Raw genomic sequence first — 57,671 nt, forward strand, 5'->3', positions numbered from 1 at the left:
TTTGTCCATTGTGTATGGGTTAATATCTCTTTCTGATAGTGAAGCACCTACAAATGCTACATCTATATTTTCTTTTTTGGAATACATTTCACGCATCGTCATTCTTGTATTATTGCCTTTTGGCACAAATGCAAAGGTTAAAGCATAATTTATCATAATAAATACTATTACAAATGTAATTAATTTAAACCATGCTGATTTAGAATTGTGCATACATAAAACCTCCCAATAAATTTGTAGAACTAGCATCAAAATATATTATGGTAAAAATTAACATATATAGCACTATCCATCTAAAAACTAAATTTTGCTCGGATAAAAATGAACGAATTTTTATACCAGCTTCTTGCATTATACTTATTGTTAATAGAACAATAGTTGCCACGAATAAAACTTGAAAATCAAATTCTTTAAGTCCTAGTTTAAAGATTGTTCCATCCATTAATTGATTAATATTAAAATTCACTATTGTATTATGCAGCATATAAAGTGAAGCGTCTAAGCTATTTGCTCTATCAAAATACCAGCCTAAATTTACAATAAAAAATGTTCTTAATATCCTAAATAGATGATATGAGAAGCATTCAGTATTTACTTTTAGTATTCTTTTTAACCATATATAAAAGGGATCTATAATTGCACTAAAGGCAATTATAATACCGTTATATAATCCCCATGCCACGTAATGCCAATATGGTCCATGCCAAATTCCAACAACTAAAAACACAACAAGGTTAGAAATGGCAACTGGTATGATTTTTCCCATTCTCTTTCCAAGGTATTTACCTGCTAGTTTTCCTAATTTGGACATTCTTTTGGTTAGTGCTAAAGGATAGAAAATATAATCTCTCATCCATGAGCCTAGAGTTATATGCCATCTACGCCAAAATTCTGACAAGGAAGTTGAGAAATAAGGGCGTTTAAAATTTATTGACATATCAATTCCAAATAATTCTGCAATTCCTATCGCTACATCAATTCCACCTGAAAAATCTGCATACTGTTGTAAGGAATAAAATAATATTCCTAATATTGTAATACCGCCACCATACTGGTCATAATGATTAAATACCTGATTAACAACCGAAACAGCTCTATCAGCAATTATCATTTTTTTAAATAGCCCCCATAAAATTAACTGCATTCCATATTCAAATTTTTTTAAATCAAATTTATGAGTTTCATATAGTTGATTTGCTAATTTATCAAATCTATTAATGGGACCTTGTATAATTTGAGGAAAAAAGGAGATAAATAGTGCGAATTTAAAAAAATTATTTTCAGCTTTATATTTGCCATTATATACATCAATCAAATATCCCATGGATTGAAAGGTATAAAATGATATACCAAGTGGGAGCAATAACCCTAATGTAATAGGTTCAATTTTTCCTTTTGATACCAAATTGAACAAATCAGTAAGATTTATAGCTAAGAAATTAAAGTATTTTAAAAAACCGAGAATTCCAAAATTAATTAATAATACACACCAAAAAATCATTCTCTGTTTTTTCTTTGCTAAAGTTCTTATATTTCTCTTAACTTCAGGTGTAAGAACTTCTTTTTTTTCATTTAGCTCAATTTCCTTCTTCTCATTAATTTTATCAATGAGAATTGTCCCAATCCAAACACTAAGTGTTGTAAAAAGTATATATCCAATAGTCTTTAAACCAGCAAATGAATAAAAAACATAACTGCCAATCAGTAAACATATCCACTGAAATTTTTTAGGTAATAGATAATATGCAGAAATTAATATACATAAGAAAAGCCAAAAATTAAACTGCAAAAATGACATTACTTCACTTCCTCATTTAAGTACATAATATATAATATTGTATTCAGTATAATTTATTATATTGTCAAAATAGTGACAGCTTTAAAAATATTTAGAAGTTAATCCAACTATAAGCATGATTAAATTATTACCTATAATTTAATACTATTAATAGTATTTATCAGCCAATTTAATAGAGCCTATAAAATAGAAAAGCCCAAGTAAGCTCCAAACTTTGTGGACTTTACTTGGGGTAGTTTAAATAGTTATTAATTTTAATAAAATTCATTAATTTTCAAAAATAAATTATTTAATGTAGTTACAAAAAAATAACACACGATTCGGTTATCTTTACCAAAGAATCGTGTGTTATTTCCTAGATCACCTACAGTGTAGGTGTGGTGTTGGTGCAGGTGACGGGACTTGAACCCGTACGTTATTTAACACACGCCCCTCAAACGTGCCTGTCTGCCAGTTCCAGCACACCTGCAAAATATAAAAGCAACAATATAATAATAATTCATTTTTACTAAAATTTCAAGAAGTTTCGGTTTTGAGACCTGAACATTAATTTTATGTGAAATCGGTGATAGTACTTATTTAGATTATATAATTCACCAAAATTACAAAAAATTCTATTAAGAAGAAATTGGAGTTAAAACTTGTTTTAAATAAAACAATATAAAAAGATAACAATTTATTAGGTAGCATGCTGGTTTGAAGTGATGTTTGTAAAACAATTAATATGGAATAAATTATAGTAAGTACTTCTGATTATGTATATAATATAATTATATGGAAAGTTAAGTAAATTAGTGATAATTAGATATTAACAATGTAACATAATAAGAAAAACTTTAGGAATGCTGAAAGGTGTGAAACAATGGAAGGGCTATCAGGCGGGAGTATATAGGATTTTAAAGAGGGCTTTTGAATAATATTATCTAAGTAAAATGTATGTATTTACTTCTAATGTTTTATAGGTATAAGTGGTCAATAGGAAAGGTGGAGTTTTTATAAAAAATAGAAATGTAGTTACAATTATATTCCCTTCATTATTTATGACTATAATAACAATAATCTCATTTTCTAATATGCTTAATTTTAATGTAATTGAATTTAAAGGGAGTTTTATTTTATCGTTAATTTTATTATTTCCTTTGTTATTTCTTTTGCAAGGAATTATAAGTGCTGTAAATAATACTAATGTATTATTAGCATTGGGTATTTCTACATTAGACTTTATCATATTAATGATGGTTTATTTGAATGATTCAGCCTCTATATATATTTTGATTTATTTAGTGTTTGGATTAATTGGATATATAATAACTAAGAGTATTATAAAAATTAAAATATCTAAAAAAATAAAGTAAATATATTCTTCTGCAAGGTAATAGTTTCAAAAAGAGTAAGTAAAAATGATTGTGTTTATTGTAATAGAAAAAGTGTTATTCAATATAATTGACATGCTAATACTTGAGGTATATAATTATAAAAAATAAAGGCTATGAAGAGAAGAGTAATTATGAAGGAATATTCAGAGAGTTTTCGGTTGGTGTGAGGAAATTATGAAAACATAATGAAGCAAGTCTTGGAGCTGCATACGGATCTTATGAAATGAATTATAAGTGATGCTATGACGTGGGTTCACGTTACAGAACTAGAGTATGATTTTGCCTAGAATTATAGGAAGATGGTGTACTTAATGAGTCTAAAATGGTGACATTTTAGAAAAAAGGGTGGCAACGTGAAATTGAATTTTCGCCCCTGTAGAAGTAAATTTTCTGCAGGGGCTTTTTTGACGAAAAAAATATTAAGTTTGAATTTTAAGGCACATGAAAATAGGTTAGCAAGAGGACTTGTTATTTATTTGATAGTGCCTAAAGCAGGAGTGAGATGTATGATAAGTAAAAGATTAGAAAGAAACGAAAGACCAATATTTCCTAAAAAAGCTGTAGTTACTGCAGGAATGCCTTATGGAAATAAGAATCTTCATTTTGGCCATGTTGGAGGAATGTTCATTCATGCGGATATATTTGCAAGATTCTTAAGAGATAGAATTGGAAAGGAAAATGTTATCTTTGTATCAGGTACAGATTGTTATGGTTCACCTATTCTTGAAAGCTACAGAAAGTTAAAGGAAGATGGATATAAAAATACCATGGAAGACTATGTGACAGCTAATCATTTAAGTCAAAAGAAAACCTTAGAGGATTATAATGTCAGCTTAAATATTTTTGGGGCTTCAGCCCTTGGAAGGTCAGGAGAAATTCATAATGAAGTTTCAGAAGAAATATTTAATACATTATTCGAAAATGGTTATATAAAGAAGTTGTCAGCATTACAATTTTACGATGAAGAGAAAAAAACATTTCTTAATGGAAGACAAGTAGTTGGGAAGTGCCCAATTGCGGGATGTAATTCAGACAAAGCATATGCAGAAGAATGTTCATTAGGTCATCAATATATGGCATCAGAACTAATTAATCCTATTAGCACCTTATCTGGAAATAAGCCTATATTAAAAAACGTTGATAACTGGTATTTCACCTTAGAGGATTCTATGGATATAATGAAGGAACTTAATGAATTTTTAAAGAAGAATTCTAATAGAAGAAAATATGAAATTAATGCGATAGATGAATTTTTAAAGAAACCACTAATTTATGTGCCAAGAAAATATATAGACGATATAAATGAATTAGAAGCTAAATTTCCAAAGCATGAGACTATAGATGAAGAAAAAAAATCTTCAATAACTTTTGTTTTTGAAAAATTAGAAGACAGAGATAAAGCTAAAGAAATATTAGATGATTTAAGTATTAATTATACTAGTGGAAAGACTTTAGTTCCATTCAGATTATCAGGAAATATTGAATGGGGAGTAAAAGTACCAGATAAAGAAGAATTGAAAAATTTAACTTTTTGGGTATGGCCAGAATCTTTATGGGCACCAATCTCTTTTATAAAGACATATTTAGAGTCAATAGGAAAAAATCCTGAAGAATGGCATAATTGGTGGGAAGATGAAGACTCAATGGTATATCAATTTATTGGAGAAGATAATATCTATTTTTATTCAATTGCTGAGATGGCAATTTTAATTGGTCTTAAGACAGCTAAAGGTGATAATGTAGATATAACCAAAGTAAAATTACCACATATTGTATCTAATAAACATATTTTGTTTATGGATAAAAAAGCAAGCAGCAGCTCAGAAATCAAGCCACCAATGGCAGATGAATTGTTGGAATTTTATACAAAGGATCAATTGCGTATGCATTTCATGAGTTTGGGGCTATCTTCAAAAAGTGTTGGATTTAAACCACAAGTTTATATGAAGGGAGAAGAAAAGTCAGGAGCAGATCCAGTGCTAAAAGAAGGAAACCTTTTAACTAATGTATTTAATAGGTTGATACGTTCATGCTTTTATACTTTACAAAGCTTAAATGAAAATATTCCAAAAGAAGAAGTAAGCGAAAAAATTAAAGAGTTAACAGAAAAAACAGTATTGGAATATGAGAGACATATGTATAATCAAGATTTTCATAGAATAGCATATGTTCTTGATGATTATATAAGAGATGTAAATAAGCACTGGGCTAGTAATATTAAAAATGAGGAATTGAAAAGAAAAATAATTGCGGATTGTTTTTATGCTTGCAAAGTTATAGCAATACTAATTCATCCAATAGCTCCAGAAGGTTCTGAAATGTTTAAAGATTACTTAAATGTAGATGATGAGTTATGGAACTGGGATAAGATATTTGATCCGATTACTTCCTATTTTAAAGATGGTGAGAATCATAAATTTAAATTTCTTGAACCAAAGGTGGATTTCTTTAAAAAATTGGAATATCAATATTAAACAAGAATAATATAAAGGTTACAATATATGTTATAATTGAATTATATTTGTAAATTCCGAATTAACTTGATTATTAATTATAGTTTATTTTATTGCTTAGATAAGAGAGTATAGGGACTTGAGAGAAATCTTAAGTTCCTTTTTATGTTTAAAATCCTAGGTGTTAAATTACTTGATAAAGAATTTTGCTATTAATATATGATCTATAGATGATTAGATTTTAGAATTTTTTATAATTATAAAGAACATATAGTATAATAGTATTTGTATATTGGAATTGAAGATTAAAATTAAATTTACAAAAAATTATTATTTAAAAAATGACTCATGGTCATTTTTGTGCTATAATCTATTTAGTAAAATGATATTAGTTATACATAAATTAAAAAACATAAATGATTTTTAATAGGGGATAAAGCATGAAGAATATAGTGAAAATTTTTGTGAGAGATATAAAAAATATATTTACAAACTGGATAGCAACTGTTGTGGTAATTGTTTTGATGATACTACCGTCTTTATACTCATTAGTAAACATTGAGGCGTCATGGGACCCATATGCGAATACTAGTGGGATACAAGTTGCAATTGTTAATGAGGATAAAGGAACCGTATATAAGGAGCATGATATAAATCTGGGTAATGATTTAGTTGATAAGCTTAAGGATAATGACAAATTAGGGTGGGTATTTGTAGACAAGGAAACTGCACAAGAAGGCTTACTTAATGAAAAATACTATGCAACTATTGAAATACCAGAAGACTTCTCTAAAGATGTTACAACATTAGTAAAAAAGGATGTTATAAAGCCTAAATTAATTTATACAGTAAATGAAAAGAAAAATGTTATAGCTTCCAAGATAACAGATGCTGGTGTAAGTTCTGTAAAAACTCAATTAGATCAGAACATTGCAAAGAGTATTTCTGGAATTATGTTTAGGTTATTAGATGAAATTGGAGTGGATATAGAAAATAATAGATATCAACTTAGAAATATAATGGATTCAGTTTATAAATTAGATGATAATATGCCAGAACTTGGACAAATGTTAGATCAAGCTATAGATGGAACAATAAGTGCATCAGACTTAGTTAGTACAACTAATCAGCTTATACCAACAGTAGCAGATACAATTGATGGAACTTCTGAATTTTTAAATTATACTCAAAATTATTTAAATGAAACACAAAAGGATTTAGAAAAAGAATCACCCAAAATTAAAGAAGATTTAGTTAAATCTGAAAATACTCTTGATACTGCAAGTGTCGAACTTAAGAATATTGATCAAAAAGTATTGCCAGAAGTTGAAAAAAAAGCTTTATTACAGGCTGCAGATTCTGTAAAAGCCACAAAAGCAAGTGTTGATGAGGCAAGAGCTAAATTAAGTGACATTAAAAGAGCTATAAATCATCTTACTAAAATTCAAATTTCTAAAGTTACAATAGATCCTGCACTTCAACAGAGTTCACCTGAAATGAAAAATATTCAAAACACTCTTGATAAGCAGGCAGAGGCATTAGATAATGCAAAGAGTGCATTGAAAAAGGAAAGCAGCACTATATCTAATATTCAAGATAGATTGAATACTGTTGATGATAACCTTGATAAACTTACTAATAGAATTAATGATGATTTAAATAAATTAAATAATGGGAAAAACCCTATAGATACAAAAAATCTTTCCGATACTATAGAGGTATTAGATGATTCACATAAATTAGTTTCAGATATTACTGATAAATATGATTCCGAAATCATGCCAACAATTAATAAGGGGTTTGATTCAATGAGAGAGATTTTAGACAATGGTTTGAATCTATCAGCTCAAGGAAAGAATGTATTACCAGATGTTCAAGCTATGTTAAATACCTTTAAAAATGCATCTGATTCATCTAATGAAGAATTAAAAAAACTAAAAGAAAAATTCCCAGACATTCAAGATAATGTCCATGAATTAGCAGAAAAATTAAAAAGAATTGATAATAAGCAAGATATTGATGAATTGTTAGATATGATAACAAATAATTGGGATACGCAAAGTGATTTTCTTGCTAGTCCAGTAGAAATTCAAGATAACAGATTGTTTCCATGGCCTAATTATGGTTCTACAGTTACACCATTTTATACAGTTTTATGTCTTTGGATTGGAGGATATATACTATCAGTATTAATTGGAACAGAAGCAGAGCCAGTGGAGGAAGGTAAAAAATTAAAGAACTATGAAAAATATTTTGGACGATTGACCTTGTTCTTATTTATTGGAATAGGACAAGCAATTGTGGCAAGTTTAGGTGCATTATTATTATTACATTCTTATGCTGTTCATCCTGTAATGTTTGTATTATATTGCATATTTATAAGTATTGTATTTAACTGTATAATATATACTGCAGTAAGTTTGTTTGGCTATGGTGGTATTGTAATTGGAGTAGTATTATTAGTACTACAAGTGGCAGGTACCAATGGTAATTTCCCAATAGAAGTTAATCCAATTGGATTTCAAGAATTATTTCCATATCTTCCTTTCACTTATGCAATAAGTGCTGTTAGGCAGATAAATGCAGGAATAATTTATTCAATATTAATTAAGGATACTGCTATACTGTGTGTATTTATGATAGCGTCAGTTGTTATGGGAATCTTATTTAAAGAAAAAATTAATGCTAAAAGAATAAATATTGTTAAAATGCTTAAGGAAAGTTATTTGATGAATGGTTAAATTAATTTATATTGTAAATGTTAGAGGAATTAATTATGAAGAATATATTTAAGATTTATAAAAGGGATATTAATAAAATACGTACTAATTGGGTTGCACGACTTATGATAATAGTAATTATAATTATTCCATCTATGTACTCATTAATAAATATTAAAGCTTCTTGGGATCCATATGCAAATACAGGCGGTATTAAGATTGCTGTTATTAATGAGGATAAAGGAACAGTTTTTAAGGAGCAAAATGTAAACTTAGGACAAGAATTGGTTGATAAACTTAAAGACAATGATAAATTAGGATGGGTTTTTACTGATAAAGAAAGTGCAGAGCAGGGTTTATTGTTGGAGAAATATTATGCAACAATTGAAATTCCAGAAGATTTTTCTAAAGATACAACTACATTAGTTGAAAAAAATATTCAAAAACCAAAACTAATATATACTGTTAATGAAAAGAAGAACGCAGTTGCACCTAAGATGACTGATTCGGGAATAAAAAGTGTAAAAAATCAAGTAGATGAAAATGTAATAAAAACTGTTTCTGGAATACTTTTTAGAGTATGTAATGAAAGAGGAGTAGACATTCAAGACAATAGATCAAAGCTTAGAAAAATTGTAGATAACATATATGAATTAGACGATAATATGGATAAGCTTGAATCAATTTTAGATACTGCTACAGATGGGACAGGCCAGTTATCAGATGTTTTGAATAAGACAAATGATATGATTCCAACAATATCAAATACTCTTGATTTATCACAAGATTTTTTAAATAATAGTAAAACAACATTAGATGATACACAAGGAGAATTATCAGATATTTCACCAATAATAAAACAAGATTTAGTTAAATCTGAAAAAGTTCTTGATAATTCAAGTGTTGAACTTAAAAATTTAGATCAAAATATATTACCAGAAATGGCAAAAAAAACATTGTTAAACGTTCGTGATTCAGCGAAAGCAACGAAAGAAACCCTTAATGATACTGTATCAAAGCTCAGAAGTATAAAAAAATTTATTAATGAACTAGGCAAATTACAAATACAAATACCATCCTTTGGTGATACGACAGTAAATTCTGATAAGGTTAATGCATTAAAACAGCAATTGGATAAGCAGGCAGATGCATTAAGAAATATGCAGGATAATTTGAGGGATATGAGTGGAGTGATTTCTGATGCTGTTGAAAAATTAGAAATTATTGAAGATAAGCTACAGATTGTAATTGATAAATCAGATGAACAACTTAATAAAATTGATGATAAAGGTTTAGATACTCAAACCCTTAAGGATACTATAAAGGTTGTAGATGAGGTACATACCTTAGTTGCAGATATTACTGATAGATATAGTTCGGAAATAGAACCAGGAGTAGAAAAAGCATTTAACTCAACAAGAGATATTTTAAATAATAGTTCTGACATTGTTGAAGAAGGAATAAAGACACTACCAGAAGTTGAAAATTTAATTAATGTATCACAAGATGCAACCCAATTATCTAAGGAAGAGTTAAATACACTGAAAAATAAATTTCCAGAAGCTAGAGATAAAATTCATGAGTTAGCTAATAAAGTTAGAGAAAAAGATGAAGATGATAGTATTGATGAACTGTTAGATATGATGACAAGCAATTGGGAAAATCAAAGTGATTTTGTAGCTAGTCCAGTTGAAATACAAGATAATAGATTATTTCCATGGACCAATTATGGTACAGCAGCAACCCCATTTTATACAATTCTTTGTTTATGGGTTGGTGGATTGCTAGGATCAGCGCTATTAGCATTAAACTCACCAGATTTTGAAGATGGTACAATAATTAAACCTTATGAAATGTATTTAGGAAAATTATTAATGTTTTTAACAGTTGGTATATGTCAGGCTATTATTGCAAGTTTAGGAGCATTGCTAATATTAAAGAGTCATTCAGTGCATCCGGTAATGACGGTTTTTTACTGTATATTTGTAAGTATAATATTTATTATTATTATTTATACTGCAGCTACTTTATTAGAAGCAGTTGGAAAAGCCATAATGGTAGTTTTATTGGTATTGCAGATGGCAGGTGCCAGTGGTAATTTTCCTATTGAGGTTACACCAGTTATATTTCAAAAAATATACCCATATTTACCATTTACTTATGCTATAAGTGGAATGAGGCAGATAATGGCGGGTATTATATATCCAATATTATTTAAGGATATAGCTATGTTGTGTATTTATGCAGTTGTGGCATTAATACTTGGAATGGTGTCTAAAGGAACGATTAACAAATTAACCAATAAGACAATGGAAAAATTAAATATGAGTGGAATAATGCGTCATTAAAATTGCGTTATTTAGGATTATAAGCTTTTCTGTATTTTAGAGTTTTCTAGAATACAGAGGAGCTGTTTTTGTTTAATTGTCTTTTAGGAGATAACAGACCTATTTCTTTAGATTCAAGATAGTGGAAAAATTTTTGGGAGTTGCTTTATTCCACTAATTACAAATAAATACATAGATTTTAAGAAATTAACATATAATAAATTAATTATATGAATCTATAAATTGTTTGAAATTTGAGGTGTGTTATGGGAGCAAATACTAAGAAACAAAGAAAAATTAAATTTATTCCATTGATTATATCTATAGCAATACCGTTATTGATGGGGTTTGGAGCCCAAAAACTAGTTCCTAATATGAGTTTAATCTATGAAAATTTGATAAAACCGCCTTTTGCTCCACCAGCAATAATATTTCCAATTGTTTGGACAGTACTATATATATTAATGGGAATAGCAGCATATAAGGTATGGATATTGAAATATGAAAATATTGATGTTAGTTCGGCAATATTTGTTTATGCAATTCAATTGTTGCTTAATTTTCTATGGACAATAATTTTCTTTGGTTTTAAGCTTTATGGATTAGCATTTTTAGAATTAATGATACTAATTTTATTTGTGATATTAACAATAAAAAGGTTTTATGATAAGGCTGGAAAAGCCTCAATATTACTGATACCATATTTAATTTGGCTGATATATGCAGGAATACTTAATTTTTTCATTTGGATGTTAAACGAAATGTAAAAAATATATATCTATTTTAGTATTTAAAGAATATTAATATTATATACTATCAATTTAGGGAGGAGTCTACTTTGAAAAAATGACTTGGAAAGGTAATAATTTTTAAAGTAGGATAAGAAATGAAAAGAGAATTAACTCCAAATGAAATTATTTTTTGCACGTCTAATGCGGAAAAGGCTAGAAAAAGTAATATTAGTAAAATACCTGAATTTACTGCAACTTTAAATAAGATAGAAAAGAGTTTAAGCATTCAAAAAGAAGGATACAATATATATTATGTTGATTCATTTTCTAAGGAAAGATTAAATGAGTTAGTTGAGTATGTTAAAAGTGTGTATGAAAAACTTCCTCCACCTAAAGATATTTGCTATGCAACATCTCAAGAGAATATCAATCCTATTCCTCTATTTTTACCAAATGGTAAGGGTAGCTTGTTAAAAGATATGATTGGAGAAATAAAAGAAAAATATTTTGAGTGTATATTAGAATTTTATAGCAGTTCTTCAGATGATGAGAAGGAAGGTATAATTGAGGATATAAGTGAAAAGAGAAGTAATTATATAACTAAACTTATGGATTCAGCCAAGAAGAAAAATTTTGAAGTTAAGGCAACTAGCGGTGGCTTTGTCTTTATTCCTTTAAAAGATGAGGGAAAGGAAATAACTGAAAATGAGTATGAACAATTAGAAAATGTTACTCAAGAAAATATTGAGAAAGAAGCATCAAAGTTAAAAAAAGAAGCAGAGATTATATTAGAAGCCTTGAAGGATATAGAAATAAAATCAATTGAAAAACTTAAAAATATCTATAGAGATTACATTAAGAAGAATATGCAGAAATATAAAGATGATTTATTACTTCAGTTTATTTCCCAAGATGATGTCTACAAATATTTGCTTCAAATGTATGATGATATTGAGGAAAGAATAGTTGAAAGTTATACAATTAATTTAGAAGAGGATGAAGAAGAGCTCAAGGAGATATTTTCAAAATATAATATTAATGTACTAGTAGATAATTCTAATAGTTTTCATCCAAATGTAATATATGAGGAGGATCCTACCATTGGAAATTTAATTGGGAATATCGAATATAGAAATAGCAATGGAGGATATAGTACAGATATTTCGTTAATAAGTGCAGGAAGTTTATTAAAGGCAAATGAAGGCTGCTTAATGCTAAGAATGAGTTCTTTAATTAGCAGTGGATTAAGTTATTATTATTTAAAAAAAGCATTAATTCATGGAAAAGTAAGCTATAATTATACAAGGAGCTACCTTGAAGTCATTTCTATTGCAGGATTAAAGCCAGAGCCAATTCCGATAAATTTAAAAGTAATATTAATAGGTGATTATGAAAGTTTTCAAATATTATATGATAATGATGAAGATTTTAAGCAAATTTTCCCAATAAGAATAGAATCAGAAATAGAATTAAAATATAACAGTATGAATAGAAATTTTATCTGCAATATGGTAAAAGAAAAAGTAAAAAAAGACAATTTATTAGATGTATCTGAAGAAGCACTTGAGGAAATAATTAAATTTTTATCGAGAGTTTCAGGTCAGAGAAACAAAATATCTATAGATGATTATTATATAAATAAATTATTGTATTTAGCTAATAATAATTCAAAAGCTGAAGAGAGAAATAGAATTGAAAAGCAAGATGTAATAAGTGTTGCCTATGAAGATGAAAAAATTTTAGAAGATATTATGGAAAATTATAAAAATAAAAAGATACTAATTACTACAAGGGGAAAAGAAATAGGAATTGTTAATGGACTTGCTGTAGTTGGGAATGGATTTTATAGTTTTGGAAAACCAATGAGAATAACATGCTTAACACATGTTGGAGATGGTAGGATAATAGACATTCATAAGGAATGCAAGATGAGTGGAAATATTCATGAAAAATCAATTAGTATACTTGGTGGTTTGCTAAGTAATTTAATAAGTCCATATGAAAAATTACCAGTAGACCTTCAATTAAGTTTTGAACAAACCTATGGCTTGATTGAAGGGGATAGTGCTTCTGTAGCAGAAATAATTTGTATCTTATCAGCATTGAGTAGAAGAGGAGTAAGACAGAATATTGCAGTAACAGGATCTATAAATCAATTAGGAGAGATACAAGCTATTGGTGGCGTAAATGAAAAAATTGAGGGGTTTCATAGAGTTTGTGGCACTATAGATATGATTGATGACAAAGGAGTTTTAATTCCAAGCACAAATGTAGATGAATTGATATTAAGAAGTGAAGTTGAAGAAGATGTTAAAAAGAAAAAATTTCATATTTACACTATGGAAACTTTAGAAGATGCTATTGAAACCTTGATACTTGATGAAGGAGAATCTATAAAGGGATTTTATAAAGAAATAGAAAATGAAATTTTAAAATATAAACCTGTCAAAAAGAAAAAATAAAATTTATAAAAATTAAATCATATATAAATTTCAAAGTAAAAAAGAAGATGTTTTTGAAGATAATTATTTATTTAATTTCAAAAAAATATCTTCTTTGTTTTATATAGATATCCAAGGCAAGAATTAGACATATGCAGAACTTACCTAAATTAAACACATATTTATTCCAGCGGACTTAAATCAGTTTACAGTTAACAACTAACAGTTATCAGTTGAGGAAGAAAAGCTAATAGCTTTTCTTAAATTATACATTTTCGAAATCTTTAAAGAAATTTCATATGTAACTCATAACTCATAACTTATTTCAAGCTTGCTTCCAGAAAAATGTATCTAATTCTAGTGTAGTGTTATGATTATAACTTCTCAATGATGCATGTATATTCCATTTATAAGTTTGATTCTTAAATTTGATATCTATAAAAAAGAAAATATTATTATTATAATTATGTATTAATGGAAAAAAATAGAATAAAAGATTTGACGGTGGATGAAATGTTATGTTAAAATATGGTAAAAGGATGGCGTGAAAATAGAGAAGGAGGTGAAATCGGGATATCTTAAAAGTTTTAAGTATAAGTTAATGTTTTAGGATATTCTTAATTACTATGAATTTGGAATTTTGTAAAAAAGGAAATATTTTGATAATTACCCTTTGTGGAGAGCTTGATCATAATAGTGCAGAGGAAGTTAGGGTTAGAGTTGATGATAGAATAGATAGAGATAATATCAAAAAGGCAGTTTTGGATTTTTCTAGAGTTACCTTTATGGATAGTTCAGGTATTGGTGCTGTTCTTGGTAGATATAAGAAGTTATCAAATAAGGGAGGAATGCTTTGTATAGCAATGCCTAATAAAAATGTAAGCAGAATTTTTGAATTAGCAGGTTTATATAAAATAATTAAAAATTATGATACTGTAGATGAAGCAGTAAGGTGCATTTAGATGGAGGGGTTATCATGTCTGACAATAAAATGAGTATAGAATTTGTAAGTAAATCTCAAAATGAAGGTTTCGCAAGAGTTGCTGTTGCAGCTTTTGTTGCACAATTAGATCCAACAATTGATGAAATAAATGATGTAAAAACTGCAGTATCAGAAGCGGTTACTAATTCTATAATACATGGATATGAAAGTAGAGAAGATGGAATTGTAAGAATTGAAGCAGAAATTAATGAAAATGAAATTACTATAGTAATTAGTGACAAAGGAATAGGCATTGACGATATAAATCAGGCAATGGAACCATTGTATACATCAAGACCAGATTTAGAAAGATCAGGTATGGGCTTTACTGTGATGGAAACATTTATGGATTATCTGGAAGTAGAAAGTGAGAAGGGCAATGGGACAAAGGTGGTAATTAAGAAGAAATTCAACGTGGTAAGTTAGGTGAAATAATATGGAAAAAGAGGATTTAAAACAAGAAGGTTATAACTATGATAGGAATCCAAAATTATTAGCTTTAGCAAAAAATGGTGATGCTGATGCTATGAATAAATTAATAGAAATGAATTTACCCTTAGTAGCGTCTATAAGCAAAAAGTTCTTGAATAGGGGATACGACTATGAAGATATATTTCAGATAGGATCTATTGGCTTAGTTAAAGCTATTAATAATTTTGATTTATCTTATAATGTTAAATTTTCAACTTATGCAGTCCCAATGATTATGGGAGAAATTAAAAGATTTTTAAGAGATGATGGAATAATAAAAGTAAGCCGCAATGTTAAAAGTTTAGCAAGAAAAATACATTTCCATAAAGAAATTTTGACTAAAAAGCTTAAAAGATCACCAACAATAGAAGAGTTAGCTGAATATACAAATGTTGATAAGGAAGAGGTTTTATTTGCAATAGAATCTTCTAACAACTTGCAATATTTATATGATACAATACATCAAGATGATGGAGCGCCTGTGCTTCTAATTGATAAATTAAGTGAAACAGGTGTTGATGATGATAGTCTTATTGAAAAGATTGCTCTTAAAGAAGCCCTGAGTGGATTAGACACTAAAGCAAGACAAATAATAATGTTACGATATTTTAAGGATAAAACGCAGGTTCAAGTAGCTAAAATGTTAGGAATAAGTCAAGTCCAAGTATCTAGAATTGAAAAAAAAGTTTTATTGGAAATGAGAAGAAAATTAGAGGAATAAGATTACTAAAGGGTGGCTATAGACAGAGAAATATATATTTTGTTCAATTTTATTAATAAGTTGTACAAATATATATTTTTTTTATGCCAAAAAATAACACGATTAAATTTTAGTGTTTTGCAAATGATAGATATACAAGTTAAAAGGAGTGTGATTATCTTGAACATTACTTCAAACAGACAAGAAGAACATTTGAAGAAAATATATAATAAGATGGCTAATGAAGCTATTCCAAAATCTAAAATATTTCAAGATTGCCTAAAAGCATTTTTTGTTGGAGGTTTAATTTGTGATATTGGCCAATTTATTTTGAATGTTTCAATCAAGCTAGGATTTTCACAAGAAGAAGTTATGAATATTGTTCCAATTATAATGATTTTTTTAGGTGCACTTTTAACTGGAACTGGAATATATACTAAGCTAGCGCAATTTGGTGGAGCTGGGACTGTTGTTCCTATAACTGGATTTTCAAATGCAGTGGTTTCGCCTGCTATAGAATTTAAAAAAGAAGGATTTATATTTGGTGTTGCAGCAAAGATGTTTACAATTGCTGGCCCTGTTTTAGTATATGGAATTAGTGCTTCAGTAATAATAGGAATAATTTATTATATAGGTATGTTGATGTAAAGAGTAAGTTATAAATATTTGGTTTAACGGGAGTGAAAAATATGCAGATGCTTAATAAAAAAGTAGGTAGTCAAACTGTAAAATTGGCTAATCCGCCCAAAATAATTGCAACATATTCAATAGTGGGACCTAAAGAAGGTCAAGGGCCGCTAAGAGAGTATTTTGACGAAATCTTAAATGATGATACTTTAGGCAAGGAAAGCTTTGAAAAAGCTGAAAGTCAAATGATGTTTACTGCTATAAGCGAGACTTTAAAGATAGCAAAACTTAAGGAAACTGATATAGATTATTTATTTTCTGGAGATTTATTAAATCAAATAATTTCATCAAGTTTTGCAGCTAGAGAGTTTAGTATTCCATTCTTTGGATTATATGGAGCATGCTCGACTATGTCTGAATCTTTGAGCTTAGCATCAATTATTATGGATGGAGGGTTTGCTAATTATGTGGTAGCTACCACATCTTCTCATTTTAGTTCTGCAGAAAGACAATTTAGATTTCCACTTGAGTATGGATCTCAAAGACAGCAATCATCACAGTGGACAGTAACAGGTTCAGGAGCTGTAATTCTTGGACATGAAGGGGAGTTTCCAGAAATAACTCATGTTACTACTGGTAAAGTTAAGGATTTTGGGCAAAAAGATGCTAATAACATGGGAGCTGCCATGGCACCAGCAGCTGTTGATACAATTGTAAGTCATTTTAAGGATACAGGAAGAACTCCAAGCTATTATGATATTATAGCAACAGGTGATTTGGGGGTTATTGGAAAGGAATTAGCTAATAAATTAATAGAAGAATTAGGATATGATATTAGGAAGCAGCACATTGACTGTGGAGAAATAATATTTGATAATGAAAAACAAAATACCTTATCAGGTGGAAGTGGATGTGGATGTTCGGCAGTTGTATTTTCAGGATACTTATATAAGAGGCTTATGAAGAAAGAAATAAAAAAAATATTATTAGTTTCAACTGGTGCGCTTATGAGTACAACATCTTCTCTTCAAGGAGAAACAATTCCAGGAATAGCTCATGCAGTTGCTATTGAGATGAAATAGAAATAGGTTTATGGAAAGGATGGAAAATACAAATGAATTACATAAGTGCATTTATTGTTGGAGGACTTATTTGTGTCATAGGTCAGATATTAATAGACGTTACTAAATTGACACCAGGAAGAATTTTAGTAGTTTTTGTTGTACTAGGAGCAATAGTAGGCTCATTTGGATGGTATGATAAGTTAATTGAGATTGGCGGAGCAGGCGCTACAGTTCCATTACCTAGTTTTGGAAATGCATTGGCTAAGTCTGCGATAAAAGAAGTAAAAGAAAATGGATTAATAGGAGCTTTTACTGGAGGAATTAAAGGCGCAGCAGCAGGAATTACAGCATCTATATTCTTTGGATATTTAATGGCACTTATTTTTAATCCAAAAACTAAAAAATAATTTTTATGTAGTAGTATAAATTAAAATTTAAAGATGACGAAAATTTAATTAATATTAAAATTTTGCCTTTTACGACATTACCTCGTATAATTATATTAGAAGTTTATGTAATGTGTAAAATATGGTATATTATTAAGTTGTAAATAATGAAGTGATTAAGAATGGTGGGGTTATCTTGGAAAAATACTGCATAAATTCTTGGAATCAAATTGTTGAATTGCTAAATAGTGATGCAAAACAAGGAATTAGTGAAAATGATTGTGGAGCATTAAGAGCAAAATATGGAACAAATAAAATTGATTTACCAAGTGGAAATAAAATCTATAGACATATATTTAATGCATTAAAAGAAAAATCAGCAATTATATTTATAATAATTGTAATACTTTTATTTGTGCTTAAAAGTTTTTTGTATGGTGGAATATCAGCCTTAATATTAATTGTCAATTTAACATTAACAATTAGGCATACTATTAAAAGAGACAGAGAAATTGGGACACTAGAAAGATTAAATTTTGCACAGACAACTGTTATAAGGGATGGTGTTCAAAAAACTATTAGATCAGAAGAATTGGTAATGGGGGACATAGTTAAGTTTAGCAAAGATTCTGTTATTCCAGCGGATATAAGAATAATAAGTGCAACTGAATTAAAGGTTGATGAAAAAAATATAACTGGAGAAGCCTTTTATAAGGAAAAGTTTGAAAATAAAATAATAGGAAGCATATATTCACTAACAGATATGAAGAATATATTATTTAAAGGATCTGCAATAAAATCAGGTAGTGGGACAGGTATAGTAATATCTATTGGAAATTCTACTCAACTAGGAAGAATGCTAGCAATGCTTACCTATGCAAGCAATAGAAAACATAATTTTGGAGCAATGATATATAGTACTTTAGAAAAATATTTAATAGCTTATTTTGTAGGAATCATAATTATTGGATCATATTTAGTTTTTACTGGTCAAGAGACGCAAAAGAATTATTTTGCAACAGCATTGTTTTTACTTGCATGCTTTCCAATTACAATAATTGCAAAATTAGTGTTCAATAGAGTGATTAAAAACTTTTTAGATGATGATATTGAAATAATCAATTTTTCAGTATTCAATTTAGTGAAGGATGTAAATATTTTATTTTTGGATAAAGTTGGAGCTATAACCAAAAGGGAAATGATTGTAAAAAAAATGTATATTAATAATGATATAATCGCAAGTAATGACCCTTATATTAAGGAAATAACTTTTGATAGAATAATCGAAATTTCTCTTTTATGTAATAATGCAGTTTATAATATTAGTGAAGAGGCTGCAAAGGGAGATTTAGACGAATTAGCTTTTATAGAATTTGCAGCAAAGAGGAATATTTTTAAGGGATCTGTAGAAAGTGCAAATTCAAAAATTCTAGAAATTCCAATGGATTCAGATAAGAGATTTTTGACTGTTGTAAGTAAGTTTCAAAGGAGATATAGAGCCAATACAAGAGGCAATGTTGATGCCGTTTTAGATCAATGTACTCATATTATGATAGAAGGTGTTGAAAAGGAACTTACTGAAGAATATAAGAATAGTGTAAAAGAAATGGATATGAATTTATCCATAGAAGGATTAATAACACAAGGTTTTGCATATAGGAATTTTACTTATGAACCATCCAAATCTGAGAATATAGAAAGTAACATGGTTTTTGTGGGTATCATAGGTTTAGAAAATCCCCTTGAAGATGATATTGAACATAGTATAAATCGTATTAAAGATAAGGCTATAGTACCAATTCTATTTACTGAAGAAAGCAAATTAAGTGCTATAACTAATGCAAAAAAGGCTAATATTATAAGAAATACTAATCAGGTAGTAGCAGGAATAGAATTAGATTCTCTTAATCACCAAGAACTTAAAGATTTACTTTGCAGGGTAAGAGTATTTTGTAGAGTAAATCCAGAAATTAAATCTAAAATAGTTTCTTTGTTTATAAAAGATGGACATAAAGTTGCAACAACAGGTGAGACATTAGGGGATTTACCAGCACTTAATTTATCAAATGTTGGAATAGGAAAAGGAAAAGCTTCTACAATAGTTAAAAAAGTTTCAGATGTTTTTATTCAAAAAAATTATATTGATGGATTTTTTAAGATAAGATATTTCTCAAGAGTTTTTGATAGAAATATAGATAGAGGCTTTAAAATATATTCAATGACAATATTAACAGAACTTTTAGTTTTACTAGGTACTCTCATTATTGGACAAACAGAATGTCTAGATTTTTGGAACGTAATAATTATAAATGGATTATTGCTTATACCATTGTCATTAATAATATTATTGAAAAATGGACGTGAAATTGGGAAAAATGAAGTGATAATTAGAGCTTTAATATTTAGCATAATTAACATGGTATCAATTTATAAAGTTGATGGTAAAGAGGCAACAATTGTACCATTAACAATAATATCAATGGAAATTTTATTGTATACATTATTTAATAGTAGTGTTTCTATTAGAAGATTTTCAAAGGAATTAACTATGGCAATGATTGCATTGCTAATAATTATTATTGGTATAGCTGGTGTTATTTTGATTAATAATATTATACCTAGATATATAATTGTAATTGAATTATCAGTATCAATAATATTTTTGATTATTTTTGAAATTTTAGCTAGAAAGTGGCAAAACTCATTAATGAGGTGAGTTGATGCTTTCTAAAAAAATAGCTGAAGTAGGAAATCCAATAATATATATTTTTTTATCTTTAGCGATTAGTTGTATTTCTTATGGAATATTTGAAGAATTTAGAGGGCTTACAATTTTTATTGTAGCCTTCTTTTTTATATCCATATTATATTATTGTGGTATTGAATTTACAGGTTTTATGATTGCTTTTTTTATTTTGGGATTTTTTTTGAATTATTCCTATTACAAAGTTCAAATTAATGTAACAGGAGAAGTAAGAATAATTCAAAAGAGTCAATATAATATTGTGGGGAATTATGGAGGAAAAAATATTACAATAGAAACTAATAAAAAAGATTGTAACATTGGAGAAATATACAATATTACGGGTAAGCTTGAGAAGGTGCAAGATAAAATTAATGGGATTGTTGGAATAGTTAAGCCTGAAAGAATGGATAAAACTAATGGAGATTTCATCACTAAACTTTATGATTTTAAGAGAAAAATATATGTAAGACTAGAAGATAATTTAGGGAAAAGAAAAGCAGGGTTAATATCATCAATTGCTTTTGGTTATTCTGATAATTTGGATTTTGAAGATAAAGATGATATGAAGACTTTAGGAATTATTCATAGTATAAGTGTTTCGGGATTGCATGTAGTTATAGTATATGGATTTTTAAGAATTTTTATGGGATGTAAGTTTGGAATATTAGGAACTATGCTTTACGTTATATTTACAGGGAGTAATTATTCTTGCTTAAGAGCCTTTGTAATGCTTGCATGTGTTGAGGGGGGGAAGATTTTAAAAAGAAATAACAGTTCCATTTCTGCATTATGTTTTTCGGCTACAATTTTAATTTTATATCAACCTTTTAGTATTTTTAATATTTCTCTTCATTTATCTTATCTAGCTACTTTGGGCATAGTTATGTTTAATAAGAAAATTAATGATTTATTATATAAATTGCATAACAAATTGAGAACATCTTTGAGTTTAACTTTAAGTGCTCAAGTTTTTTCATTGCCATATTTAATTTTAATATTTAAAGATTTCTCAGCAAATTTTATTGTTGGTAATTTGATATTAGTTCCTGTAGTTGACCTTATGGTTATTACAGGAAACATATTGCCTCTGGTATATATATTTCCAAAGTTATTTGATTTCTGCAGCTATTTAAATCTTATTATCATAGAGATATTTGATTGGTTAGTAGATATTATAAGTATAATTTCATTACCAACAGTTTATGGAAATGAAAATATAGTTTTTGTGTACTTAGCTTCATTAATGAGTTTCTATTTTGTTAAAAAAGGTTATAGAAAATTTATTTATCTTCCTTTTCTATGTATTTTTACAGCATTAATTCAAATTTATAGCCCTATTCCTAATATTAAATACTATAAAGAAGGAGCTCTTTTGGTTTCTTATAAGTGGGAAAGATTACTTATGGTTAATAAGAGTCAGGTTGATATGAAAAGACTCTTGAAAATTACCTTTGCAACAAAAGCTTATAGAAAAGAAGGAAAAATAGTTATAAGTGGAATAGGTAATATAAAAGCACAAGGAAATAATTATGTATTGGAAACATTTAATAAAAAGTATCTATTAAAAATGTCAAATGGTGAAAAGGAATTAAAAGAATATGATATAATTAATTTTAAAGATGGAGTTATAAATGAAATATTTATAATCAATGGAAGTGTAATTTAAAGCACATTGAGTTATTATTAAATATACTTTAATATATAGATATCCAAAGCAAGAATTAGACATATGCGGAACTAACCGAAATTAAACACATATTTATTACAGCGGACTAATGAAATTTTCGCTGGATGGGTTCTAAGTGGAAGGTTGCACCCATTTCTGCATGTTCCTAAAGTAAATTTATGACAAGCAGAAAATGGAACAACCTTCCACTAATAACCATCACAGCTTAATTTCATATGCCGCTTGCACAAATATGTATCTAATTTCTAATGTAGTGTTACGATTATAATTTCTCAATGATACATGTATATTCCATTTATAAGTTTGATTATTAATTTGGATATCTATATATATTGCAAAAATAATTATTCATTGCCAATTTCAAAAATTTATAGTAATTCTAGTTATAATTGAGCGTTGAATATTGTTAATTATAATATATATAAATTAGGAATTGTTGCAGGAGAGGAAAATTAATTTGATTAACTATGATGTTTATGAACAAGAAATTTTAAAAGGAAATATTAAAAATGGATATGTATTTTGTGGATTAGATGAAGAGTTTATTAAAGATGGAATAGATTTAATAGTAAAAAAAGAAGTGCCAGAAGAATTTAAGGAACTTAATTTAATTCGAATAGATGGTATGAATACAAATTATGATGAAATTATGAATGCCTGTGAAACAATGCCTTTTATGGGGGATAAGAAAGTAGTTATTATTTATAGAGCGAATTTTTTGCAAGATAAAAGTGATTCTTCAGGTACTAAAATATATAATGAAATTAAAAATTATGTGTCTGATTTACCTCCATATACAATTTTGATAATGTATTATTTATTAAATGATAAAAGAGATAGACCAAATAAGAATAAAAAACTAGCTACTTTAGGAAAGTTTTTGCATGTTGTTCACTTTGATAAACTTAAGAAAGATAAGTATATAAAAAAAGTAGAAGGTGTATTTAAAGAAAAAGGAAAGCAAATTGGAAGAGTGGAATTGGCATATTTTTGTGAAAAGGTGCAGAATAACTTTGATATTATAAAAAGAGAAGCTGATAAACTTATAAATTATTGTAATGATAGAGAAATAAAAAAGGCAGATATTGATTTGCTTATGGCTTCTTCTAGTGAAGATGATGTTTTTGATCTAGTAGAATTAATAGCTATTAAAAAAATTGATAAAGCTATAGATATTATGAAGGAAATTTTGTATAAATCCGATCAACATATGCTCATAATTAGCTCAATTCAAAAACATTTTCTAAGATTATATGAAATTAAGCTGAAATTAGCTAAAGGCAAAAGAGTTGATGATTTTGTGGCAGAATATAGGCTTCCGCAGTTTGTATGTGAAAAATTAATTAGTCAAACTAGTAGGTTTAGCGAAAGACAATTGGCTGAATTGGTTAAATTATGTGTTAACACGGAAACAAAATTGAAATCCACAGGAATAGACAAAACTATGGAAATGGAATTTCTTCTTATTAATACTTTGATGGTAAAAAAATAATAAATAAAAATGCTCAGTTATTAAGATAACTGGGTATTTTTATTTATTATGAAGATAAAAATAACCCATCTATATTAGATGGGCTTTAAGATTATGCCATAGCGTGTAACCTAGCAGCTAATCTTGATTTCTTTCTAGCAGCCATGTTCTTATGTACTACACCTTTAGTAGCAGCCATGTCTAATGACTTAACAACTGCAGTGTAAAGAACTTTAGCATCTTCGTTATTCTTAGCTTCTATAGCAGCTTCAAATTTCTTTATAGCAGTCTTTAAAGCAGATTTGATCATTCTGTTCTTTAAAGTCTTAGTTTCAGTAACCTTAATTCTCTTTTTTGCTGATTTAATATTTGCCATTCTTAATTCACCCCCTTAAATTTTTATAGGGTCTCTTGCAGTTTTTGGGGAAATCTGCGTACGAGTTCATATTCAACAAACCTTATTATAACATCAGAACTTATGTAATTCAAGTATTAAATTCAAAGAAAAAGGAAAAATAAGACTGAATAAATTTATAACGAGGTGTTTATTATGATAAATGTTAGAACAGATTTGGTCCTTGAAGCAAGAGAATTATATAAAGAAAGTCATAAAGGTGAAAAAGACTTAGATGGAATTGAAGTAATAGAAGAGAGCGAAGATGATATTAGCGTAACTACAGTTAAAGTTAAAAATGAAGAGGGAGCTCAAAAGATAGGAAAACCAAAAGGGGATTACATAACTATTGATATTCCTAGCTTTACTGCATATGATGGAGAGACTATGGATAGAGTATCTAAAGTGCTGGCAGAAGTTTTAGGACGATTGATTAAAGTAGATGTTAAAAAGAATGCATTAGTTGTAGGACTTGGAAATTGGCAGGTTACACCAGATGCTTTAGGTCCAAAAGTTGCAGAAAAAATTATGGTAACAAGACATTTACAAACAGTAATGCCAGAAGCAATAGATGATTCTGTAAGACCTGTTTCTTCAATAGCACCTGGAGTATTAGGGATAACAGGGATTGAAACTGTTGAAATAATTAAAGGGGTTGTGGAAAAAACTAAGCCGGAGTTAGTAATTTGTGTAGATGCTTTGGCAGCAAGAAAGGTTCAGAGAGTTAACGCTACAATTCAAATTTCTAATACAGGAATTTCACCAGGTGCAGGAGTGGGCAATAATAGAAAACAAATTAATGAAGAAAATTTGGGTGTAAAAGTAATTGCTATTGGAGTTCCTACAGTTGTAGATGCAATTACGATTGCTAATGATACCATAGATTTGGTAATAGATTCGCTAATAAAGAATTCTTCAAGCGGAACTGATTTCTATAAGATGTTAAAATCTATTGATAAAAACGAGAAAGAAAGATTAATAAAGGAAGTAATATATTCAGAAACGAGTGGAGATATGATAGTTACACCTAAAGATATAGATTTAGTTATTAACTCATTATCAAAAATAATTGCCAATGGAATTAATATGGCTGTACAGCCAAATATGGATATGGAAGAAATAAATAAGTTTATGGGATGATTTTGCAGTTCACAGTTTACAGTTAGAAGATAAATTTTGGCAGTTTACAGTTTACAGTGCACAATTTTCAGTTGAAAGATAAATTCCTTTGGAATTTACTGAATGGGGATGTACACTCTTAATTAGAACTTATATATTTTAACAAGTATTTTAATTGATCAATAAAATCCAATTAATCTTTGCACTTAAAGTTAGAATAATTATGTAAATTTCATAATATACATATAAAAGTGTGGAGGTGAGATGAGGATGATATATATGGGCAGAGGAGGAAATAAAGGTGAAACTAGTAAGCTGTTAAAAGTAAAAGAAAATGTTAATATGGGATTTATAGTGATCGTATTAATTGCAAGTATATTATTTATAAGGCTTGGAACCGTACTTACAAATAATAAAGAAAGAGGGGCCTTTGCTTATGTTCAATTATTAAATCTAGGAATGCCGATAATTGAGTCTCAAGTTTACGATGAGGGGACTTATGCTGAAAATAAACTTTCGCTAAAAAATGTTTGTCTTCAAGTATTGGGAGTAGATAATATTACCTATAAGGGAATACTTCAAAGTGAAATTTCTTATTTAAATAGTGTTGAATATAAGGGATCTCAACCAACATTTATATTCAATCCATTTCAAATAAGTGAAGATAGTATTTCAAAATTGCCATCTAATGGCGATAGTAAAAATACAAAGATTTATGATCCTAGCTTAAAAAAGCAGTTAGATCAATCAAAACCTGAGGTATTAATATATCATAGTCATACTACTGAAAATTACAGTGCAACAGAACAGGATAGTTTAGATGAGAACACAAATGTTGTTGGAGTTGGTGATGTTCTTGCCAATGAACTTCAAGAGAATTATGGTATTTCTGTAATACATGATAAGACTAATCATAGTGTTTCTTATAATGACAGTTATACAAGATCAGGAGAAACGGTTGATAAATATTTGCAAAAATATGGAGACTTTAAAATGATTATAGATTTGCATAGAGATTCATTAGATGATAAGTCAGCGACAACAACAGAAGTTTATGGCATGAGTGCAGCTAAAATAATGTTTGTAAATGCTGAGAACAGTACAAGATACGCAAAAAATAAAGAGCTCACAGAAAAAGTGTTTAATAAGACCTCAGAGTTATTTCCGAATTTGCCGATAAAAATATTAACCTATCATAGAGGGAAAAATGCATTTAATCAAAGCAAAAGTGATGGATGTTTACTTTTTGAAATAGGTGCTAATAAGAATACTCCAGAAGAATCAAAAGTTACAGCACAGTGTATGGCAAGAGTAATTGCAGAAATCATAAACAAAAAGTGAGTAAAAAATAATAGATATATTAAAATCATGAGTTTAAATGAAAGAAATTTCAAAAGAAACTCATGATTTTTCGGAGCAGTAGATAGTTTTTTTGTAAAAATAAAACTATCTACTGTTTTTTAGCTTATCCTTCCAAATAAAATGCATGTATAATGTTTGATTTTTTACTTTATTTAGATAGGTAATTTGAATTAATAATCTTTATACAATCTTTATACAAATTAGCAAAGTTTAATCCAATCTTTATGTTATAAGGAGTATTATTCAGATATGGAAATTGAATATTAAAGGAGGAAGGATAATGTTGGATGTCATATTTTTCGCATTATTAATTATAGGATTTTGCTCTGTAAAATTTTTTGCTAATTGGTGTGAGAAACAAGTAAATAAATAAAAGAAATAATTGGGGGAATGTATATGTGGATGTTAATTGGAATTATAGTTTTACTTTTTGGATATTTAAGTTATGTACTATTTAATCCAGAAAAATTTTAATTATTAAAAGTAAAGCAGGAGGAATAATTTATGGAATGGTTACAAATAATAATATCTTTGCTACTTTTTATGCTAATCATAGTGCCACTTGGAAAATATTTATACTATGTTAGTACTGGTGAAAAAACATTTGCTGACAAGCTTTTTAATCCAATAGATAATTTAATTTATAAAATATGCAGAATAAATAAAGATGAAGAAATGAATTGGAAGGAATATGTTTTTTCTATTATAGCAGTTAATGCAGTTATGGTATTTATAGGATATATAATACTTAGAGCTCAGGGGGGGCTGTTTCTAAATCCAAATAAAATAGATGGAATGGAGCAGAGTTTATCCTTTAATACAATTATAAGCTTTATGACAAACACAAATCTTCAAGATTATAGTGGAGAATCGGGACTTTCTCATTTAAGTCAAATGATTGTTATTATTTTTATGATGTTTACATCAGCAGCAACAGGTTTTGCAGCAGCTCTTGCATTTATGAGAGGAATAATTGGAAAAAAGGGAATGGGAAACTTTTTCGTTGATATAACAAGAATAACAACAAGAGTTTTATTGCCATTCTCAATAGTAATAGGACTTCTTTTAGTAAGTCAAGGAGTACCGCAAACTTTATCAGGAACTAAAACAGTAACCACAATAGAAGGAAAAATGCAGGATATAGCAATGGGTCCTGTAGCAGCACTTGAAGCAATAAAGCACATAGGAACTAATGGTGGTGGTTTCTTTGGTGCTAATTCAGCGCATCCTTTTGAAAATCCTACACCTTTATCAAATTTAATTGAATTACTTTCTATGATGATGCTTCCAGGTGCATTAGTTTATACTTTTGGGTTAATGCTTAAAAATAAGAAGCAAGGATGGACAATATTTGCTGCAATGGCAGGAATATTTATTATTGCATTACCAATATGTTATTTTGCAGAAAAAGCAGGTAACCCAGCTTTAGCCCATGTCGGATTAAGCCAAGCTATGGGAAATATGGAAGGTAAAGAAGTAAGATTTGGAATAGCACAGTCATCATTATTTACTACGGTTACTACAGCTTTTACAACAGGAACTGTTAATAATATGCATGATTCATTAACACCACTTGGTGGGGCAGTAGCATTAATGAACATGATGCTTAATGTTATATTTGGTGGAAAAGGCGTAGGTTTTATGAACATGATAATGTATGCAATTCTTACAGTTTTTCTATGTGGACTTATGGTTGGAAGAACGCCAGAATTTTTATCGAAGAAGCTTGAAGGTAAAGAAATTAAATTAATAGCTCTAGCTATAATCATTCATCCGTTTTTAATATTAATGTTTTCAGCCTTGGCTTTGATTACTCCTCAAGGATTAGCAGGTATATCGAATCCAGGATTTCATGGTTTAAGCCAAATAGTTTATCAATTTACATCATCAGCCGCCAATAATGGTTCTGGATTTGAAGGAATGGCTGATAATACACTATTTTGGAATACTGCAACTGGAATAGTTATGTTTTTGGGAAGATATTTATCAATTATAATTCTTCTTTCAGTAGCGGGATCACTAGCAGGTAAAAGAACTATACCACAAACAACAGGAACTTTTAGGACAGATAATACAATGTTTGCAGTAACATTGATTGCTATTGTTTTAATAATTGGAGCATTAACATTTTTACCAGCATTAGCGCTTGGACCAGTAGCGGAACATTTAACATTGTGGCATTGATACCAAAACCTTGATTATTATGATATTGAAGACAAGGAGAATAATAATATGAGTAATGAAAAGAGAGAATCTAAATTTATTACAAAAGAAATATTAAATGAAGCAATTATAGAATCTTTTAAAAAACTTAATCCAAAATATATGATAAAGAATCCAGTAATGTTTGTAGTTGAAGTAGGATTTGTTATAACCTTATTGCTTACATTTTTACCAAGCTTATTCGGAGATAAAGGGAACAACCTACAAGTATACAATTTTATTGTGGCAGTAATACTCTTTATAACAGTACTTTTTGCAAATTTTGCTGAAGCAGTGGCAGAAGGACGTGGAAAAGCTCAAGCTGAAAATTTAAAGAAAATGCGTAAGGATACTGTAGCTAAACTTTTAAATTCTGATGGAACTACTAAAATTATAAATGCAAATGAATTAAAAAAAGGAGATGTAGTTTTAGTAGAAAATGGAGAGATAATTCCAAATGATGGTGAAGTTATAGATGGAATAGCGTCTGTAGATGAATCAGCTATAACTGGTGAATCAGCACCTGTTATGAAGGAACGTGGAGGGGATTTTGCCTCAGTTACAGGAGGCACAAAGGTTGTAAGTGACTGGCTTAAAATTGAAATAACAGCAACTCCAGGAGAATCTTTCTTGGATAAAATGATTTCTCTTGTAGAAGGGGCATCAAGACAAAAGACTCCAAATGAAATTGCTCTTAATACTGTACTTGTAAGCTTAACAATTATATTTCTTATAGTAATAGTTGCACTATATCCAATGGCACAATATTCCGGGGTTTCAATCTATATTTCTACCCTAATTGCACTTTTAGTTTGTTTAATACCTACAACTATTGGAGGGTTATTATCAGCTATTGGTATTGCAGGTATGGATAGAGTTACAAAATTTAATGTTATAGCTATGTCAGGAAAAGCAGTAGAAGCCTGTGGTGATGTTGATACAATGCTTCTTGATAAGACTGGAACAATAACCTTTGGTAACAGACTTGCTGCAGAATTTATACCTGTTGGAAATTCAGATAAAACAGAGTTAATAAATTATGCTGTAATATGCTCATTAAAAGATGATACACCAGAAGGAAAATCAATAGTTGAACTTGGCAGAAAGAGCGGTACAACAGTTAATGGAGAAGAATATAAGAATCAGGATTTTATTGAATTTACAGCTCAAACAAGGATGAGTGGCTTAGATTTACCAAATGGATTAAAGATAAGGAAAGGGGCTTCAGATGCTATAAAGAATAGAATAAAAGAACTTGGAGGAAATATTCCAAAAGATTTAGATGATGCTGTAAATGGAGTTTCAAAATTAGGTGGAACACCTCTTGTAGTTTGTGTTAATGAAAAAGCATACGGAGTTATATATCTTAAGGATACTGTTAAACCAGGTCTAGTAGAAAGATTTCAAAGACTTAGAGAAATTGGAATTAAAACAGTTATGTGTACAGGAGACAATCCTTTAACAGCAGCAACAATTGCTAAAGAAGCTGGTGTAGATGAGTTTATAGCAGAATGTAAACCAGAAGATAAAATTGCTGCAATTAAGAAAGAGCAGGAACAAGGTAAGCTTGTAGCAATGACTGGTGATGGAACTAATGATGCACCAGCTCTAGCACAGGCAGATGTAGGACTTGCAATGAATAGTGGAACTACAGCAGCCAAAGAAGCAGCAAACATGGTGGATTTGGACTCAGATCCGACAAAGATTCTTGAAGTGGTTGAAATAGGGAAACAGCTTTTAATTACAAGAGGAGCTTTAACAACTTTTAGTATAGCTAATGATGTAGCTAAATACTTTGCAATTATTCCAGCTATTTTTACAGTAGCTATACCTGAAATGCAGATTATGAATGTAATGGGACTTTCAACACCATATAGTGCTATATTATCAGCGCTTATATTTAATGCAATAATAATACCATTACTTATTCCAATAGCCATGAAGGGTGTAAAATACAAACCAATGAAAGCAGAAACTATGCTTCTAAGAAATATGCTTATTTTTGGAGGTGGAGGAGTGCTTGTTCCATTTGTAGGAATCAAAATAATTGATATTATTATTACGCCTCTAGTTAGGGTTCTTAATATAGGTTAAAGATAATTATCTATTCACAAATTAACAGTATGTATTTCAATAAAAAAGGAGACTTTTATATGAAAGTAATTAAAAAATCTATTCTCATAAGTATTACATTTATGATACTTTGTGGGCTTATATATCCTCTTTTAATGACTGGGATAAGTCAGTTGTTATTTAATAAACAGGCAAATGGGAGTATGATTGTAGCGGATGGAAAGGAAGTTGGCTCAGAGCTTATAGGACAAAATTTTACAGATTCAAGATTTTTTAGAGGAAGAGTCTCAGCTGTAAATTACAATACTTATACAGATGCAGATACAAAACCAGATGAAAGTGGAAAGTCAGCATATGTTGGAGTGGCTTCGGGATCTCAAAATTTAGCGCCCTCTAATGATTCACTTAAGGAAAGGGTTGAAAAAGATATTAATGATTTTTTAGCAGCTAATCCAAGTGTTAAGAAGGAAGATATTCCAACAGATTTACTTACAAGTTCAGGCTCAGGGCTTGACCCAGAGATAAGTCCCGAAGCAGCAATAATTCAAATACCAGGAGTTTCAAAAGCGTCTGGAATAAGTGAAACTGATCTTCATAAAATGGTGGATAAATACACAGTAGGCAGAAGCTTAGGGGTATTTGGAGAGCCTAGGGTAAATGTATTAAAAATTAACGTTGAAATAGCATCACTTTTAAATAAAAAGTAAATTGAGCTCTATACTCAATTTACTTTCTTAAAAGGAGGCGATTACTATGAAAAGAATCTTTTTTTTGTTCACATTTTTTATAATGGGTATTTCAATAGTTGGTTGTGATAATGATCCATATGCAGGGAAATATAAAACTTTCAATAATACTATTTTAGAACTAAGCTCAAATGGAAGGTGTAAGATGATTAATAATTTTTATAAGGAATCGTTTTATACTTATGGTAAATATACAATAAATAATAATGAATTAGAAATAACTTTTGACAAGGATAAAGAAAATTATTTAAGAGTTGAATCTTTGAAAGGAAAAGTTAAAGGATGTAATATAGAATTTTACGATTATTTGGGAAAAGGAAAAGAGTGTACTTGTTCTAAATTGTGATAGTGCAAACTGATGCTGATTAATATATAATTTAATAGAATAAATATAAAATTAAAGGAATGTTAGGAGTGATTTAAATAGATACATATGAAAGACCAAATCCAGATTATCTTTTAAATCAAATAAAAAAAGAAGAAGGCGAATCTTCTAAAAAAGGGAAATTAAAAATATTTTTTGGTTATGCAGCAGGGGTAGGGAAAAGTTATACTATGCTTATGGAAGCTCATGATATGAAAAAAATGGGTAAGGATATCGTGATTGGTTATATAGAACCTCATGCCAGGCCAGAAACTATGGCTTTAGTAAATGGAATTGAAGACATAGGTGTTAAAGTTATTGAGTACAAAGGAATAACTTTGAAAGAATTTGATTTAGATAAAGCTATTGCTAGAAAACCGCAGATAATATTAGTTGATGAACTAGCTCATACCAATGCTAGTACTGAACGGCATAGAAAAAGATGGCAGGATATAGAAGAACTTTTAGAGGCTGGAATAGATGTTTATACAACTTTAAATGTTCAGCACATCGAGAGTTTAAATGATATAGTTGAAAGTATAACACATATTGCTGTAAGAGAAACGATTCCAGACAAAGTGTTTGATGAAGCTGATAAAGTAGAATTAATTGATATTGAACCAACGGAACTGCTTAATCGATTTAGTGAAGGAAAAGTTTACAGCAAAGAACAGACAAGAAAAGCTTTTGATAATTTTTTTACTAAAAATAATTTGTTTGCTCTTAGAGAAATTGCATTAAGAAGAACTGCTGATAGAGTAAATTATGAAGTTGAAAGTGTAAGATTAGCAAAAGGCCAGGTAACTGTAATCCCAACCTCTGATGTTGTACTTGCCTGTATTTCTTCATCACCTTCGTCTTTGAGAGTTATAAGAACAGCAACAAGAATGGCTGAAGCTCATCATTCAAAGTGGATAGCACTTTATGTCGAAACAACGAAATCTCAAAATTTAAGTAAGGAAGATAGAGAAAGGCTTAATTCTCATTTTAATTTAGCAGAGCAATTAGGAGGAGAAGTAGTAACAGCATATGGTGATAATACTGTTGAACAAATAATTCAATATGCAAAATTTCGTAATGCAACTAAAATAATTATAGGCAAAAATCATAAAAAACCAAATAATTTATTTCATTTTTATGCAAAAGACATAGTTGATAAACTTATGGAATCGAATTCGTATATAGATGTGTATGTTGTACCAAATTCTTCTTCTGATAAACAAAAAAAGTTTAATATAAAAAAAAATAGACAAAAATTTAATATATCAAGCAGAGAAATTTTAATATCTATTTTTATTATGATAATTACTACAATAATTTCATTATTTATTGATTATTTTGGTTTTAGTGATGCGAATGTTATAATGCTTTTTATATTAGGGGTTATTATTGTAAATATTAAAACTAGAGGCTATATTTTAGGATTTATTTGTTCAATTATTAGTATATTTTTATTCAATTATCTTTTTACCGAACCAAGATATTCCTTAGAGGTATATGACAAAAGTAATTTAGCAACCTTTCCTATAATGTTAATTGTAACATTTATAATTGGTACGCTTACAAATAAGATTCAAAGAGAAGCTATTAATTCTTCCCAAAGAGAAAATAGAACAAGAAATTTATATAGAGTAAGTAAAAAATTATTAAGTGCAACTGGCACTGTGGATGTTGTTGGAATAGGAATAAAATATTTATCACGTTTATTGGAGAAAACTGTTATTTGTTATTTGGTGCAGGATAATAAACTTTCAACTCCATTTATTTATACAGCTACTAGAGGCGAAAAAGATAGAACTTTATTAAATAAGGATGAAGAAGCGGTAGCACATTGGACATTTTTAAATGATAAGGAGTCTGGAGCTGGGACTAATACATTTCATGGTGCAAAAGCATATTATATGCCATTGAAAAGTCATGGAAAAATATTAGGAGTATTAGGTGTCTCTTGTGTTAATGGAAGCCTAGAACCTGAACAAAAATATGTATTTGAAACAGTTGCTAGCCAAATTTATATTGCATTAGATAGAGAAATATTAGCTGAGACTCAAAAGAAATCAAGTTTGGAAATTGAAAGTGAAAGACTTAGAAGTAACTTACTACGATCAATTTCACATGATTTAAGAAGTCCTCTTGCGGGAATTAAAGGTTCTGTAAGCACTATAATAGAAACAGGGGAATTTTTATCAGAGAAAACTAAGGGAGAATTGCTTCAAAGTGTTTATGAAGATACTGAATGGCTTATAAGACTAGTAGAAAACCTTCTCAGTATGACAAGACTTGATGGTGGAGGTTTGAAAATTAAGAAAGAAATGGAAATAGTGGAAGAAGTGGTGTATGAAGCAGTTCAGAGGACTTCAAAACATTTTAAAGAACACAAAATAAAGGTTATGGTACCAGATGAAGTAATAATGGTGCCAATGGATGGAAGTTTGATTGAGCAAGTACTTCTTAATTTACTTGATAATGCTATTAAATTTACGCCTAAGGATTCTTTAATTGAAATAAAAGTTTATGAGGAGAATAATAACATTATGTTTGAGGTAATAGATAATGGTCCTGGAATAGCAGAAGATATATTACCACATATCTTTGATATATTTTTTACTGATGGATATAAGATAAGTGATTCAAGAAGAGGGGTTGGATTAGGACTTGCAATTTGTAAATCTATAGTTGAAGCACATGGAGGAGAGATTTGTGCTTATAATGAAAATGGAGCTGTTTTTAAATTCAATATTCCAAAGGAGGAGGAGAAGCTTTAATGGAGAGCAAACAATATATTCTTGTTGTTGAAGATGATAAACCAATAAGAAATTTTATAACTACGTCTTTAAAGGCACAAGGATTTAATTATATAGAAACAGAGAAGGGAATAGAAGCTATTGCTCTTTCAATGTCACATAAACCTGATTTGATAATTTTAGATTTAGGACTTCCAGACATTGACGGTATTGAGGTGGTTAAGCAAGTAAGAGAGTGGTCTAAAGTTCCAATAATAATTGTTTCAGCAAGAGAAAATGAAAGACAAAAAATAGAAGCCTTGGATAAAGGTGCAGATGATTACTTAACTAAACCATTTGGTATAGGTGAGTTATTAGCTAGAATCAGAGTTTCATTAAGACATAGTGCTATAAGTAATAATGAAGATGAAAGTACAGGCATATTTAATGTTAAGGGCTTAGTAGTTGATTTTGATAAAAGAAAAGTAACTATAAATAACGAGGAAATACATCTAACTCCAATAGAATATAAAATAATGGCTCTTCTTTGCAAGTACTCTGGAAAAGTATTAACCCATAATTTTATAATTAAGGAAATTTGGGCTTCATCAACAGGAAGTGAAACACAATCTCTTAGGGTATTTATGGCGAGCCTTAGAAGAAAAATAGAAAAGAACCCTGCTGATCCTCAGTATATTTTTACAGAGGTTGGAGTTGGATATAGGTTAGTAGATGAATAATTATTTGAAAGATATATTATAAATACAGTCTGAAGAACGATAAATTCTTTGGACTGTTTTAAGTATATAGTAAAGTAAATAATCAATTTATGAATAATAATATTATATAAGGCAAGAATTAAAATACAAATTTAATTATCAAAGGGTGTTTTAATATTGAAGAAAACTTTTAAAGGATACATCTTAAGAAAGTTGCTATTTAGTATTTTTGTATTTGCAATTATTTTAACTGGAATAATCAAAATAAATATAATTAATACTAAAGCCTTATCTCCGCTTGGAAATACAAATGAAAATTACAAAATTGTAAGCGAAGAATTTGGTGAAGATTTCTCAAATTTCATTAAAGATAATTCATTTTTAAAGATTTATAAAGGATCGCAAAATGATATATTAATAAGATTAGGAAATAATGATTTCAGAATAAGTGATCAGTCAATTTTTATTAATAAAATGCAAGAAATATTTGAAAAGATAAGATTTTAAGTTGACATTTTTACGTTAATTATTAGCTCATTTAAAGTTTTAATAGCCTTTTCAAATAGTTGTATGTTATAATTTAGCTGATTTAATTATAACGGGGGTGAAAGAACTGTTTTAGTTTGTAAGGCAGTTATGCATATGAAAAGTGAAAGACAAAAACATATCCGAAATTTTTCAATAGTAGCACATATTGATCATGGTAAGTCAACCCTTGCGGATAGATTACTTGAAACTACAGGAACCTTAACTAAAAGGGAAATGGAAGAGCAAGTTCTAGATAATATGGAGATAGAAAAAGAAAGAGGAATTACAATCAAGTCTCAAGCAGCGAGACTTATATATAGAAGAGATGACGGAGAAGAATATATCCTTAATTTAATTGATACTCCAGGACACGTAGACTTTAACTATGAAGTTTCAAGAAGCTTAGCAGCTTGTGAGGGAGCGATACTTGTTGTTGATGCAACACAAGGAATTCAAGCTCAAACTTTAGCTAATTGTTACTTAGCTTTAGATAATGATCTAGAAATTGCACCAGTAATAAATAAGGTTGATTTGCCATCAGCAAGACCAGATGAAGTTAAAAAGGAAATTGAAGATATAATAGGGATTGAGGCAGAAAGTGCTCCAACTATATCTGCAAAAACTGGACTTAACATAGGTGATGTATTGGAATCTGTTGTTAAGAATATACCATCACCAGATGGAGATGAAGAAGCTCCATTAAAAGCATTAATTTTTGATTCTTATTATGACAGCTATAAAGGTGTTGTATGTATAGTAAGAGTTAAAGATGGAAGAGTAAAGATTGGAACTAAAATCAAATTAATGGCAAGTAATAAAGTATATGAAGTTACTGAAGTTGGTGTATTTACGCCTGGTGTACTTCCAATTGGTGAGTTGAGTGCAGGTGACGTTGGATATATAACAGCATCAATTAAAAATGTTAGAGATGCTAGAGTAGGTGATACTATTACAGAAGCTGACAGACCAACAGGCAAAGCTCTTCCAGGTTATAAGCCTGCTATACCAATGGTTTATTCAGGAATATATCCAGTTGATGGAGCAAAATATGATGAACTTAGGGAAGCTTTAGAAAAACTACAAATCAATGATGCAGCATTAAGCTTTGAACCAGAAACATCTATTGCATTAGGCTTTGGATTTAGATGTGGTTTCTTAGGATTATTACATATGGAAATAATTCAAGAAAGAGTTGAAAGAGAATTTAACCTAGATATTATTACTACAGCACCATCTGTTATTTATAAAGTAATTAAAACTGATGGCGAAATGTTAGAAATAACAAACCCAACCAATTTACCACCTTTAACTGAGGTAGATTATATGGAGGAACCTGTAGTTAAGGCGTCTATAATAACTCCAAAGGATTATGTTGGAGCAGTTATGGAATTATGCCAAGATAGAAGAGGAACTTATATTGATATGCAATACATAGAAGAAACTAGAGCAGTTGTAAACTATGATATTCCATTAAATGAGATAATATATGATTTTTTTGACACATTGAAGTCTAGAACTAGAGGATATGCATCTTTAGATTATGAATTCAAGGGATATACAAGAACTAAGCTAGTTAAGTTAGACATTTTACTAAATGGAGATATAGTTGATGCCTTATCTATGATAGTTCCAGATGAGAGAGCATACCATAAGGGAAGAGGAATAGCAGAAAAGTTAAAGGAAATTATTCCAAGACAATTATTTGAAATTCCAATTCAAGCAGCAGTAGGAGCTAAAATTATAGCAAGAGAAACTGTAAAGGCTATGAGAAAAGACGTATTAGCTAAATGTTATGGTGGGGATATTTCTAGAAAGAAGAAATTACTTGAAAAGCAAAAAGAAGGAAAGAAGAGAATGAGACAGGTTGGATCTGTAGAAGTTCCACAAGAAGCATTTATGGCAGTCTTAAAAGTAGATTAAATATTAAAATAAGTATATTATTTTTTAAGAATTATTTGTATAATATTAATTGTATATATTGTAAAAAAGAATTGTTGAAAACTTGATGATTTTCAAAGGAAATTAGCCTTCACTGATCATTGAGTATTGAACTGGGATAATTGCATTATATATAAGTATTATACAAATAATTTTTTTGGTAGAAAGCTAGGAGGGATTTGTGTGTTTTTAAATGAGTTAAATAAAAATGAAGGAATTGCATTTATGCAATTAGTTAGGTATCTTGCAAATTCAGATAATACTTTTGCAAAAGAAGAAAAAAACCTATATGAAGATTACCTAAAAGAATTAGGAATATCTGAAGGTGAAATAAAAGAGCTGGATTTAAATGAAGTATATACAACTTTAAACAATTCTACTCAAAGAAACAAGAACATAGTTTATTTTGAATTGATTGGGCTTGCACTTATTGATGGAGAATATCAAGAAAGTGAAGTTGAAGTTTTAGAAGAAATTGGTGGGAAATTAGATATATCACGTAGCAAAAGAATAGCATTTGCTAATTATTTCTATAACTTCGTTGATGTATATGGCTTTTCTGTTGTTGATGCAGAAAGTAAAATTAATTTGTTAAAGGAACAAGCAGAAAAGTTATTAGCATAAAATCCCCTGTACCTTATATTAAAATATCTAATTAAATTGCTTAAAAACTTCACTATATTGATAAAGTGAAGTTTTTATTTTTATAATATAATTTTATAAATGAAGTGACTAAGTGTAATTTTCATAAACACAAATGAGTTGAACAAAGTTTAGAAGTGGAGGAATTGCTATGGACTGTGTAAAATCAGTAGAAATGCAAGAAAAAGAGGATCTAGATTCAACAAAAATGAAGAGGTATCTAGATAGTGATATGAAAGAAATATCTTTATATATACATATACCTTTTTGTAAGCAGAAATGTCTTTATTGTGATTTTTCATCTTATTCTGGAAAAGAAAAGTTGATGGACGAATATGTTAAAGCATTAAATGAAGAAATAATGCAGAAAGGAAAAGATTACATTATAAGTAGCATATTTATAGGAGGTGGAACTCCATCCTATTTAAAAGATTCCAATTTAGAAAGTTTATTGATTACTTTAAATGGATTAAGCTTAAAAAAAGAATTGGAATACACAGTGGAATGCAATCCTGGAACATTAGATGAGAATAAGTTGAAGCTTATGAAGAAATATAATGTTAATAGAATAAGTTTGGGGGTGCAATCTACCAAAAATTCACTTTTGAAGCGCATTGGAAGAATTCATAGTTATGAAGATTTTGAAAATAATTATTTATTGGCTAGAAAAATAGGATTTCAAAATATAAATGTAGACTTGATGTTTGGACTTCCAAACCAAACGGTTGAAGATTGGGAGGAATCATTAATAAAAATAGCAAAACTTAAGCCAGAACATATATCTGCATATAGCTTAATAGTAGAAGAAGGAACACCGTTTTACACTTTATATGAAGAAGATAAATTAAGTTTGCCTGAAGAAGAAGAAGAAAGAACTATGTATCTAACTACTAAAAAAATATTGAGTACATATGGTTATCATCAATATGAAATATCAAATTTTGCTCAGAGCGGAAAGGAGTGTTTCCATAATAAAGTTTATTGGAAATGCAATGAGTATTTGGGATTAGGAGTATCGGCTAGTTCATTTATAAATGAAAAGCGAAGTAAAAATATAGATAATATTGAAGAGTATATAGAAAGAATAAAAAAACATGAAAATATAATAGAAGAAATTCATGTCAATAATATAAAAGATGATATGGAAGAGTTTGTTTTTATGGGGTTAAGAATGGTTGGAGGGATACAGATAAATGAATTTAAGGAACTGTTTGGGAAAGACATTTACAAAGTTTTTGGAGAAGTAATTGAAAAAAATATTGAGAAAGAATTATTAATAAGTGATTCGGGTAAATTATATTTAAGTCCACGCGGAATTGAAGTGTCTAACTATGTGATGAGTGATTTTATTTTAGAGTAATGAAAAGGATGGACATAAAAGTTAAAAAGTAAAGTCTGTAGAAAATCGTAGTAATTAAGAGAATAGTCAAGATAAATTGATAAAATTTCATAATTATTAACTATAGGTAGCTAGAATAAAAATAAATGGAATTGACAAAAAACCATAGAAATAATATATTAAAAACATAGTCATTAGCACTCGATGTTGATGAGTGCTAACAAAAGAGGTGAGGTTATGAGTATTGATGACAGAAAAATAAAAATACTTCAAGCTATTATCAATGACTATATTCGTACAGGAGATCCTGTAGGGTCAAGAACTATTGCGAAAAATTACAATTTGGGTATTGGGTCTGCAACCATAAGAAATGAGATGGCTGATCTTGAAGAGTTGGGATACTTAGAACAACCTCATGCTTCCGCAGGAAGAATCCCTTCTAGTAAGGGATATCGATTATATGTTGATCAACTTATGGATAATCAAAGACTCACAGTTGAAGAGGATTTAAAAATTAAGCAATATATAATTGATTCTGCTATGCTTGAAGTAGATAAAATAGTAAAGCAAACTAGTGCCCTATTATCAGAATTGACTAAATTAACTTGTGTAATTGAAACTCCATCAGTAAAAAAGAGTTTTATAAAATCAATTCAGCTTATTAAGGTTGATGATCACAATTTGGTTTCAGTATTTTTGACAGATACAGGACTTATAAAAAATCATATTATGAAGTTAAATCATGCAGTTCCAGACGTGCAAACATTACTTAGAATAAATCAAGTTATTAATAACAGATTAGTAAATCTTTCTATTCAAGAAATTAATTTAGAAGTTATTAATAATTTAAAAAAAGATTTAGGTGAATATGAAGAAATATTTAATGCTATATTACCTGTTTTGTACGAGACCTTAAATTTTGCTGATACAACAGAAGTATTTATGGAAGGAACAACAAATATATTTAACTATCCTGAATATAACGATATCGATAAGGCAAAAGAAATGCTGGCACTTCTTAATGATAAGGAGTCTCTAATGGAGTTATTTAGGCCGCAGGATGATATTACTGTAAGTATAGGGGATGAAAATTATGAGCCTCAAGCTAAGGATTGCAGTATAATATCTGCTGAATATTCTTTTGGAAATAGGCCAATTGGAAAGATAGGATTAATTGGTCCAAGAAGAATTAACTATTCAAAGGTTATAGCAATTATGTCCGAAGTAATAAAGGAACTTAATGCTATATTAAATAATCAAAAAATATAAGACTTAGGTTAGAATAGGAAGAGGTGTATTTCAAGATATATGGAAGAAAATAAAGAAATTATAAATGAAGAACTAAAAGAGGAAGAAAATGAAGTGCAAGGCACTGAAGAAGCAAATGTAAGTGAAAACACAGAAGCTGCTGAAGAAAATTCAGAAGATAGTGAAGCAAATAAATTAGAAGAGGAAAATAAGAAATTGCAAGAAGAATTAGATTCAACTAAGGATAGGCTTTTAAGATTAACAGCAGAATATGATAATTATAGAAAAAGAACTGTTAAAGAAAAAGAAGGAATATATAGTGATGCATATGTAGATGTATTAAAAGAAGTCATTCCTATTCTTGATAATTTAGAAAGAGCTGTTGCAGCTGATGGAAGCATAGAAGATTTGAAAAAAGGAATTGAAATGACAATAAAAGGTTGTGTAGATTCATTTGCAAAACTTGGAGTTGAAGAAATAGATACTTCGGGAGAATTTGATCCAAATCTTCATAATGCAGTTATGCATATAGAAGATGAAAACTTAGGTAAAAATGTAATTGCAGAAGTTTTCCAAAAAGGATATAAAAAAGATGATAAAATAATCAGACATACAATGGTTAAAGTAGCTAATTAAATTGAAATTTAAAATAAATAATGAAACTTTCAAATTAAAATAAACTAAAAAGAGTTTTAGGAGGAAAATATCATGGGAAAGATTATAGGAATTGATTTAGGAACAACAAATTCATGTGTAGCAGTTATGGAAGGTGGAGAACCAACAGTTATAGCTAACTCAGAAGGTGCTAGAACTACTCCTTCAGTTGTATCATTCCAAGCAAATGGGGAAAGATTAGTTGGTCAAGTAGCTAAAAGACAAGCAATTACTAATCCAGATAAAACAGTTATCTCAATAAAGAGGCATATGGGAACTAGTTACAAGGTTGATATAGATGATAAACAATATTCACCACAAGAAATTTCAGCTATGGTTCTTCAAAAAATTAAAGCTGATGCAGAAGCTTATTTAGGTGAAACAGTAACTCAAGCAGTTATTACTGTACCAGCATATTTTAATGATAGCCAAAGACAAGCAACTAAAGATGCAGGAAAGATTGCAGGTCTTGAAGTATTAAGAATAATAAATGAACCAACAGCAGCATCATTAGCTTATGGTTTAGATAAAATGGATTCAGCTCACAAAATATTAGTATATGACTTAGGTGGTGGTACTTTCGACGTATCTATCTTAGATTTAGGTGATGGAGTATTTGAAGTACTATCAACTAATGGAGATACTAAACTTGGTGGAGATGACTTTGATGAAAAGATCATGCACTATATTGCAGATACATTCAAAGCTGAAAATGGAATTGATTTAATGCAAGATAAGATGGCAGTTCAAAGATTAAAAGAAGCAGCTGAAAAAGCTAAAATTGAATTATCATCATCAATGCAAACAAATATTAACTTACCATTTATCACAGCAGATGCAACAGGTCCAAAGCATATTGATTTAACTTTAAGCAGAGCTAAATTTAATGAAATTACTCATGACTTAGTTGATAGAAGTATTGAACCAATGAAAAAAGCATTAGCTGATGCTAAGCTTTCATTAAGTGATATTGATAAGATAATCTTAGTTGGTGGATCAACAAGAATTCCAGCAGTAGTAGAAGCTGTTAAGAACTTTACAGGAAAAGAACCTTCTAAGGGAGTTAACCCAGATGAATGTGTTGCAGTTGGTGCAGCTATTCAAGCAGGTGTATTAACAGGAGAAGTTAAAGATGTAGTATTACTTGATGTTACTCCATTAACATTAGGAATTGAAACAGCAGGTGGAATTGCTACTCCATTAATCGAAAGAAACACAACTATTCCAACAAAGAAGAGCCAAGTATTCTCAACTGCTGCAGATAATCAAACATCAGTTGAAATCAATGTAGTTCAAGGTGAAAGACAAATGGCCATGGATAACAAGTCATTAGGAAGATTCACACTTTCAGGAATAGCTCCAGCACCAAGAGGAATTCCTCAAATCGAAGTAACATTTGATATAGATGCTAACGGTATAGTTAAAGTATCAGCGCTAGATAAAGGTACTGGTAAAGAAGCAAATATCACAATCACTGCTTCAACTAACTTAAGTGATGATGAAGTAGATAAGGCTGTAAAAGAAGCAGAAAAATTTGCTGAAGAAGACAAGAAGAGAAAAGAAAAAGTTGAAGTTTTAAATAATGCTGATCAAACAATCTATCAAATAGAAAAGACATTGGGTGAAGTTGGAGATAAAGCAACTGAAGATGAAAAGAATGCTGTTAAAGCTAAGATTGAAGACCTTAAGAAAATTAAAGATGGTGATGATATAGAAGCTATTAAAGCAGCAATTGAAGCAGTAAACCAATCATTCTATCCAATAGCTACTAAGATGTATCAACAAGCAGGTGGTGCAGAAGGTGGAGCAGGTTTTGATCCAAATGCAGCAGCAGGTGGAGCAGGAACTCAAGGTGCACAACATGATGATAATGTAGTAGATGCAGATTTTAAGGTTGATGAAGATAAATAAGATAATTAGGTTGTAATAAACGTTAATTATCAATATAATAGGATAGGGAAGGCAAGCTCGTCTTCCCTTTTCTAAAGTATAAATAAAATTCACATTTTTATAATATATTTGTATATTTATAATAGTGGGAAGGTATTATTTATACATTTATAATTAAAATTTAACTATGCAGTGTAACTTGTATTCAGTAAACTAACAGTAAACTACGAACTGTACACTAACTGTAAACTGTAAACTGTAAAGTGTAAACTGATAAAACTAGGTGGTGAATGAAACAAATGGCAAGTAAAGACTATTACGAGTTGCTTGGACTTGAGAAGGGCGCAAGTGATGACGAAATAAAAAGAGCCTTTAGAAAACTAGCTGTAAAATATCATCCAGATAGAAATCAAGGAAATGAGGAAGCAGAAGCCAAATTTAAAGAGATAAATGAGGCGTATCAAATTCTTTCAGATCCAGAGAAGAGAGCAAAATATGATCAATTTGGATCAGCTGCTTTTGATGGAAGTGGAGGCTTTGGAGGCGGAGGCTTCGGAGGCTTCGATGGATTTGATATGGGTGGTTTTGGTGATATTTTTGAATCCTTCTTTGGTGGGGGTGGATCAAGTTCTAGAAGAAGAAATGGTCCAGTAAGAGGAAATGACCTTGAATATACAATAACATTAACTTTTGAGGAAGCTGTTTTTGGTGTTGAAAAAGAAATTTCTGTTACAAGAAGTGAAAACTGTGAACATTGTCATGGTAGTGGTGCTGAACCTGGAACTAGTGCAAAAACTTGTCCAACATGCGGTGGCTCAGGTCAAGTGAGAGTTCAAAGACAAACTCCGCTTGGAAGCTTTGTTTCTACTTCTACTTGTGATACATGTAGAGGAACAGGTAAGATAATAGAAAAACCATGTTCAAGTTGTAGAGGAAATGGAAATGTAAGAAAAACAAGAAAGATAAAAGTTAATATACCAGCAGGTGTAGACACAGGAAATGTAATGCCTTTAAGAGGACAAGGCGAACATGGTCAGCGTGGAGGAAATCCAGGTGATTTATATGTAAGAATAAATGTTACTCCATCAAAGGTATTTACAAGAAAGGGAAATGATGTATATATAGATGCTCATGTCTCAATGTCTAAAGCTGCATTAGGTACAGAAATAACTGTAGCTACAGTAGATGGTAATGTTAAGTACAGTGTTCCAGCAGGAACTCAATCTGGAACAATGTTCAGATTAAAAGGAAAAGGAATCCAAAAAGTTAATTCAAGTGGAAAAGGAGATCAATACGTGAAAGTTATAGTTGATATTCCTAAGACCTTAAGTAAGGAACAAAAGGAAGCTTTATATGAATTCATGAAAGCATCAGGTGAAGAATTTGATGAAGCTGTTGCTCCTAAGAAAAAACTATTTGGAAAGAAATAAAATAGAATTATTTTAAGAAAATTACTTGAGTGATCATAATTGAAATCTCAAGTAATTTTTTTGTAAGAAATGTAAAATGATAGAGGTTAAGAAATAAAAAATTGCAATATAATTTTTTATAGGTATAATTATTATGAATGCTAAAAGATGGAGTGAATTAACATGAGAATGAGAAAGAAACCGTGGGCAAGGCCTGAACTTGAAGCAAGTGATTTCTTTGTTATAAATCCTAAAGAATATAAAGGTAAGTGGAGAAGTTTATTTGGGAATGATAAACCCATATATTTAGAACTTGGATGCGGAAAAGGGACTTTCATTGCAGTACATGGGTCTAAAAATCCAGGTGTTAATTATATTGCAGTAGATATAAAAGATGAGGTTTTAGGGTTAGCCAAACGAAATATTGAAAAAGCATATGAAGACAAGGAGCAGTCTCCTAAAAATATAAAATTAATGGCACAAGAAATTGGACTAATTAATGAAATGCTAAGTGAAGATGACATAATAGATAGAATATACATAAATTTTTGCAATCCATGGCCTAAGAAAAAGCATAAGAAAAGAAGATTAACTCACACAAGGCAATTAGAACAATACAGAATGTTCTTAAAACCCCATGGGGAAATTTATTTCAAAACAGATGATGACGAATTATTTGAAGAATCTCTTGAATATTTTGAAGAAGCTAAGTTTAAAATTAGATATATAACTTATGATCTTCATAATAGTGACTTCATAGGTAATGTTGAAACTGAGCACGAAAAGATGTTTACAGAGCAAGGTATAAAAACTAAATTTTTGATAGCAATAAAAGAATAGAAAACTATTGATTAAAACTTTGATATGAAATACAATGGCAAGAATTTACACCTATAAAAAGAGCAGCTATGCACTTATAAAGAGAGCAGCTATGCTGCAATACGGATCATTTATGCAACAACGGAACTTATATAAAAAGAGTACCTATGCCACAATACGGAACTTTTCTGCAACCAAGAATTTAAGAATTTGCAGAAAAATATATAAAAAATTAGAATCAGATAAGGAAAGGAAGATATATATGGACGGAATATGGATAGAAGTTAGTGTAATAACAAAAAGTGAGGCGTTAGAGCCTATATCTGGAATATTTTATGGATTAGGGTGCCCAAATGTAGCAATTGAAGATCCAGAAGATTTACTTTCAAGAGAACAAGGACCATTAACTTGGGATTTTGCTGATATAAATATTTTAGAACATAAGGGAAATGCAGCTGTAGTAAAAGCTTATTTCTCACAAGATGATAAGGTTGAAGAAATTGTTGCATACGTTAAGGAAAAGCTTTCAGAAATTAATGAGCTTGGTATAGATATTGGTGAAGGTACAGTAGAAGCTAAAGAAATGCATGAAGAAGATTGGGCAAATAATTGGAAGCAATATTATAAACCTGTTAAAATAACAGACAAAATTGTTATTAAGCCTATATGGGAAGAATATGAAGAAAAAGAAGGAGATCTGATTATAGAATTAGATCCAGGGATGGCCTTTGGAACTGGAACTCATGAAACAACTAGAATGTGTATTCAAGCGTTGGATAAGTATGTTAAACCTAATACAACAGTATTTGATGTTGGTTGTGGATCAGGAATACTTGCTATAGCTGCTGCTAAACTTGGAGCTAAGCATGTAGTAGGTGTTGATTTAGATCCAGTTGCTGTTGATTCATCAAAAGAAAATATAGGTTTCAATAATTTGAATAACATAGAAGTATTAGAGGGAAATCTTTTAGACGTTGTTGAAGGAAAAGCTGATATTGTAGTTGCAAACATAATAGCTGAAATAATTTGTATATTGACAGAAGATGTTAAAAAGGCATTAAATGAAGGCGGCTTATTTATTACATCAGGTATAATACATGATAGAGTAGAAATGGTTACAAAGAAATTCGAAGAATGTGGTTTTGAAGTTATCGAAATAAACAAAGATGGAGAATGGAACTGCATAGTAGCAAAGTCAGTTAACAATTTACAGTCTATAGTTGGATGAGGAAAAATCTGCGATTTTTCTTTCAATTATTTATTTTAGAAATTTCTTGACGAAATTTCATGAGTGAGCGTAGTTAGTGAAGAGTAAATATTAAACAAACTACTAAGAGAAATATATTGATTCCAAATCTACATTCTATTATCAAAATTTTCTCTAAGAAAATAAAACATAAATGTTAACTAACAACTTTAAAAAATAACTGAAAATTGTAACCTGTAAACTAAAAATAATAACTGTGAACTGTACACTGTAAACTGAATAAGGTGGTGTTTTTATGCATAAGTTTTTCACAGAGCCAAATAATATTACCGAAGCAGAAGGTAGAGTACTTGGAGATGATGTAAAACATATTTATAAGGTTTTAAGATTATCAGAAGGTGAAGAAGTAGTATTAAATAATTGTGAAGGTATAGAGTATTTAGGAAAGATTGCATCTATAACAAAAAGTGAAGTTATAGTTAATATAATTAAAAAATTAGATATAAATAATGAAAGTAAAGTAAAAGTACATTTATTTCAAGGATTACCTAAAGGACAAAAGATGGATTTGATAGTTCAAAAGGGAACGGAGTTAGGTATAGTTGAATTTATTCCTACACTTACAGCTAGAGTTGATGTGAAGCTTAAGGGAGAATTTAAAAAACTTGATAGATTAAATAGAATTGCGCTTGAAGCATCAAAACAATCTAAAAGAAGTATAGTACCACAAGTTAAAGAAGTTATTGAATTTAAGGAAGCATTGGATAGACTTAAAGAAATGGACTTGGTTTTAGTACCTTATGAGAATGCAGAAGATTTCGGCATAAAAAGTCTTATAAGAAATTTAGAAAAAGAAAATGCAGACTTAAGTAATATTAAAAATGTTGGTATTTTAATAGGTCCTGAAGGTGGATTTGAAGAAGAAGAAATAGATACGTTGAAAAAGCAAGGAGCTTATATTGTAACCCTTGGAAATAGAATTCTACGTACAGAAACAGCTGGATTTACAGCGACAGCTCTAATTCAATATGAATTAGGAGATTTAGGAGGAAAGTTACTGTAATGGGAGAAAACCAAACAAAAAAAATAAAGATAAGCAATGGAACGACTGAATTAAAAAAAATGGCTAATAGAGAAATAAAGAAAACATCAGATGGAAAAAGGTTTGTTGCTTTTGCAACCTTAGGCTGCAGAGTAAATCATTATGAAACTGAAGCTATGGCTGAAAAGTTTATTCAAGAAGGTTATGAAGTCACTGATTTTGAAAATTTTGCTGATGTTTATGTTATAAATACATGTTCAGTTACAAATATGAGTGATAAGAAGTCGAGACAAATCATAAGCAGAGCTAGAAGAAGAAATCAAGAAGCCATAATTGCAGCAGTTGGATGCTACTCACAAGTTGCACCAGAAGAAGTTGCAAAAATTGAAGGTGTAGATGTTGTCCTTGGAACTAGAAATAAGGGTGATATAGTTTATTATATAAATAAGGCTAAGGATGAGCAAAAATCACAATTAATGGTTGGAGAAGTGCTTAAAAATAAGCAATTTGAAGAATTAAATATAGAAGAATACCAAGACAAAACTAGAGCATTTTTAAAAATACAAGATGGCTGTAATAGATTTTGTGCTTATTGCGTAATACCATATACAAGAGGAGCAACATGTTCAAAAGATCCAGAAAAGGTATTGAACGAAATTAAAAATTTGAGTCAACATGGCTTTAAAGAAATCATATTATCTGGTATACATACAGCATCCTATGGTGTTGATTTAGATGGGAACATAACTCTAATAACCTTGTTAGAAGAAATTGAAAAATTAGAAGGTATAGAAAGAGTGAGGATAGGCTCTATAGAACCAAGTTTCTTTACAGATGAAGTTATAGGAAAAATAAAGGATATGAAAAAATTATGTCCTCAATTTCATTTATCACTTCAAAGTGGATGTGATGCCACTTTGAAAAGAATGAATAGAAGATATACTGCTAAAGAATATGAAGATGCTGTCAATAAAATAAGAGAAAATTTAAAAGATGCTTCAATTACTACAGATGTTATTGTAGGATTCCCTGGAGAAACAGATGAAGAATTTAATGAAACATATGAATTTTTAAAAAGATTAAAATTAACTAAAACCCATATATTTAAATTTAGTCCAAGAAAAGGTACAAAGGCAGCAGATATGACTAATCAAATAGATGGAACAGTTAAAGATAAAAGAAGTAAGACATTAATTGAATTAAATGATAAAAATGAAGGAGATTTCAGTAAATCATTGATTGGAAGAGAATTAGATGTCTTATTGGAGCAAGAAGTTACTAATAAAAAAGATGTATTCGAAGGATATACAAGAAATTATGTAAAAGTAGAGATTCCTAATGTTGACGCAAATATGATAGGAAAAATAATTACTTGTAAAATAGAGGAAGCTAATGGCGAATATGTTGTTGGAAAATTAATTTAAATTTGATATAATACAAATTAAGGAAAAGAGAATAAGGAAACTCGACTCACTTTGTTCGCTGAGTAAGTTCGAGTTACCAAATGTAAAATTTGGACTCTCACTTAAGGAGGTGAATTTATGGGTGATTGTATTTTTTGTAAGATAATTAATGGGGAAATTCCAAGTAAAAAGTTATATGAAGATGATAAAGTATATGCATTCTATGACATAAATCCAGAGGCACCTATTCATTTTTTAGTAATACCAAAGGAACATATTGAAAGTGCTAATGCATTAAATGAGAATAATGTTAACATCGTTGCGCATATATTTAATGTTATTAATAAACTAGCTAAGGAAACAAAGATAGCAGAAAGCGGTTATAGAATAGTAAACAACTGTGGCCAAGACGGAGGTCAGACTGTTGAGCATCTTCACTTCCATGTTCTTGGAGGAAGAAGTTTACAGTGGCCACCAGGCTAATATTTTGTCGATAAATGAATTGAGATTTTTTCTTAATTTCTTGACATTGTTTATTTAAATATTGTATAATATAGCATGTGTTATTAAGCCCATAGCTGAGTTAATTTAAGCTAGCGGAGGGAGGGATATTAAATGTCAGAAATTAAAGTTGGAGAAAACGAAACACTTGAAAGTGCGTTAAGAAGATTTAAGAGAAAATGTGCTAGAGCTGGGGTTCTTTCTGAAGTTAGGAAGAGAGAACATTATGAAAAGCCAAGCGTTAAGAAAAAGAAAAAATCAGAAGCTGCTAGAAAGAGAAAGTTTAAGTAGTAAAGGTTTCTTCTGAAAGAAGGTAATGAAATGCCAACAATTAAAGATAGATTACAAGATGATTGGAAAGCTGCTTTAAAGGCAAAAGATAAATTCAAAGCTAACGTAATTAGTACTGCTAAATCTGCTGTATTATTAGTTGAAAAAACTGATAATAGAAAGCTTGAAGATGATGAAGTTATTAGTATATTAGCTAAAGAAGTCAAGCAAAGACGAGAATCTATGGTTGAGTTCGAAAAAGGAAAAAGGCAAGATTTAGTAGATCAGTGTAAAGCTGAGATAGAAATTTTGTTAGAATACCTTCCTCAGCAATTAGGTGAAGAAGAGATAAAACAAATAGTAAAAGAGTCAGCTGAAGAAGTGGGTGCAAATAGCATTAAAGATATGGGAAAAGTTATGGCGGCTGTAAGACCTAAAGTATTAGGGAAAGCTGATGGTAGCCTTGTAAGTCAAATAGTTAAAGAATATTTAAATAATAAATAGCGTGAAATTGATAGTTTTAGCTATTATTTATGGGACATAGGATTTATATAAATATCCTATGTCCCATTTCATTTTCAAATATTAATTAAACATGATAACATTATTGTTTAATTAAAGAATTAAATTATAAATCCTATCATAAATTACAATGAAGAAGTTTATGTAGGAGGCAAGTATGGAAGAAAAATTTCAAAGAGGAAAAGAAAAAATACTTAATAAATTAGATTTACCAAGTGATATCTCACTAGACTTACCGAAGATAATTGTAATAGGTAATAGAGAAATCACAATTGAAAATCATAAAGGCATTATTTTTTTTGAAACTAACATGGTTAAAATAAATTCAAGAGTAGGAGCAATAATAATAAGCGGTGAAAATTTTGAGATATTATTTATTGCAGAAACAAGTATTACTATAAGTGGCTTGTTTAAGGGGATTTCATATGAGAAGGAATAATTTGAAATCCAAACAAATAACCATAGAAGTTAGTGCTTTAAAACCAGAAAGAATATTAAATGTACTTTGGAATAATAGTATTTATACTAGTAATATAGTTAAAATAGATTTATTAACAATTAGATTTAACATTAATTTTAATGAGTATAAAGAAGCAGAATCTTTAATTAAAAAGAATAATGGAAAAGTACGAATAGTTAAAGTTAGCGATATGATAATTATATTTATGAAGTTGAAGAAGAAATTTTCACTAGTCATTGGGGCGGTAATGTTCTTCGGCGTTATATATATATTGTCAAATTATATATGGGCTATAGACATAGAGACTCAAAGAAATTTAAGTCCTTTTGAAATTAGACAGCAATTATTTTCAATTGGAATAAAACCAGGACTAAGTAAATCACAGATAAATGTATATGATATAGAAAAAAAGATGGAAAATATAAATGATCAAATATTATGGATTAGAACGAGGGTAGAAGGATCTACGCTGAAAATAATTATAAAAGAAAAAGTAAATCCTCCATTAACAGAAAAAACATTATATAATCAAGTTATAGCTAAAATGGATGGTGAAGTCAAAAGAGTATACTCAAGTTCTGGAAATGCAATAGTTGCTCCTGGAGATATAGTTAAAAAAGGTGATGAATTGATATTACCAATTCAAGGAAGAGAAGGGTTTGAGAGAGAAGTCAAGCCAAGTGGAACAGTTATAGCAAATACTTTTTATGAAAAATTTATGGAAGTTCAAGTGAGTGGGGAAAAACTTCAACGAACAGGCAAAAAGAATAGTGATATTTATTTAAGCTTTTGGGGCAAAAAAATTTACTTGAAAAAAGCTATAAATAGATTTGATAATTATGATAAAATAGAAGAAAAGAACGGATTTTTTAACCAAATAATATATTTTCAGAAAAAAGGTAGAAATATAAGTTTGGATAAAGATGCTACAGTTAAGGAATCAGCTGAAAAATTAGAAGGTTCATTAAGAAAAACGCTTAGTAATGATTCTAAAATTATTGATAGAAAAATTACAGTGGAAGATATTTCTGATGGAAAGATATTAATTAAAGTTATTTTTACCGTAGAACAAGACATTGCAAAAAACGTACAATAAAAGATTATAATATTTTGATTGGTTAATTGCTTTGATTTTAGATGAAAAGGTGAAGAGCATGAAGATGAAAGAAAATGACAGGAAAATGAATAGTAATATGCAAAGAGTTATGTTATTTTTATCTGTGTTTAGTATAAGTTATTTATTAATTGTTAGTGCAATAGCACCAAAACATTATAACTTTAAAGAAGGTGAGATTGCCAGAGTAGATATAAAGGCTCCAAGAGATATAGTTGATCAAAAAGCAACAAAAGATAAAGAGGAGCAGGCAATTGCAAAGGTTGGAAAGCAATACACATTAAAACCTGAAATTAAGAAACAAGCTGAAGATAATATTACTGGCATGTTTGATAAGCTTATTGCTTTGAGTAGCATGGTTAATACTGCAGTTATGGATAAAGAAAATGAATTGAAAAAACTAACAGCCTTTCAGTTGACAGACGAACAATATAAGTCATTATTAGGAATTAATAAAGATAGTTTGCCAGATTTAGAGATAAAAATGATTAGTATAATTGATGGTGCATATCAAAAAAATTTAGAGGAAAATGATGATACTGATTTAAAGGAAGTGAAAAAAACTGCAGCTGCTAAAATAGATGCTTTAGATTTAGATGCTGGAGTAATAGCTGCATTTAAGCAAATTGTTCAAAATCAAATAAAACCAAATGTTTTTTTTGACCAAGAAAAGACAGATGAAAAGGTACAAGAGGCTCAGAAAAGTGTTTCAAAGGTGATAATAAAGCAAAATCAAACAATTGTAAAAGAAGGGGAGCCGGTAACTGAAAATCAATTAGCTATTTTATCTGATTTAGGAATGTTAAACGATGAGAATGGAACAGCATATTTATACGTTTATTTAGCTCTTGCTGTATTCCTTTTTACTATATTATTTCTTCAATATAACTATCTTAAACTTAATTATGAAAATATATTTGAGAATACAAAAAAACTGCTTCTAATTAGTGTTATCAATTTAATTTCGTTAATATTCGCTAGAAGCATAGGAAGTATTTCTCCTTTTTTAATTCCTTTTGCTTGTGCACCTATGATGCTTACCTTACTGCTAAATTATAAAATATCCTTTGTAATTAGTGCATTAAATATAATTATTATAAGTGCGGTAAATGGATTCGATGTCCAAATTATAATATTAGGCGTAGTTAGTTCTATATTAGGAGCAACTTTACTAAAGAAGATGCAGCAGAGAAATGATTTATTGTTTTCAACGTTGTATATTGCAATTATTAGCGCTGTATTCACATTGTCTACAGGTGTTATTGTATCAAGCAATTTTGGTGATGTATTAATAAAAGCTGGAATTACCTTTTGTGGTGGACTATTATCAGGTATTTTTGCTTTAGGAATATTACCGTTTTTGGAAGGTGCATTTAATGAAGTTACAACTTTAAAATTATTAGAATTATCAAATCCTAATAATCCACTTATGAAAAGAATGTTAATGGAAGCACCAGGAACATATCATCACAGCATGTTAGTTGCAAACCTTGCAGAAATGGCAGCTGATGAAGTAGGAATTAATTCAGTAGTTGTTAGAATTGCGTCATATTATCATGATGTTGGGAAAATAGAGAGGCCTTACTTTTTTTCAGAAAATCAAATGGGGTTAGGAAATCCACATGATAATATACCTCCAAATTTAAGTACTATGATAATAAAATCTCATGTAAAAGATGGATTGGAATTAGCTGAAAAATACAAATTGCCAAAAATAATTCAAGATATAATTGCAGAACATCATGGGAAAACATTGGTAAAGTATTTTTATTATACAATGAAAAACAATTGTGAGAATCCAGATGAGATTAAAATGGAGGATTATATGTATGAAGGACCTATACCAAGCACAAAGGAAGCTGGTATTGTAATGCTATCTGATAGTGTTGAAGCAGCTGTAAGGTCAATTAAGGAACCTACTAATGAAAAGATTAGTGAGATGATTAATTGTATTATCGATGATAAATTAAGAACTGGTCAATTAAATAATTGTAATTTAACATTAAAAGATATAGAAAAAATAAGGATATGTTTTTCGACAGCACTTAATGGGATATATCATCAAAGAATAGAATATCCAAAAGATAAGATTAAGGAATTGAGTACTGAAAATAAAGATAAAATTAAGGAGTAAATCATGATTTATGTAGATAATAGACAAGATATATTAGATGTTAAGGAGGAATTTGTAGGTAAATTAAAAAATGTAATTGAATTTGCACTTAAAGAAGAACAAGTGAATATACAGTGTGAAGTTTCATTGGTTTTTGTGGATAATTCAGAGATAAAAGAAATTAATAAGGATACAAGAGGAATAGATAAGGAAACGGATGTATTATCATTTCCAATGTTAGAGTATGAAAATAAAAAAGTTTTTAAAGAGATGTACTTAAACTATAAATTCTTACCAAGTGATTTTGATGGAGAGGAACTTGTACTTGGGGATATAGTACTTTCCTTAGAAAAAGCAATGGAACAAAGTAAAGAATATAATCATTCTTATGAAAGAGAAGCGGCTTATTTAGTAGTGCACTCTGTATTACACTTATTAGGATATGATCATATGGAAGATGAAGATAAGAAAATAATGAGAAACAGAGAAGAAGAAATCTTAAACAAACTTAATATAACAAGATAATAAATAACTGTGAACTGTAAACTGTAAACTGAACTAAGTGGGTGGGGGAAAATGAAAGTAAAAAAAACCTTAGAGAGTTTTAATAATGCAATAAATGGAATAATAGAAACTGTTAGAACAGAAAGAAATATGAAAATACATCTGATAGTTGCTTTAGTAGTACTAATTGCAAGCTTTTTCTTTGATATAACAAAAGTTGAATTTCTTATTTTAGCAGTTACAATAGCTATGGTAATAGCAGCTGAGTTAGTAAATACAGCAATAGAAGCAGCCATAGACATGACTACAAATTATTATCACCCATTAGCTAAAATAGCTAAGAATGCAGCAGCAGGTGCAGTTCTGATTACAGCTATAAATGCATTATTAGTTGGGTATATTATATTTTGGGATAAGTTAACCACATTTTCATTTTCTTTAATAAATAAAGTGAAAAACTCACAGCCATACACAATATTTATTGCTTTGGTAATTGTATGTATAGTGACAATAATTGCAAAAGCAATATTTGGTGAAGGAACACCACTTAAAGGAGGAATGCCTAGCGGACATAGTGCTTTAGGTTTTTCTATTGCAACAGCAATATCATTGATTACAGAAGAACCAATATGCATACTACTTAGCTTTATATTGGCATTTATTACAGCTCAAAGTCGGGTAGATTCAGAAGTTCATAGTATTGCTGAGGTAGCAGTTGGAGCAGTTTTTGGAATATTATTAACTTTATTCATTTTTACATTATTTAGACTTTAATTTACCAGTTAAGATTAGCACATTGTCAATTAACTTATAAATAGAGTATACTATTTATAAAATAGCATAACGATAGTCAAGTTTCAGGTATGAAACTTATTTTTAGGAGGAAAAGATGTTTAAATCAGGATTCGTTACAATAGTTGGAAGACCTAATGTAGGAAAATCAACTTTATTAAATTATATAATGGGAGAAAAATTATCTATAGTTTCAAATAAACCACAAACAACAAGAAATAATATTCAAACAATATTAACAGGAGAAGACTATCAAATGGTATTTGTTGATACCCCAGGAATTCATAAACCTAAACATAAATTAGGGGAATATATGGTGAATTCAGCAAAGGAATCTACAAAAGATGTTGATTTAGTATTGTTCTTAACTAATCCAGATGAGGAAATAGGAAAAGGGGATAAGTTTATCCTAGAAACTTTAAGAGATAAAAAATGTCCAGTATTCCTAGTGTTAAATAAAGTTGATGAAAGTACACAAGATAGAGTGGCAAAAAGTTTGCAAATGTATGCAGAAGAATTTAAATTTGCAGAGATAATACCTATTTCTGCAATTAAAGGGAAAAATGTTGATAAATTATTAGAATTAATGAAAAATTCAATGCCAGAAGGTCCTAAATATTATCCAGATGATATGATAACAGATGTTCAAGAAAAATTTGTTGTATCAGAAATAATTAGAGAGAAAGCTTTAAGGACTCTTAGAGATGAAGTTCCTCATGGTATAGCTGTAGACATAATTCAAATGAAACAAAATGAAAAGGGTACATATCATATTGAAGTAGATCTAATCTGTGAAAAAGATTCACATAAAGGTATAATAATAGGTAAGAATGGCCAAACACTTAAAAGAATCGGAGAAACTGCAAGGTATGAACTTGAAAGATTTTTAAGAAGCAAAGTTAATGTAAAGATATGGGTCAAGGTTAGAAAGGAATGGAGAGATAACCAAAACTTGTTAAAAGAATTAGGCTATAAAGCAAAAAAATAGTTATAAGTGAAAAGATAAAGTCAGTTATAAGTTAAAGTTGATAAATGATTGACGAATAGGGATAAATTTTAGAAACATTAATAAATATGTAAATTACCAAAGCTGGTTCAAACCAACCCAAAATCCCTAATTCATAACTCATAACTGATCGAACTGGGGTGGTTAATCTGTCAATTTTTGAGACTAAAGCAGTTATTATAAAAACTCAAGATTTTAAAGAAAATGACAAATTAGTTTGGTTTTACACCGAAAAATTAGGCAAAATTACAGCTGTTGTTAGAGGTGCAAAGAAAAGTAAGAGTAAGTTTTTAGCATTAACATTACCTTTATGTTATGGTGAATATGTTTTATACAAAGGAAAAAATTTATATACCCTTCAAGAAGGCAAAATAATTAATTCTTTTCAAGGCCTATTAAATGATTTATCTAAACTTACTTATTCATCATATTTGTGCGAGCTAATAGATATTGCATGTGAAGATAATGAGGTTAATCATGAGCTTTTTAGAAATTTAGTCACAACCTTATATTTATTAAATACAGATGCACTGGATTATGAAATATTAATAAGAGCATTCGAATTAAGATTACTAAAGAATACAGGGT

Annotated in this window: 49 protein-coding genes, 1 tRNA gene and 1 other annotated feature (2 of these 51 cut by a window edge); of the genes, 45 read left to right on the plus strand and 5 right to left on the minus strand. The window is 29.3% G+C overall.

The window, feature by feature from the left end:
* From CSPA_RS04335 to CSPA_RS29680, 4 genes are all read right to left on the minus strand, one after another.
* Nucleotides 1–213: the 5' end (the start) of a hypothetical protein gene (locus CSPA_RS04335; protein WP_015390989.1), read on the minus strand. The gene continues 1,137 nt to the left of window position 1, outside the view; the window shows 213 of its 1,350 coding nt (coding positions 1–213); its start codon is at nt 211–213; its stop codon lies off the left edge, out of view.
* A complete protein-coding gene (locus CSPA_RS04340; protein ID WP_015390990.1) occupies nt 200–1,798 on the minus strand; it encodes an MBOAT family O-acyltransferase in 1,599 nt (532 codons plus the stop codon). Before CSPA_RS04340 ends, CSPA_RS04335 begins: the two co-directional genes overlap by 14 nt.
* Nucleotides 1,799–2,182: 384 nt before the next feature.
* Nucleotides 2,183–2,267: transfer RNA gene (locus CSPA_RS04345), tRNA-Leu, on the minus strand.
* 450 nt (nt 2,268–2,717) lie between these two features.
* Nucleotides 2,718–3,026, minus strand: a complete 309-nt coding sequence (locus CSPA_RS29680; protein ID WP_158399829.1) for a hypothetical protein — start codon at nt 3,024–3,026, stop codon at nt 2,718–2,720.
* A gap of 252 nt (nt 3,027–3,278) precedes the next feature.
* Nucleotides 3,279–3,552, plus strand: a binding site (T-box leader).
* Nucleotides 3,553–3,680: 128 nt separating this feature from the next.
* Between CSPA_RS29680 and CSPA_RS04355 the strand changes: the two genes are divergently transcribed.
* From CSPA_RS04355 to holA, 14 genes are all read left to right on the plus strand, one after another.
* Nucleotides 3,681–5,648 (plus strand): class I tRNA ligase family protein, encoded by a 1,968-nt coding sequence (locus CSPA_RS04355; RefSeq protein WP_026106447.1) that lies wholly within the window; start codon nt 3,681–3,683, stop codon nt 5,646–5,648.
* Nucleotides 5,649–6,067: 419 nt separating this feature from the next.
* On the plus strand, nt 6,068–8,368 hold the full coding sequence (locus tag CSPA_RS04360; protein ID WP_015390993.1) for a YhgE/Pip domain-containing protein: 2,301 nt from the start codon (nt 6,068–6,070) through the stop codon (nt 8,366–8,368).
* Between the two features lie 35 nt (nt 8,369–8,403).
* Nucleotides 8,404–10,695 carry a YhgE/Pip domain-containing protein gene (locus tag CSPA_RS04365; protein ID WP_015390994.1) on the plus strand — a complete coding sequence of 764 codons (2,292 nt, stop codon included), beginning with the start codon at nt 8,404–8,406 and terminating at the stop codon, nt 10,693–10,695.
* Nucleotides 10,696–10,940: 245 nt separating this feature from the next.
* A complete protein-coding gene (locus CSPA_RS04370; RefSeq protein WP_015390995.1) occupies nt 10,941–11,441 on the plus strand; it encodes a TspO/MBR family protein in 501 nt (166 codons plus the stop codon).
* 119 nt (nt 11,442–11,560) lie between these two features.
* Complete coding sequence (locus CSPA_RS04375; protein WP_015390996.1) at nt 11,561–13,867, plus strand: AAA family ATPase; 2,307 nt, start codon at nt 11,561–11,563, stop codon at nt 13,865–13,867.
* 605 nt (nt 13,868–14,472) lie between these two features.
* Nucleotides 14,473–14,808, plus strand: coding sequence for an anti-sigma F factor antagonist (spoIIAA, locus tag CSPA_RS04380; protein ID WP_015390997.1), 336 nt, complete (start codon nt 14,473–14,475; stop codon nt 14,806–14,808).
* A gap of 14 nt (nt 14,809–14,822) precedes the next feature.
* The gene (gene spoIIAB, locus CSPA_RS04385) at nt 14,823–15,254 is read left to right on the plus strand and encodes an anti-sigma F factor (protein ID WP_015390998.1); all 432 of its coding nucleotides are present in this window, start codon (nt 14,823–14,825) and stop codon (nt 15,252–15,254) included.
* A gap of 10 nt (nt 15,255–15,264) precedes the next feature.
* Nucleotides 15,265–16,020: an RNA polymerase sporulation sigma factor SigF gene (sigF, locus tag CSPA_RS04390; protein WP_015390999.1), complete on the plus strand. Its 756-nt coding sequence runs from the start codon at nt 15,265–15,267 to the stop codon at nt 16,018–16,020.
* 213 nt (nt 16,021–16,233) lie between these two features.
* Nucleotides 16,234–16,647 carry a stage V sporulation protein AC gene (gene spoVAC, locus CSPA_RS04395; RefSeq protein ID WP_390624475.1) on the plus strand — a complete coding sequence of 138 codons (414 nt, stop codon included), beginning with the start codon at nt 16,234–16,236 and terminating at the stop codon, nt 16,645–16,647.
* A 41-nt stretch (nt 16,648–16,688) separates the two neighbouring features.
* The gene (gene spoVAD, locus CSPA_RS04400; protein WP_015391001.1) at nt 16,689–17,708 is read left to right on the plus strand and encodes a stage V sporulation protein AD; all 1,020 of its coding nucleotides are present in this window, start codon (nt 16,689–16,691) and stop codon (nt 17,706–17,708) included.
* A 32-nt stretch (nt 17,709–17,740) separates the two neighbouring features.
* On the plus strand, nt 17,741–18,097 hold the full coding sequence (gene spoVAE, locus CSPA_RS04405) for a stage V sporulation protein AE (protein ID WP_015391002.1): 357 nt from the start codon (nt 17,741–17,743) through the stop codon (nt 18,095–18,097).
* 175 nt (nt 18,098–18,272) lie between these two features.
* Nucleotides 18,273–20,792: a P-type ATPase actuator domain-containing protein gene (locus CSPA_RS04410; RefSeq protein WP_015391003.1), complete on the plus strand. Its 2,520-nt coding sequence runs from the start codon at nt 18,273–18,275 to the stop codon at nt 20,790–20,792.
* A 4-nt stretch (nt 20,793–20,796) separates the two neighbouring features.
* Nucleotides 20,797–22,488 carry a ComEC/Rec2 family competence protein gene (locus CSPA_RS04415; protein ID WP_015391004.1) on the plus strand — a complete coding sequence of 564 codons (1,692 nt, stop codon included), beginning with the start codon at nt 20,797–20,799 and terminating at the stop codon, nt 22,486–22,488.
* A 478-nt stretch (nt 22,489–22,966) separates the two neighbouring features.
* Entirely contained in the window at nt 22,967–24,001 is a 1,035-nt protein-coding gene (holA, locus tag CSPA_RS04420) for a DNA polymerase III subunit delta (protein ID WP_015391005.1), read from the plus strand.
* 91 nt (nt 24,002–24,092) lie between these two features.
* Here the strand turns inward: holA and rpsT are convergent, their stop codons facing one another.
* A complete protein-coding gene (gene rpsT, locus CSPA_RS04425) occupies nt 24,093–24,356 on the minus strand; it encodes a 30S ribosomal protein S20 (protein ID WP_015391006.1) in 264 nt (87 codons plus the stop codon).
* 174 nt (nt 24,357–24,530) lie between these two features.
* Here rpsT and gpr point away from each other — a divergent pair, with 174 nt between their 5' ends.
* The 31 genes from gpr to recO all read left to right on the plus strand — a co-directional run.
* Nucleotides 24,531–25,514 carry a GPR endopeptidase gene (gpr, locus tag CSPA_RS04430; RefSeq protein WP_015391007.1) on the plus strand — a complete coding sequence of 328 codons (984 nt, stop codon included), beginning with the start codon at nt 24,531–24,533 and terminating at the stop codon, nt 25,512–25,514.
* A gap of 249 nt (nt 25,515–25,763) precedes the next feature.
* Entirely contained in the window at nt 25,764–26,834 is a 1,071-nt protein-coding gene (locus tag CSPA_RS04435) for a stage II sporulation protein P (RefSeq protein WP_015391008.1), read from the plus strand.
* A 423-nt stretch (nt 26,835–27,257) separates the two neighbouring features.
* Nucleotides 27,258–27,329, plus strand: a complete 72-nt coding sequence (gene kdpF / locus CSPA_RS30950) for a K(+)-transporting ATPase subunit F (RefSeq protein ID WP_423219811.1) — start codon at nt 27,258–27,260, stop codon at nt 27,327–27,329.
* 30 nt (nt 27,330–27,359) lie between these two features.
* Nucleotides 27,360–29,039: a potassium-transporting ATPase subunit KdpA gene (kdpA, locus tag CSPA_RS04440; protein WP_015391009.1), complete on the plus strand. Its 1,680-nt coding sequence runs from the start codon at nt 27,360–27,362 to the stop codon at nt 29,037–29,039.
* A gap of 48 nt (nt 29,040–29,087) precedes the next feature.
* Nucleotides 29,088–31,151 carry a potassium-transporting ATPase subunit KdpB gene (kdpB, locus tag CSPA_RS04445; RefSeq protein ID WP_015391010.1) on the plus strand — a complete coding sequence of 688 codons (2,064 nt, stop codon included), beginning with the start codon at nt 29,088–29,090 and terminating at the stop codon, nt 31,149–31,151.
* 59 nt (nt 31,152–31,210) lie between these two features.
* Nucleotides 31,211–31,837, plus strand: a complete 627-nt coding sequence (locus tag CSPA_RS04450) for a K(+)-transporting ATPase subunit C (RefSeq protein WP_015391011.1) — start codon at nt 31,211–31,213, stop codon at nt 31,835–31,837.
* 46 nt (nt 31,838–31,883) lie between these two features.
* Nucleotides 31,884–32,222 carry a hypothetical protein gene (locus CSPA_RS04455; RefSeq protein WP_015391012.1) on the plus strand — a complete coding sequence of 113 codons (339 nt, stop codon included), beginning with the start codon at nt 31,884–31,886 and terminating at the stop codon, nt 32,220–32,222.
* A gap of 77 nt (nt 32,223–32,299) precedes the next feature.
* Nucleotides 32,300–35,005, plus strand: a complete 2,706-nt coding sequence (locus CSPA_RS04460; RefSeq protein WP_026106446.1) for a sensor histidine kinase — start codon at nt 32,300–32,302, stop codon at nt 35,003–35,005.
* The gene (locus CSPA_RS04465; RefSeq protein WP_015391014.1) at nt 35,005–35,703 is read left to right on the plus strand and encodes a response regulator; all 699 of its coding nucleotides are present in this window, start codon (nt 35,005–35,007) and stop codon (nt 35,701–35,703) included. Before CSPA_RS04460 ends, CSPA_RS04465 begins: the two co-directional genes overlap by 1 nt.
* Nucleotides 35,704–35,859: 156 nt before the next feature.
* Nucleotides 35,860–36,189: a hypothetical protein gene (locus CSPA_RS04470; RefSeq protein WP_015391015.1), complete on the plus strand. Its 330-nt coding sequence runs from the start codon at nt 35,860–35,862 to the stop codon at nt 36,187–36,189.
* Nucleotides 36,190–36,324: 135 nt separating this feature from the next.
* Nucleotides 36,325–38,130, plus strand: a complete 1,806-nt coding sequence (lepA, locus tag CSPA_RS04475) for a translation elongation factor 4 (RefSeq protein WP_017810811.1) — start codon at nt 36,325–36,327, stop codon at nt 38,128–38,130.
* Nucleotides 38,131–38,331: 201 nt separating this feature from the next.
* Nucleotides 38,332–38,772, plus strand: coding sequence for a hypothetical protein (locus tag CSPA_RS04480; RefSeq protein WP_015391017.1), 441 nt, complete (start codon nt 38,332–38,334; stop codon nt 38,770–38,772).
* A 250-nt stretch (nt 38,773–39,022) separates the two neighbouring features.
* Complete coding sequence (gene hemW / locus CSPA_RS04485; RefSeq protein WP_026106445.1) at nt 39,023–40,150, plus strand: radical SAM family heme chaperone HemW; 1,128 nt, start codon at nt 39,023–39,025, stop codon at nt 40,148–40,150.
* A gap of 216 nt (nt 40,151–40,366) precedes the next feature.
* The gene (hrcA, locus tag CSPA_RS04490) at nt 40,367–41,398 is read left to right on the plus strand and encodes a heat-inducible transcriptional repressor HrcA (RefSeq protein ID WP_015391019.1); all 1,032 of its coding nucleotides are present in this window, start codon (nt 40,367–40,369) and stop codon (nt 41,396–41,398) included.
* Nucleotides 41,399–41,437: 39 nt separating this feature from the next.
* Nucleotides 41,438–42,013 (plus strand): nucleotide exchange factor GrpE, encoded by a 576-nt coding sequence (gene grpE, locus CSPA_RS04495; protein WP_015391020.1) that lies wholly within the window; start codon nt 41,438–41,440, stop codon nt 42,011–42,013.
* A 72-nt stretch (nt 42,014–42,085) separates the two neighbouring features.
* Nucleotides 42,086–43,942: a molecular chaperone DnaK gene (dnaK, locus tag CSPA_RS04500; RefSeq protein WP_015391021.1), complete on the plus strand. Its 1,857-nt coding sequence runs from the start codon at nt 42,086–42,088 to the stop codon at nt 43,940–43,942.
* Between the two features lie 278 nt (nt 43,943–44,220).
* A complete protein-coding gene (gene dnaJ, locus CSPA_RS04505) occupies nt 44,221–45,351 on the plus strand; it encodes a molecular chaperone DnaJ (RefSeq protein WP_015391022.1) in 1,131 nt (376 codons plus the stop codon).
* A gap of 162 nt (nt 45,352–45,513) precedes the next feature.
* Entirely contained in the window at nt 45,514–46,170 is a 657-nt protein-coding gene (gene trmB, locus CSPA_RS04510) for a tRNA (guanosine(46)-N7)-methyltransferase TrmB (RefSeq protein WP_015391023.1), read from the plus strand.
* A 241-nt stretch (nt 46,171–46,411) separates the two neighbouring features.
* Nucleotides 46,412–47,377, plus strand: coding sequence for a 50S ribosomal protein L11 methyltransferase (gene prmA, locus CSPA_RS04515; RefSeq protein WP_015391024.1), 966 nt, complete (start codon nt 46,412–46,414; stop codon nt 47,375–47,377).
* 274 nt (nt 47,378–47,651) lie between these two features.
* A complete protein-coding gene (locus tag CSPA_RS04520; protein WP_015391025.1) occupies nt 47,652–48,419 on the plus strand; it encodes an RsmE family RNA methyltransferase in 768 nt (255 codons plus the stop codon).
* Nucleotides 48,419–49,822, plus strand: a complete 1,404-nt coding sequence (gene mtaB, locus CSPA_RS04525) for a tRNA (N(6)-L-threonylcarbamoyladenosine(37)-C(2))-methylthiotransferase MtaB (RefSeq protein WP_015391026.1) — start codon at nt 48,419–48,421, stop codon at nt 49,820–49,822. The genes CSPA_RS04520 and mtaB overlap by 1 nt, the downstream gene beginning before the upstream one ends.
* A gap of 117 nt (nt 49,823–49,939) precedes the next feature.
* Entirely contained in the window at nt 49,940–50,284 is a 345-nt protein-coding gene (locus tag CSPA_RS04530) for a histidine triad nucleotide-binding protein (protein WP_015391027.1), read from the plus strand.
* Between the two features lie 132 nt (nt 50,285–50,416).
* On the plus strand, nt 50,417–50,593 hold the full coding sequence (gene rpsU, locus CSPA_RS04535; protein ID WP_008429643.1) for a 30S ribosomal protein S21: 177 nt from the start codon (nt 50,417–50,419) through the stop codon (nt 50,591–50,593).
* 30 nt (nt 50,594–50,623) lie between these two features.
* Nucleotides 50,624–51,076, plus strand: coding sequence for a GatB/YqeY domain-containing protein (locus CSPA_RS04540; RefSeq protein ID WP_015391028.1), 453 nt, complete (start codon nt 50,624–50,626; stop codon nt 51,074–51,076).
* A 175-nt stretch (nt 51,077–51,251) separates the two neighbouring features.
* Nucleotides 51,252–51,533, plus strand: coding sequence for a sporulation protein YqfC (gene yqfC / locus CSPA_RS04545; RefSeq protein WP_015391029.1), 282 nt, complete (start codon nt 51,252–51,254; stop codon nt 51,531–51,533).
* The gene (gene yqfD / locus CSPA_RS04550; protein ID WP_017810810.1) at nt 51,520–52,650 is read left to right on the plus strand and encodes a sporulation protein YqfD; all 1,131 of its coding nucleotides are present in this window, start codon (nt 51,520–51,522) and stop codon (nt 52,648–52,650) included. The genes yqfC and yqfD overlap by 14 nt, the downstream gene beginning before the upstream one ends.
* A 58-nt stretch (nt 52,651–52,708) precedes the next feature.
* Nucleotides 52,709–54,802 (plus strand): HD family phosphohydrolase, encoded by a 2,094-nt coding sequence (locus tag CSPA_RS04555; RefSeq protein WP_017810809.1) that lies wholly within the window; start codon nt 52,709–52,711, stop codon nt 54,800–54,802.
* Nucleotides 54,803–54,805: 3 nt separating this feature from the next.
* The gene (gene ybeY / locus CSPA_RS04560; protein WP_015391032.1) at nt 54,806–55,306 is read left to right on the plus strand and encodes an rRNA maturation RNase YbeY; all 501 of its coding nucleotides are present in this window, start codon (nt 54,806–54,808) and stop codon (nt 55,304–55,306) included.
* 51 nt (nt 55,307–55,357) lie between these two features.
* Entirely contained in the window at nt 55,358–56,059 is a 702-nt protein-coding gene (locus tag CSPA_RS04565) for a diacylglycerol kinase (protein WP_015391033.1), read from the plus strand.
* Nucleotides 56,060–56,174: 115 nt separating this feature from the next.
* Entirely contained in the window at nt 56,175–57,065 is an 891-nt protein-coding gene (era, locus tag CSPA_RS04570; protein WP_015391034.1) for a GTPase Era, read from the plus strand.
* 158 nt (nt 57,066–57,223) lie between these two features.
* Nucleotides 57,224–57,671: the 5' portion of a DNA repair protein RecO gene (gene recO / locus CSPA_RS04575; RefSeq protein WP_015391035.1), read on the plus strand. 302 nt of this gene lie beyond the right edge of the window; the window shows 448 of its 750 coding nt (coding positions 1–448); the start codon lies at nt 57,224–57,226; its stop codon lies beyond the right edge, outside the window.

Source organism: Clostridium saccharoperbutylacetonicum N1-4(HMT) (genome assembly GCF_000340885.1).
Classification (GTDB): domain Bacteria; phylum Bacillota; class Clostridia; order Clostridiales; family Clostridiaceae; genus Clostridium; species Clostridium saccharoperbutylacetonicum.

What these genes read in the sequence shown, in the direction of transcription:
- CSPA_RS04365 (WP_015390994.1), top strand. Translation starts at nt 8,404, where the DNA reads ATGAAGAATATATTTAAGATTTATAAAAGGGATATTAATAAAATACGT.
- CSPA_RS04370 (WP_015390995.1), top strand. Translation starts at nt 10,941, where the DNA reads ATGGGAGCAAATACTAAGAAACAAAGAAAAATTAAATTTATTCCATTG.
- dnaK (WP_015391021.1), top strand. Translation starts at nt 42,086, where the DNA reads ATGGGAAAGATTATAGGAATTGATTTAGGAACAACAAATTCATGTGTA.
- CSPA_RS04455 (WP_015391012.1), top strand. Translation starts at nt 31,884, where the DNA reads ATGAAAAGAATCTTTTTTTTGTTCACATTTTTTATAATGGGTATTTCA.
- CSPA_RS04415 (WP_015391004.1), top strand. Translation starts at nt 20,797, where the DNA reads ATGCTTTCTAAAAAAATAGCTGAAGTAGGAAATCCAATAATATATATT.
- CSPA_RS04435 (WP_015391008.1), top strand. Translation starts at nt 25,764, where the DNA reads ATGATATATATGGGCAGAGGAGGAAATAAAGGTGAAACTAGTAAGCTG.
- yqfD (WP_017810810.1), top strand. Translation starts at nt 51,520, where the DNA reads ATGAGAAGGAATAATTTGAAATCCAAACAAATAACCATAGAAGTTAGT.
- CSPA_RS04465 (WP_015391014.1), top strand. Translation starts at nt 35,005, where the DNA reads ATGGAGAGCAAACAATATATTCTTGTTGTTGAAGATGATAAACCAATA.
- ybeY (WP_015391032.1), top strand. Translation starts at nt 54,806, where the DNA reads ATGATTTATGTAGATAATAGACAAGATATATTAGATGTTAAGGAGGAA.
- CSPA_RS04540 (WP_015391028.1), top strand. Translation starts at nt 50,624, where the DNA reads ATGCCAACAATTAAAGATAGATTACAAGATGATTGGAAAGCTGCTTTA.
- trmB (WP_015391023.1), top strand. Translation starts at nt 45,514, where the DNA reads ATGAGAATGAGAAAGAAACCGTGGGCAAGGCCTGAACTTGAAGCAAGT.
- prmA (WP_015391024.1), top strand. Translation starts at nt 46,412, where the DNA reads ATGGACGGAATATGGATAGAAGTTAGTGTAATAACAAAAAGTGAGGCG.
- rpsT (WP_015391006.1), bottom strand. Translation starts at nt 24,356, where the DNA reads ATGGCAAATATTAAATCAGCAAAAAAGAGAATTAAGGTTACTGAAACT.
- CSPA_RS04520 (WP_015391025.1), top strand. Translation starts at nt 47,652, where the DNA reads ATGCATAAGTTTTTCACAGAGCCAAATAATATTACCGAAGCAGAAGGT.
- kdpB (WP_015391010.1), top strand. Translation starts at nt 29,088, where the DNA reads ATGAGTAATGAAAAGAGAGAATCTAAATTTATTACAAAAGAAATATTA.
- rpsU (WP_008429643.1), top strand. Translation starts at nt 50,417, where the DNA reads ATGTCAGAAATTAAAGTTGGAGAAAACGAAACACTTGAAAGTGCGTTA.
- CSPA_RS04340 (WP_015390990.1), bottom strand. Translation starts at nt 1,798, where the DNA reads ATGTCATTTTTGCAGTTTAATTTTTGGCTTTTCTTATGTATATTAATT.
- CSPA_RS04360 (WP_015390993.1), top strand. Translation starts at nt 6,068, where the DNA reads ATGAAGAATATAGTGAAAATTTTTGTGAGAGATATAAAAAATATATTT.
- spoVAE (WP_015391002.1), top strand. Translation starts at nt 17,741, where the DNA reads ATGAATTACATAAGTGCATTTATTGTTGGAGGACTTATTTGTGTCATA.
- spoVAD (WP_015391001.1), top strand. Translation starts at nt 16,689, where the DNA reads ATGCAGATGCTTAATAAAAAAGTAGGTAGTCAAACTGTAAAATTGGCT.
- kdpA (WP_015391009.1), top strand. Translation starts at nt 27,360, where the DNA reads ATGGAATGGTTACAAATAATAATATCTTTGCTACTTTTTATGCTAATC.
- spoIIAA (WP_015390997.1), top strand. Translation starts at nt 14,473, where the DNA reads ATGAATTTGGAATTTTGTAAAAAAGGAAATATTTTGATAATTACCCTT.
- hemW (WP_026106445.1), top strand. Translation starts at nt 39,023, where the DNA reads ATGAAAGAAATATCTTTATATATACATATACCTTTTTGTAAGCAGAAA.
- grpE (WP_015391020.1), top strand. Translation starts at nt 41,438, where the DNA reads ATGGAAGAAAATAAAGAAATTATAAATGAAGAACTAAAAGAGGAAGAA.
- sigF (WP_015390999.1), top strand. Translation starts at nt 15,265, where the DNA reads ATGGAAAAAGAGGATTTAAAACAAGAAGGTTATAACTATGATAGGAAT.
- spoIIAB (WP_015390998.1), top strand. Translation starts at nt 14,823, where the DNA reads ATGTCTGACAATAAAATGAGTATAGAATTTGTAAGTAAATCTCAAAAT.
- CSPA_RS04375 (WP_015390996.1), top strand. Translation starts at nt 11,561, where the DNA reads ATGAAAAGAGAATTAACTCCAAATGAAATTATTTTTTGCACGTCTAAT.
- era (WP_015391034.1), top strand. Translation starts at nt 56,175, where the DNA reads ATGTTTAAATCAGGATTCGTTACAATAGTTGGAAGACCTAATGTAGGA.
- CSPA_RS04530 (WP_015391027.1), top strand. Translation starts at nt 49,940, where the DNA reads ATGGGTGATTGTATTTTTTGTAAGATAATTAATGGGGAAATTCCAAGT.
- hrcA (WP_015391019.1), top strand. Translation starts at nt 40,367, where the DNA reads ATGAGTATTGATGACAGAAAAATAAAAATACTTCAAGCTATTATCAAT.
- CSPA_RS04565 (WP_015391033.1), top strand. Translation starts at nt 55,358, where the DNA reads ATGAAAGTAAAAAAAACCTTAGAGAGTTTTAATAATGCAATAAATGGA.
- spoVAC (WP_390624475.1), top strand. Translation starts at nt 16,234, where the DNA reads ATGGCTAATGAAGCTATTCCAAAATCTAAAATATTTCAAGATTGCCTA.
- CSPA_RS04450 (WP_015391011.1), top strand. Translation starts at nt 31,211, where the DNA reads ATGAAAGTAATTAAAAAATCTATTCTCATAAGTATTACATTTATGATA.
- gpr (WP_015391007.1), top strand. Translation starts at nt 24,531, where the DNA reads ATGATAAATGTTAGAACAGATTTGGTCCTTGAAGCAAGAGAATTATAT.
- yqfC (WP_015391029.1), top strand. Translation starts at nt 51,252, where the DNA reads ATGGAAGAAAAATTTCAAAGAGGAAAAGAAAAAATACTTAATAAATTA.
- mtaB (WP_015391026.1), top strand. Translation starts at nt 48,419, where the DNA reads ATGGGAGAAAACCAAACAAAAAAAATAAAGATAAGCAATGGAACGACT.
- CSPA_RS29680 (WP_158399829.1), bottom strand. Translation starts at nt 3,026, where the DNA reads ATGATAAAGTCTAATGTAGAAATACCCAATGCTAATAATACATTAGTA.
- dnaJ (WP_015391022.1), top strand. Translation starts at nt 44,221, where the DNA reads ATGGCAAGTAAAGACTATTACGAGTTGCTTGGACTTGAGAAGGGCGCA.
- CSPA_RS04355 (WP_026106447.1), top strand. Translation starts at nt 3,681, where the DNA reads ATGATAAGTAAAAGATTAGAAAGAAACGAAAGACCAATATTTCCTAAA.
- CSPA_RS04555 (WP_017810809.1), top strand. Translation starts at nt 52,709, where the DNA reads ATGAAGATGAAAGAAAATGACAGGAAAATGAATAGTAATATGCAAAGA.
- lepA (WP_017810811.1), top strand. Translation starts at nt 36,325, where the DNA reads ATGAAAAGTGAAAGACAAAAACATATCCGAAATTTTTCAATAGTAGCA.